The organism is Chromobacterium piscinae, from assembly GCF_021129175.1.
In the GTDB taxonomy this organism is placed as follows: domain Bacteria; phylum Pseudomonadota; class Gammaproteobacteria; order Burkholderiales; family Chromobacteriaceae; genus Chromobacterium; species Chromobacterium piscinae.
The window spans coordinates 1-49,381 of sequence record NZ_JAJOHV010000032.1 but is presented as its reverse complement, the minus strand read 5'-3'; the positions used below and the strand labels follow the sequence as shown (position 1 = coordinate 49,381).

Sequence of the window (49,381 nt, the reverse complement as noted above, 5' to 3'; positions counted from 1 at the left end):
TCGCCGACCAGCGCCGCGGACACGGCGGCGAGCGCGGCGTCCACCGCGGCGGCGATGGCGGGCTCCGGCATCGCGCCGAACCACACCCGCCATAGCGCGCTGGCGAAATCGATGCCGCCTATCAGTTCGTTCAGATTGCTGCCGCGCACCCACAGGCCCTCGTTGGGCTCGATGGTGGCGCCGTCGATGTCCGTCCCGCGGTACAGCGTGCGGGGGCCGCCGAACAGCGATTGCGGCGCGGCCTCAGACGGCGGCGTGGCGACGGTCTGCGTCATGGCGGTCCTCCTGGGCGAGTTCGTCTACGGCGACGGCGACGGCCGCCGCCGGCAGGTCGGCGATGATCCGGCCGTGCAGGTGCACGGTCGGCAGGATGTTGGCGAAGAAATAGCGGGCGGTTTTCAGCTTGCCGCGGTAGAAGGCGGCTTCGGACGGCGGCAGCTCCCTCTCCAGCGCGCGCGTGGCGAGATGGGCGCCTTCCAGCAGCGTCCAGCCGGAGACGGTGTAGCCCAGCATTTCCAGGAACCGGGTGTAAAACTGGCTACTCTCCTGCATGCGGCCGTCGTGCACGGCTTCGCCTATTCGCTCCAGCGACGCCTCCGCGGCGGCCATCGCCTCGTCCAGCCGCCGCGATAGCGGCGCCAGTTCGGCGGACGCGTCGGCGTTTTCCAGGAAGGCATCCAGCTCCTCGCGCAAATACTTGATCAGGCGCGAGTTGCGGCCGAAGCCCAGCTTGTCGCGCACCAGATCCTGCGCCTGGATGTAGTTGGTGCCTTCCCAGATCGACAGGATTTTCACGTCGCGCGCGTTCTGCTCCACCGGATAGGCGTCGGTGTAGCCGATGCCGCCGTGCGTCTGTATCGCCAGCTCGCAGATTTTCCACGCTTGGTCGGAGACGAAGGCCTTGCACACCGGTGTCAGCAGCTGCACCAGCTTGCGCTGTTTCTCCACCTTCATCTCGTCCGGCGCGGCCTCGGCCTCCAGCGCGAAGGCCTCGGTGGAGGCCGCGGTGAGCTTGCCCAACAGGCCGCGGCAGCCTTCGACGCGGGCTTTCATTTCCAGCAGCATCCGCTGCACGTCGCCATGCTCGGCGATGGGCAGGCTGGGCGCGCCGCTGTCCGAGGTGCGTTCGATCGCGCGGCCCTGCAAGCGCTTGGCGGCGAACTCCACCGAATGCAGATAGGCGGACGAGGCCAGGCCCAGGCCGATGACCGCGGTGCTGATGCGCGCCTGGTTCATCAGCGGGATCAGTTGCAGCAGGCCGGCGTTCTTGCGGCCGCCCAAGAGCGCGCCGCGGGTGACGCCCTTGCGGCCGAAGACCAGCCGGGTATTGGCGCAGCCCTTCAGGCCCATCTTCACCGGCAGTTCGGCGCACTCGACGAAGTTTTCCTCCAGCTCGCCGGTTTCCGGATTCGGCCAGAAGCGCGGCACCAGCAGGCAGGACAACGAATAGGAGCTGCCGCCAGCGTTGCCCAGGCGGCCGAGCACGAAGTAGACGGTGTTGTCGGTCAGGCTGTGCATGCCGGCCGAGATGAACACCTTCTCGCCGGTCACCGCGTAGACGCCGTCCTGTTCCAGCGGCTCGGCCAGCGTTTTCACCGCGGTCAGGTCGCTGCCGGCCTGGGCCTCGGTGGCGCAGAAGCAGGCATCCCATTCGTGGCGCTGCAGCTTGTCCAGATAAACAGCCTTCTGTTCCGGCGTGCCGTGCAGGCGGAACAATTTGATCGCCGGCAGGTTGAAGCCGCCGTAGGTCATGAAGGCCGGATTGGCGCCCATGAACATTTCCTGTATCGCCTGGCGGACGATGGGCGGCAGCGCCGGGCGGTGGACGTCGCCGCCATTGCCCAGCACTGGCACCCATTCCTGCTTGTAGCGCTGCCATAGCGGGTGGAACTCGCGCGGGATCTCCACCTCGCCATTGTCCAGCAGCCGGCATTCCTGGCGGTCGGACGCCTGGTAGGCGCGGCCCAGATCCAGGGCGAAGGCGCGCGCCTTCTCCAGCAGGAGGTCGTAGTGGTCGCGGTCCTTGTCGTTGAACGGCGGCCGCGACAGGAAGCGGCGCGCGGACTGGTTCTGCTCCCACAGGAAGAAGCGCAGTTCGCGCAGGCTGACTTTGTAAGCGGACATATCGTTTCCCTTGTTGGCGTTCAGGCCGCGGCGGAGATTCTGGCGACGACGGCGCCGGCGACGCCGCACAGCGCGGCGTCCCACAGCAGGGCGGTGGCCTGTTGTCCCGGTTGCAGTGAGGCGCGCAGTTCCATCAGCGCCAGCAGCGGATCGGCGTTGGACAGGTGGCCGCCGGCGCGCGAGGCGCGGCGTTCCGGCGCGATGCCCAACTCGTCGCCGACGCGTGCGGCGAAGGCTGCGCCGAAGCCGGCCGGCAGCATGCGGTCGATGTCGGACGGGCGGATGCGGGCCTTGTCCAGCGCGGCGCGTGCCGCGGCCAGCGCCTGAGGCAGCAGCAGGTCGGCCAGCCGGTCCGGCGCATGTGCCCATGGATTGGCGATGGCCTCGCCGTAGTGGACCGCGTGGGCCTCGATCGCGCCCCAGCCGCCATCGCCGCTATCCAGCAGCATCGCCGCCGCGCCGTCGCCATAAGCCACCAGATCGCCCCAGGCGCGGAAGAAGGGGTACAGCCATTTATCGGTGGCCACCAGCAGCACGCGGCCGCCCAGCCGGACCAGCGAATCGATCAGCGGCAGCGCGTTGTAGGCGCCGGCGGTGCCGGACTGGCCGACCGCGAACGGCAGCGCCTCGTCCAGGCCCAGCGCGTGCTGGACGCGGCCGGCCACCGATTCGTTGATGCGCTGGTTCAGCGAGGCGCTGGCGACGACGATGTGGCTGACCGCGGCCAGCTCCTCTGCGGCGACTTGCTCGCGCAGCGCGGCCACGGCCTGCAGCGCCAGGTCGGCGTGGCTGAGCTTGGCCTCGGCCACCGGCAGCGCGGTGGGGGAGCCGGGCATCAGCCGCAGGCTTTCTTCCTCGTCCAGCCGGCCTTTGCCGCGCGGCAGCGCGTTGGCGGCGGACGGGAACAGCAGGTGGCCATAGCCGAAGTTGCGTTCGGCGGCCTGCACGCCGTGGAAGTCGGAGCGCTCCGGCACGGCGGAGGCGATGGCGCGGATTCTGAGCATGGCGTTACCCGTTGATGGTGGAGGAGGAGGCGAACAGGCCGACGAAGCACTGCTTCAGCGCTTTGCGGTCTATCTTGCCGTTCGGATTGCGCGGCAGCGGTTCAGCGTGCAGGGCCAAGTGCTGCGGCACCATATAACCGGGCAGCCGCTCGCGGCACAGCCGGACCAGCTCGGCTTCGGCCACGCCGTCCGCAGCGTGCAGGCCGACGACGATGGCCTCGCCCAGCATCGGATGGGGCACGCCGAAGGCGGCTGCTTCATGGACGCCGGGCAGGGCGAACAGGATTTCCTCCACCTCGGTGGGGCTGACGCGGTAGCCCGAGGTCTTGATCATGTCGTCGCCGCGGGCGACGAAGTACAGATAGCCTTCGTCGTCGCGGTAGACGATGTCGCCGGACCAGACGGCGACGTCGCCTCGCGGAATCTGGCCGTGCGGGCCTTGCCACGGCCGGAAGCGGTGGGCGGTCAGCTCGGGATCGTTCCAGTAGCCCAGCGTGACGAAGGCGCCGCGGTGGACCAGTTCGCCCGCTTCGCCCGGCGCGCATTCGCCGCCGTCGGGCCGCAGCACGCGGATGTCGGCGTTGGGGACGGCCTTGCCGATGGAGCCGGGGCGGCCGGCGGCGTCTTCCGGCTGCAGATAGGTGGAGCGGAAGGCTTCGGTCAGGCCGTACATCAGATAAGGCCTGGCCTGGGGGAAGGCCTGCCGCAGCTTGTCCAGCAACGGGCCTGGCATATGGCCGCCGGTATTGGCGAAGCGGCGCACGCGCGCGCCGGTTTCGGCCGGCCAGTCGGCGGCCATCAGCTGCATCCACAACGGCGGAACGCCAGTGATCGAGGTGACGCCGTGGCGCTCGCAGAAGGCGGGCACTTCGTTGGGTTGCAGGAAGTCCAGCGGCGCGTAGCAGGCGGCGCTGGCCAAGGCGGTGGTTAGTTGGCTGAGGCCGGCGTCGAAGCTCAGCGGCAGGATGCCGAGCACCACGTCGTCCTCGGCCAGGCCCAGGTAAGCCGATACGCTGTCGGCGCCGGACACCAGGTTGCGCTGCGACAGCACCACGCCCTTGGGGCGGCCGGTGGAACCCGAGGTGTAGAGGATGGCGGCCGGGTCGTTGTCCACCACCGCCGGCTCCGGCGTGTCGAGAACGGCCTCGGGCAGCGCTTCCAGCCGCCACGCGTCGAGCGTCAGCCCGTCCAGCGCCTCCTTGAGCCGCTGCAGCCGCGGGCCGCTGCTGAGCAGCAGGCGCGCGCCGCTGTCTTGCAGGATGTGGCGGACCTGGGCCGGCTTCAGCTGCGGATTGATCGGCACCAGGATGGCGCCGCGCGCGTTGACGGCCAGCATCATCGCCACGGTGTCGTATTGTTTGCCGGCGTACACCGCCACCCGGTCGCCGGGCTGGATGTCGGCGGCGGCCAGCCGCGCGGCGTGGCCGCGGACGTCGGCCAGCAGCCGGGCGTAGTCGGCGCGGACCTCGCCTTGGGCGAAAGCCGGGTGTTCGCCATGGCGCTCGGCGCTCAGTTGCAGCAGATGGTAGAGGCTGACGCGGGCGCGGTTCATTCGCTTGCTCCGGACTGATGGATGTAGGCCCCGGCGGCGCCCAGCGACAGGAAGCCGCTGACGCTGTAGCTGGGGTGGTAGGCGCCGCATTGCTCGAAGATCACCAAATCGCCGACGGCCGGCGCGGCGATGGCATCCGGCTGCCAGCCGATGACGTCGGCGCGGCTGCAGGTGCTGCCGACGTACTGCACCGGGGCGACGGCCGCGCCGTCGGCGGTCGGCTGGCGGCGCAGCAGCCTGGGCCGCGCGTACTTCTTGATCGCGGATTCGGTGCGGGCCAGCAGGAAGTTGTGGCTGAGGCCGCCGTCGCAGACGGCCACGGTGCGGCCGCCCAGCGTTTTCACCGCGCGGACTCGGGTGGCGAACAGGCCGGCGCCGGCGAAGATGCCGCGGCCCGATTCGTGGACCAGCCGGAAGCGGCGGCGCAGCGGGGCCAGCCGCTCGCGGTAGGCGGCGAAGGCGGCCTCGTCGTCGTGGAAGCGCTCGACGAAGCCGCCGCCGCAGTTGAGGAATTCGATCGGCGCGCCGGTGGCGCCGGCCGCGTCGGCGGCGAAGGCGGCCAGCGCATGGGCGAGGTCGGCCGAGTCGCCGCCGCTGTCGTCCACGCGGAACTGGTGCGAGCCGGCGAAGCTGTGCAGGCCGATGACGGGCATATCGGCGCGGCTCAGCGCCGCAGCGGCCAGCAGCGCTTCTTGCGGGCTCATGCCGAAATGGTCGGCCGCTTCGCGGCGGCGGCCCGGCATCAGCTCGGCCGCGTTCAGCCGCAACACGGTCTGCGGCGCCGGCTGCTTGCCCATCAGGCCGGCCAGCCGTTCGGCCTGGCCCAGGCTGTCGATGATGAAGACGCAGCGCGAGGCCAGCGCGGCGCGCATGAAGGTCTCGTCCATCGAGGGATTGTTGACGTATTTGGTTGCGGCTATCCGGCCGACGGCGAGGTCCAGCTCGCCCAGGCTGGCCAGCTCGACGCCATCGACGAAGCCATGGCCGCAGCGTATCAGCAGCTCCAGATTGGAATTGGCCTTCAGCGACACGATCAGTCCGGTGTCCAGCAGCTCGCGCAGCCTGCGGTAGCGCGCCAGCACGATGGACGGGTCGAACACGTAGCCGGGCGTCTTGACGTCCCACAACCATTGGATGGCTTGGTCGTCTGCCGGCAGCGGGATGGAGAGGACGTCAGTTTGCGTCATGGCTGGCCACCGGATGCAGGGTGAGGGCGGAGAAGGCGCCGCTGTTGGATTGGGTGACGCTGAGCAGATGGCGGCCGGCGTCCACTTCGGCCAGGCCGATGTCGGCCAGATTCACCGCCAGGTCCGAGCAGCAGGCGTGGCCCTTCAGCAGGATGTTGTCGGCGCGCAGGATGTCCAGCGGGATGTCCATCGCCTTGCAGATGGAGATCCAGCCTTTATGGTCGGAGTTGTGCGGCAGCAGGCAGCCGTAGTCTTTCAGCGCCACGCCGCTGTCGGCTACCGCCTGCTGCATCACCTTGCGGGTGTAGTGCCATTCCAGGTTGATCATGTCGCGCTCCACCGCGGCGTTGGTGTCCGAACCCTGGTGCCACTTGCCGTAGTTGCGCAGCGCCAGCGCGCCGATGCGGTTGCGGCGGCAGTCGCGGCTGAGCAGCAGGCAGGCGGCGCCGTCGCTCTGGATGCCGGACATCTGGCGCAGGCGGAAGCGTTCGCCGTAGACGCGGTCGACCGACACGATGATGGCGTGGCGCAGCTCGGCGTAGCTGGCCATCAGCGCGCCGGCCAGCTGGATCGCCGCGGCGTTGGACGAGCAGTTCAGCTGATTGACTGAGCCGGTCCACAGTGGGCGGATGCCGAAGCGCGAGACCAGCTCCAGCGGCAGGCTGCGCGGCGCGGCCGGCACGCTGAACAGCTGGGTGTGCACATGGATCACCGCGCCGACGTCGGCTGGCTTGAGGCCGGTTTCGTCGAACAGCCGCGCCATCGCGCGTTCGGCCAGCTCGACTTCGCCGATGTCGGGCGCGGCGTGAAAGTGGCGGCAGCCGGAGCGGATGATGGCCTGGACGCGGGCATCCGGCCAATTGTGCTGGCCGGCGCAGGCTTCGATATCCTGCAGCTCGCCGGGAAAATGGTAGGCGGCGGCCGCGATGCCCATCTGGACCGGTATGCTGGCGATGCTTGTCATGCGTTATCCTCCTCAGGCCGGCAGCGGCATGGCGGCGTAGTCCATCACCTGCAGCTGCTCGAACACTCGCTGCACCCGCGGACTGAGCAGGCCCATCTCGCGTATGGTGGGCACCAGGCGGCGGAAGATGGAGCGGCGCATCGAACTGGTGACCGGCGAGTTCCGCACCAGGTGTCCGCATTCCTTCTTCGACAGGCCCATCGGCTCCCAGATGTCGTCGGCGCACAGGTGTTCGTGCAGGGTGTGGGCGCCTTCGGCGACGAATTCCTCGCGCTCTTTGCGCTCGGTGTCAGTCATCTCCTTGTAGACGCGGCACAGCGTGATGCGGCCGATAGCGAAGTGGCGGGCCTCGTCGCGCTGGATGCGGGTGACCAGGTCGCGGATGAACGGGTCCTGGGTGTAGGCGACGATGCTCTGGAACAGCGACAGCGCGATGCCTTCCACCAGCACCTGCATGCCGAGATTGGTGATGTCCAGATGGCTGCTGGTGATGGTGTCGCCCAGCAGGCTCTTCAGCGACTGGCTCATCGGATAGCTGATCGGCAGCTTGTCGTTGACCAGGCGGCCGAAAGCCTCGATGTGGCGGGCTTCGTCCATGATCTGGCCGGCAGCGCACAGCCGCGCCGACAGGCTTTCCTCGGCCACTGCCAGCTTGGACGCGCAGATCAGCGCCGCCTGTTCGCCGTGCAGCACCTGGGACAGGGTCCAGCCTTGCGAATGGTGGCGCACTTCGGCCCGGCCCTTGGCGTCCAGCTTGTTCCAGACATCGCTGCCGTAGATCAGCAGCGTGCCGTCCGGCATGCCCAGCGGGTTGTCGGCGCTCAGCTCGCTGCTCCAGTCGAGATCGGTGTTGACGTCCCACTGGTTGGCCTTGGCTTTCTGGTAAATGGCGTTCAGGCTGTCGTCGCCGAAGTCGTAGTTTTCGGACATGAATGCGTCCAGCGCGAAGTTCCATTTATACGGCTGGGCGGCATCCGTCCGCGTCTCTAGCGTCGCTTGCATATCGATTCCTCTATCGCGTGGCGTCGGCGGCAGGGCCGCCGTCGGTCAGATCCAGAAAGCGGGGCGCCAGCGCGTCCAGCGCCGGCAGCAGCAGGGCGGCCGGATCGGGCTGGCCTGCGTTCCAGAAAGCCAGGCGCAGCGTGTTGTCGCCGGCGTCCCACAGGTCGCGTCGTACGCGCTCGGCGGCGATCCAGGCCACCGGCGCCGGGTCTAGGCCGGCGCGCAGCGCGGCTTCCCGTTGCAAGCCGGCGCCCACCGTCACCCGCGCGTCCAGCAGCGAGGCCGGCAGCGCCAAGTCCATCGCCGGCAGCCGCAGCTGCACGAACAGCCGGCAGCGCTCGCCCAGTCCAGACCACGCTTGCCGGACCAGGCGGTCCAGCAGCGCGTAGTACTGGCGGTGATTGACCAGCACCGGCGCCGGGTTGGCGCGCGCGTAGGCGTGGCGGCGCGTGTAATCCGGCGTTTCCAGCAGCGGCAGATTGACGCTGGCGCAAGGCGCGGCGCGGCCGTGGTCGGGGTTGCGCGTCAGGCGCAGCGCCAGGGTTTGCTGCGGTGTCATGCGGCCTCCAGCGAGTGGCGCAGGTCCGGCGCGAAGGCCAGTTCGGCGATGGAGAAATAGCCGTTCAGCGCCAGCGAGGCCAGCACGCAACGCCCGCCGGCGTAATCTTCCCCAGCCTCCATTTCCGCCAGCAGCGATAGCCACGGGTCGCTGCCGAAGGCATGGCCGAAGCGAGGGTAGTGGTCGGGGTGGGCGGCGGCGGCGTTGAAGCTCTTGAATAGCGCATGGCGGGTGGCTTCGGGGAAGAAGGGCAGCGCCAACGGGATGCCGGGACGGGGCTCGGTGAAGCGGCCCAGCGCGCGGCCCATCATCGTCAGCGCGTGGGCCTGCGGCGCGGAGCCTAGCAGCAGCGCGCCGTCCCCACCGTCGGGATGGATGTCCAGCAGCAGCGTGGCGATGCCGAAGCCGGAGCGGCCCCAGCGGCCGGTGCCTCGCCAGAAGGCGAAATTGTGGATGTCGACGTCGACGATCTGCAGCAGCAGCCGGCGCGGGCCGGTCAGCCTGGCCTTGTCCCGGACATGGCGCAGGATGTAGCCCCAGCCGGTGCATTCGTAGCCATTGGTGATCCAGTCGGGCTCGCGGCCGCAGGCGTCGGCGATGCCGCGGCGGAAGCGCGCCGCTTCAGGGGTGTCGTCGGCCAGGTATTGCGACAGCACGGTCGAGGTGACGACATAGTCGTCGACGCGGACGCCCGCCGCATGGCGGTCGGCCTCGACGCCCGCGCGTCGGCCAAGCTCGGCGGCCGCTTCGGCCAGGGGCGCCGACGCCGAGACGAACGGCGTTTCCGTCTGGCGGTAGGCGACGACGTCGACCCGGAATGCGGGCGGCGTTTGCGGTTCGGTCATGGCGGTCCCCGGCCTAAGCGTGGCGATCAGACGGTTTGCTGCTGCAACTGGGCGTCCAACTGCTCCAGCGTGGTGAATTGGGTGATGTTCAGCTGTTCCGGGTCGATCGAGCCGTACAGCTGCTCGCAGAACACGATCAGCTCGACGACGTTCAGCGAGTCGATGCCCAGCTCGCCGAGGCCGATGTGGGTGTCCACGGTTTCCACGTTCAGTATCTTGGCGGTTTCCTTGCGCAGCATTTCCAGGGTGTTGACGGTTTCGGACATGGTGTTTCTCCTAGTTGAGGGGGGATCAGGCGTTTTGCGCGCGCGCGGCGGCGCGCAGCTCGTGGTAGCAGCGGTAGGAACTGCCTTCCATCTTGGTGAAGGCCAGCAGGTCGCGCTGGTCGGCGAAGCGTTCGACGGCGCCGTTGGATGCCAGATGCAGCAGCAGTTCATTGGAGGCGAACTTCAGCGCCAGCACCTTGTGCACGTCCTCGGCGGCGTAGGTGCCGGTCTGGGTCTTGGACCGGGCGGCGGCGGCGATGAAGTCGCGCGCCGCGCGCTCGTCCTCGCCCAGCCGCAGCCGTCCCTGGCCATGCAGCCATTCGACGTGGGCCATCAGCGCGCGAACCAGGAAGGGCCGCACCGTGGTCAGATATTTGTTCAGCGCCGCCGGGCCGCCGGCCTTCAGCTTGTCGGCGGCGGCTACCGTCACTTCGCCGCGCACATTGCCCAGCTGCACCACATCGTCGAGGAAGCTGTCGCCGCAGAGGCTGCGCTGCAGCGTCGCGTACTGTTCCGGCCAGACCAGAAAGGCGGACGGAAAGAAGCTGCCCGGCGTGCGGGCGGCGACGATGGCCATGCCGTCCAGATTGGCGTACATGCCCCAGACCTTGTCTATGCGCAGCTTGAAGCCGTCGCCATCCGGTTGGGCTACCGTGCGCCAGCTGCCCAGCGTCGGGCCGCCGGCGTCGCTCATCAGGAAGCGCAGATTGTTGCCGCTGTCTATGCAGGCGCAGGCGCGGTCGTATTGGTCCGGCGTCAGGAACAGCGAAAACAGGATGCGGGCGAAAGTGCGCATGAACGGCTTGTAGTGCGGCGCCAGGCCATCGCGGCGTATCTGCTCCAGTATGCTTTCGCTGAGCGCGTGCTCGCGGTGCTCCAGCGGCACCGGCGCGTGCGCGCTGGCTTCCGGCGCGGCGAATGGCTGCGCCGTCTGCCGGATCAGCATGTCTGAATCCAGCAGACGGGCCGAGGCGCGTGCCACGATGGCGGCAAGGCCGGCTGGCGCTTCGCCGTAGCTGCGCAGCCGCTGCAGCACGGGCTGGGCGGCCAGTTCCGGCAAGCTGGTGGCCTGAGTGGCGGGCGCGGTGGCGCCGTCCGCCAGCGGAGTGGTGGTGTGCATGGGGCTTCCGTTTGATTGTGAGGGTAGGGCGCGGGGGCCGCCGTCAGGCCGTCGTCGCGGTTTCCTGATCCACGTCGTGCAAGGCCTGTTCGATGTAGAGGCCACGGCATTTCAGCCTTTGCAGCTTGCCGCTGGTGGTGCGCGGCAAGCTGCCGTTGGCGACGAAGACGATGGCGTGGGCGCCAAAGCCGAAGCGCTCGCGCAGCATGGCTTGCAGTTCGGCCCGCAGCGCGGTTTGCTGGTCTTCGCGATCGAACTCGATCATCGCGATCAGGTTCTCGGTGCCCTGGGTTTCGTCGTAGACGCCGGTAGCGGCGATGGCGTTGCCGCCTGCCAGCAGCGGATGGGCGGCCAGCGCGTCTTCTATTTCGTGGGGAAAATAGTTGCTGCCGCGGATGATGATGATTTCCTTCTGCCGGCCGAGCACGAACAGCTGGCCGTCGGCGAGATAGCCCAGGTCGCCGGTGGCGAACCATTCGCCCGGCCGGTAGGGCTCGTTCTGCCCTTCCGCGGGAAGATAGCCGGACATCAGCGAACTGCCGCGCAGCTGGATCTCGCCGATCTTGCGGGCCGCGGCCTCGGCGCCGTTGGCGTCGACCACGCGCAGCGACATGCCGGGAATCGGCTTGCCCATCGCCAGCACCGTTTCCGCGGCGCGCGTCCGCGCGTCGGCTGGGCGAGCGACGGTGTCGGCGACGAGGGCGTCGGAATCGATCCGGTCGGGAATCAAATAGGCAAACGACTGGCGGTCGTAACCGGTGGTGGCATCGTGCATGGTGGCGGCCAGCGTGGTTTCCGCCATGCCGTAGCACGGCTGCAGCGCGGAACGGGATAGCCCGTGCGCTTCGAACACCCGGGAAAACTCCCGCAGGCAGGCCAGGTCGACCCGCTCGGCGCCGATGAAGATGTTGCGCAGGCAGGAGAGATCGACGTCCTGCATGGACGCGGCGCGGTAGCGGCGCACGCAGTATTGCAGGCCGAAGGTGGGCGTGGCCGTGGTGGTGGCGCCGAAGGAGGCGATGCGCTTGAGCCAGCCTAGCGGATTGCGGATGAAGCCGGACGGCTGCATCAGCAGCAGCGGCGCCTGGTAGTAAAGATTGGACAGCAGCGTGACCAGGCCCATGTCGTGGTAGAGCGGCAACCAGCTGGCGGAGGCGTCGCCGCGCGCCGGATCATAGCCGACGATGCCGCCGATGCCGCGCACATTGTCGATGACGTTGCGGTGGCTCAGCACCACGGCTTTGGGACGGCCGGTGGAGCCGGAGGTCAGTTGCACGTGGTGGGCGTCGTTCGGGCTGGCGCGGAAAGGCTGGATTGAACCGGCGGCCTCGGCTGCCAGCTCCACCTCCATGGTGGAGAGCACGCGCACCGGCAGTCCGGCGAGTTGCTGCCGCAGGATGTCGGCCTGAGGCGGCGCCGCGATCAGCAGGCGCGGCGAGAAGAGCCGGCAGGCGAGATGGATCTGGTTGCGCGAAGAGTCGGCTTGTGTCCGACCCGGCAGCGGCGCGGTACAGGGCAGGGCGCCCAGCAGCGCGCAGCCAGTTTGCAGCAGCAGGTGGTCGATGGAGGCGGGCAGCGGCAGGATGACGAGATCGTTGCGCGACGCGCCCAATTCGCGCAGGGCCGCGGCGACGCCCAGCGCGCGCCGAGCCAGATCGGCATGGGAGATTCGTTTTTCTTCGCCATTTTCCTCAAATATGGCGATGTGTCGCTCTACGCCCGACTGGGAATGTTCCAGCGAAGATAGAATGGCGTCCGTCATTGATGCGTGGGTCTGCAATTTCCGAATCTCCTGCAGTTCTACTAAACGTTATTCTGGCATTGCATCATGCGGATAAGGGTTTGATTTTATTTTTTATGAAATTACCATTTTATTTTTTCGAAAATAATACGACCACGTTGCTTTGGTGTGACCTGTTATCTAGGACAGGTTTTTTAGTATATTTCTGGGTTTATTTTTCGAAAGTTTTTAATGGGAAAACGAGAGGCTACATTTCTCGTTGGCTAAATTCATACCGGATTTTTAGCTGAAATAAGCCAAAAATTGGCTGAAAAATTTACTCTCTATTGGATTTGTGATTGAAAGATATGGTTTGGAAGCTGAGGGGCGTGATTTGATGCGTGATGTTGGAGGAGGAATGATCTCTTCGATAGTTAGGCGCGGAGTGTTATGTAATTATTGGTAATGTTATCTAGGCTAATTGGAAGTGTTAGTTTTGTTCTAAGGATCGATACTTTTCAGACGCAGGGGAAATAGAAGTGCAGTGAAATATTAATGGCATTGTTATTAATGTTGGTGCGGAAATCGGATTGCTATTGGGATCGTTGGAATGCCACAAATACTGGTGGACAGTTTCTGCGAAGCTTGATCCGGGTAGAGGATACCCGGCGGAGATCGTGGCGGTAAGCCGCCACGGTATGGGAATTCAGGGCCGAGGATTGCCTGGCGCGGTGTCGGCGCTCAAGCGAGCCATCATCAGGACGTTTTTATAGCGGCTATCGATGCGTACTGCGTTGCGCTTGCGGCCTTCCAGTTGGAAACCATGCTTTTCATAAAGCTTGATCGCGTTGAGATTATCTTCATGCACGGTCAGCTCCAGACGGCGGAGGCCGCGCTGTTCCGCTAAGTGCAATGTGTTTTCCAGCAGCCACCCGCCCAGGCCCATGCCGCGGTAGCGGGGAAGCAAGCCCATGCCCAATGTGCCGCCATGCTGACAACTGGGAAGGCGATGAAGGGTGACATCGCACCACCCGACGACCTGGTTGCCGTCCAGCAACAGCAAGTGAGGAGCCTGGCAGGCTAGTTGGCTGCGCACGTATTCCGCCGAGTCCGCTTGCGCGATTTCCAGAAATGGCATGTAGCGCCGCTCTCTGGCCACGCTGTCCGTCAACTGCCAGAATGCCTCGGCGCGCTCGGGGGTGAGCGGTTGCAGCGTGTATGGGGCGGTGTATGGGCTGGGCATGACGGCATCTCCTGAATCGGGGCCATCATTCTGCCGAAGCGAAAATGCCAATGCAATAATCTGTTGGGTCAGGCCGCCGCGCCGCCGCCCGCGATCACGCCGCGGCAGTGCGCTTCCAGCGCGCCGATCTCGTCCAGCACCGCGTCGATGTCGCGGCGCTGCTCTTCCAGCTGGCGGCGCCGGGCCAGCAGCAGGTCCAGCAGCTTCTGGGACTGGCTGGCCTCGTCGTGGGCCAGCTGGTACATGTCTATGATTTCGCGGATCTCCGCCAGCGACAGGCCGATGCGCTTGCCGCGCAGGATCAGTCTCAACCGGGCGCGGTCGCGGCGGGTGAACAGGCGTTGGCGCCCGTCGCGCCGGGGCTCGATCAGGCCTTGTTCCTCGTAGAAGCGGATGGTCCGCAGGGTGACGTCGAATTCGCGCGCCAGGTCGGAGATGGTGAAAAGTTCGGCTTGGTTCATAGATTTCCTTACAGGCGCGATTGTAGCGGTTTTCTCACGCGGCTTGCTGAGAGCTTGATTTACGTTTACGTAACCGTCAATTTTTCCTTCAAGATTTTAAGAGCTGCAATCCCGTATAACCGCCAAGGCAAGCGCTGGGGCCAGTCATTATCGATACGGGGAATGAGCGCTCCGCCAGGAGAGGCCGGTCAATACAACAGGTATTGAGGGATTCGAGATGTGTGGATTCTGGTAGCTGCTTGAAGGCGTGTTTTCGAGCTGCTCCGGTCTATGTGTCGGATCATCGCGTGAAGAGAGGCACTGCTCGGCGATTTTGTCGAGTGGGCTGGTCGATGCAGGAGGCGCTGCTTGTCCTGAGCTAGGCGCTAGGCATTCGAACCGCGTTAAGAATGCGGGACCCCAGAAGGCGTCCCGCATCTGGCGGACAGGAGTATTCGGCAGCTCAGACTGCCGTTGACGACTTCTGAGCGCTTTATCGCACTACCCATACTTGATTATCGTTGCCCGACATGCAATCCCATACCTGAACGTTGGTGCCGTTCGTGGTCCCGCCGCCGCTGACATCCAGGCATTTGCCACCGACCCAGACAATCCTGCCGGGAAAGTTGGAGTCGGTAGACCATTGCTGGTTGCGGTTGCCTGCCTGGCAGTCCCAGATTTGGACATTGGTGCCGTTGGCGGTGCCCCCGCCTGAGACATCCAGGCATTTGTTGGTTCCTGCCCAGATGATCCTTCCCTGGCTCAGTATCCATTGCTGATTGCCGTTTCCAGATTGGCATTGCCACATCTGGACATTGGTGCCGTTGGCCGTGCCGCCTCCGCGGACGTCCAGGCAATTGCCGCCATGGCCGATCACCGTGGCGGCGTGCGCGGCCACGCTGAACAGGGATGCGCTCCCAAGTATGGCCAAGCCCATCAATACGGAATGAGTCGTTTTCTTCATGTCAATCTCCAAATCAGAGAGTCAATCAGGATTCGTTAGCGGTCACATTTGATATCGAAATATCCGGCTTCGGTTTCCTGATGTGGCTGGAGACGTGGAGCATGGGTGTTTCTTACTGCCGATGGCTGCCTATCGGCGCAACATGACTGCCAGAGCGAATGCTTTACTGCCACCTGAGTATGGGATCTAGTTTTTCTCATTCAAGTTGGTATGTTTACTGATGTAAGTTATTGTTTTTAATAAGTAAGTCATTTTTCCTGTAGCGGAGAAAATACATATGGAAAAGCGGCGACCAGGGAGTGTCGGCTGGAGTCGGATAGTTAGTAGAGCGGCGCCGCAATAGGAGAGAATTTTGCCTCTCTGGCAAGCCGCAGGGGCATTGAGGAGGGCTGCCAGGGCGGTGGGTAGCAAAATGCAATGCCTGCGCGGGGAGCTTGCATGCGAGTTGTCTGGGCGCCGCAAAGACGCGGCGTGAAATCGTTCCTGTTCTTTCTGCCAGGGGTAGATCGCCTATTGCAATATCCCGCGGTACATCAAGTTCATCGCTGGTTTTCTGATGATCGTCACCGGCAAGATGCAGAAGTAGCTGGTGCGGCGAAGGATGGTGGAAAAACTGGACCTGAGCGGCGCCTGGATGGCCTGATCGAGGACAAGAACGCTAGTCGAAATGCGAGGCCGCCGCAGCGCTTTTGGCTTACAATGCCGCCAGACCAGATACATCCAGAGGAATCACACCATGACCGCAACCGTTTTCAACGATGCAGACCTGACCCGTCTCGAAACCCTGCTGACCCCACTGTCGGCCAGCGGCAGCACCATGCGCCCGGACGAGGTGCAGGGCTTCTTCTCCGCCCTGGTAAGCGGTCCGGACGCGGTGGACACTGACTTCTGGCTGCCGGAAGTGCTGGGCGACGCGCCGGCTTTCGAAAACCAGGCTGACGAAGTCGAGCTGAAGGCCCTGCTGCAGAAACTGTTCGACGCCACCCGCGACGCGCTGGCCGCGGGCGAGGAACTGGACCTGATCCTTTATGCCGAAGAAGACAGCGGCGAAGAAGGCGAGCCGGATTACTGGCCGTGGGCCAACGCCTACCTGTACGCGCTGGATCTGGTCGACACCGACTGGTTCGAAGTGGCGGAAGAGGATGAGGGATTTGAAAGCCTGATGATGCCGATGCTGGTGTTGGGCGGCGCTTTCGAGGACGAGGACGGCGGCGAAGATCTGCTGACTTTCACTGACGAAGAAGTCGATGGCTACAAAGGCGAGCTGAGCGACGCGCTGGCCGCGGTGTTCGCCTACTGGCGCGCCAAGGACCAGGCGCCCACCACCGTTCGTCGCGAAGGCGACAAGGTGGGCCGCAATGATCAGTGCCCGTGCGGCAGCGGCAAGAAATACAAGGCCTGCTGCGGGGCCAACTGAGGCGGCAGTCAGTGCCATGGAAAAAGCGGACTTCGGTCCGCTTTTTTGTTTTCTGCCGCCGCGGGCTCCCGGCCTGGCAGGCTGGTATGGCGCTGGCCGGAAGCCTGAGCGGGTGATAGAACGAAATCATGGCGAGAGGGGCCGGCGGGCCTGGGAGGCGGCGATGGATTGGAAAACGTGGTTCTGCGGCGGTGCGGTCGCTTTGGCCGCCGCCGCTTCGCTGGGCGCGGAGGTGGCGTCGATGCGGACTCAGCGTCCGGAAGGTCCGCGCGATTATCTGCTTGCGACGCCGAATCCCTTGCCGGCAGGCAAGCGTCCCTTGGTGATTCTGCTGCATGGCCACGGCGGTTCTGCACGCCAGTTGCTGGGCTTGGGGGCGGGAGCGGCGCCATTGTCGCAGTGGATGGAGATCGCCGACCGCGAAGGCTTGCTGCTGGCGGTTCCCGACGGCGCGCGTGGCGGCGACGGTGAACAGGGTTGGCATGATTGCCGGGCCGACGCCGCCAAGAATCCGCCGACCGACGATGTCGGCCTGGTCGCCGCCATCATCCGGCGCGAAGTGACAGAGCGCGGTGCCGATCCGGCACGTATCTACGCCATGGGCATGTCGAATGGCGGCATGATGGTTTTCCGTCTGGCCAGCGAGTTGGGCGATCGTCTAGCCGCCTTTGCCACGGTTGGCGCGTCGATGGCGCGCAATAGCGGTTGCGCCGCGCCCAGTCATCCTTTATCCGCGCTGATCATCGCCGGCACCGCAGACCCGGTGGTGCCCTATACCGGCGGCCCGGTCAGCCTGTTCGATAGCAAGGGAAGGGGCGACGTGATGCCGGTGGCGGACAGCGCGGCATTCTGGCGCCGGCTGGATGATCTGCCGGACATCCCGCATGTCACCGCGCAGCTGCCGCATGCGAATGCCGATGACCCGACCCGAGCCACGCTGACGCAATGGGGAGAAGGGGGGCCGGGGCGCAGGGTGCTGCTGCTGACCATCAGCGGCGGCGGCCATGTCGAACCCAGCGTTGCCCACCGGGTCGGCGCGTTATACACGCATCTGCTGGGGCATCAGAATGGCGATGTGGAGTCGGCGGAGCTGGCCTGGAAGCTGTTTCGCGACCAGAGAAAACCGTAAATTCATTACCGCCGGAGGCCTGCGGCTTTTTCGAGAGGTGGGGCTAGACAGCCAGCAGCCGTTCCTCGAACAACTGCTGGGTCAGCAAAAGCAGGCCCTGCAGCTGGTCGGCGACAACGGGCGTATAAACGTTCAACTGGCGCAGCACCTGGCAGGTTTCCTGATAGCCGCGCTCCAGCCCGGAGCGAGCCAGCGGAGCGAACGCCTGCAGGATAGCCTGGGAGGATAGGTCTGCGCGCTGCCGGCGATAAAGCTCCAGCAGGATTTCCATGCCCAGCAGCAGGCGCTGGCTGTGGCTGCCGCCGGTCAGCTCGTTTTCCGGCGGCAGCACCGGTTCGATGTCCAGGCCGGCCAAGCGGGAGATTTGATCCATGGCCGCGCTGAACAGCAGCTCGGCGGCTTGCGCGCCCTGGCTGAGGCTTATGTCGGCGCTGTCTTCTCCCGCGGGCTTGCCGCCGTGCTGGCCGGTCCGGTATGAAACGGCGAATGGCTCGTGGTTGCCGGCCGGCCGCGGCTGCACGCCGCGGATCGGTTGCACGGCGATATCGTTATCCTCCGCCATCGCCGTCTCCCGCAGGCTCAGCTAGCGCTGGCCTGGCTGGTTCCCGTCGCGGACGAGGCGGATTGGGCGCTGGAGGACAGGTTGCTTTTCAGGAAGGCGTCCAGGCCTTTTTCGACCAGGTCCTTGGTCTTCTCCACCCCGCTTTGCACGTCGCCGTTGAATACCTTGAGGCTCTTCAGGATGTCGGTGGCTTCGCCGTAACCCTGTTCGAAGCCCTGGCGGATCAGGTTGACGAAGTTTTTGGCTTGGTCGTCGGCGCTGAGTTCGGGATGCTGTTGCTGGTACAGCGCGAACATGCTGGTGGCGCCGTCCAGGATGCGCTTGGAGGTGGCTTCCGGCGAGTTGTCGTCGCTCTGGCCGTCCTGTTGGATGGAAATGCTCAGTTGGGTGCTGCTGATCTGCAGAGACGCGCTGCCCTGAGTTTGCTGCGAGCCATCCTGGTTGGAGAAATCAGCGTTGAGAATCTGGGTGATATTGGTGAGCGAGGCATGGAACAGCAGGGTTTGAGACTGCTTGCCGCTGCTGATCGACACATCCAGCGATTGCACCAGCACCGAATTGAGCTGGTTGCGGGAGTTTTGGGCGCTGTAGGCGGCATTCTGGGCCGGGAGCGCGCTGCCGGCCTGGCCGGGCTGATTGTTGTTCAGAGAGGATATCGACATCACGGACTCCTGTCGGCGCGTCGTTATTTGGCTGGCGCACGCTTGTGGTGGTTAAGAAGACAACTCCAGTATGCCCCGATATCGGCAATCCGGCCGAAAACTTGGGGGCGGGTTGGGCAAGTAAGTGATTTTGCTGATCAAAATGACACAGGCCGCGCCTGGGCGCGGCCTGGAGAGCAGCGATGCATCGATGCTTAGAAGGCGAAGTGTTCCTCGTCCAGCGCCATCAGCGGCTTGGCGCCGGTCTTGATGCTGGCTTTCAGCGCTTCGGCTTCCGGCAGCAGCTTGGCGTAGTAGAAGCGGGCGGTGGCGATCTTGGCGTTGTAGAACGCGTCGTCGCCCTGGCCCAGCTTGGCGAACGACACTTCGGCCATGCGCGCCCACAGCCAGGCGTAGGTCAGGTGGCCGATCAGGCGCAGGTAGTCGGAAGCGGCCGCGCCGGCTTCATCCTTGTCCTGCATGCTGGCCATCCCTACGCCCATGGTGAGCTCGCCCACTTCCTTCATCAGCTTGGCGAGAGGATTGGCGAACTCGCCCAACTGCGGATGGCCTTCGTGCTGCTGGCAGAACTTGTGGATCAGCTTGGTGAATTTGCGCAGCTTGGCGCCCTGGTCCAGCAGCACCTTGCGGCCCAGCAGATCAATCGCCTGGATGCCGTTGGTACCTTCATAGATCTGCGAGATGCGGGCATCGCGCACCAGTTGCTCCATGCCCCACTCGCGGATGTAGCCGTGGCCGCCGAACACCTGCACGCCGTGGTTGGCCGCGGTGAAGCCGTTATCGGTCATGAAGGCCTTGGCCACCGGGGTCAGCAGCGCGACCAAGTCGGCGGCGTCGGCGCGCACGGCTGCGTCCGGATGCTTGTCCTCGATGTCCAGTTGCAGCGCCAGCAGGCCGGCCAGTGCGCGGCCGGCTTCGGTGTAAGCTTTCTGGGTCAGCAGCATGCGGCGCACATCGGGGTGGACGATGATGGGATCAGCCGCTTTGTCCGGGCACTTGGCGCCATTCAGCGCGCGCATCTGCAGCCGTTCGCGGGCATAGGCCAGCGCGCCCTGGAACGATGCCTCGCCCAGGCCCAGGCCCTGCATGCCGCAACCGAGGCGGGCGGCGTTCATCATGGTGAACATGCAGGACAGGCCCTTGTTGGCTTCGCCGATCAGCCAGCCTTTGGCGCCGTCCAGGTTGATCACCGCGGTGGCGTTGGCCTTGATGCCCATCTTGTGTTCCAGGCTGCCGCAGGCGACGGCGTTGCGGCTGCCGTCAGCTAGGTATTTCGGCACGATGAACAAGGAGATGCCCTTCACGTCCTTGGGCGCGTCCGGCAGGCGGGCCAGCACCAGGTGGACGATGTTGTCGGACAGATCGTGCTCGCCGGCGGAGATGAAGATCTTGGTGCCGCTGATGAGGTAGCTGCCGTCGGCCTGAGGCTCGGCCTTGGACTTCAGCAGACCCAGGTCGGTGCCGCAGTGCGGTTCGGTCAGGCACATGGTGCCGGTCCAGCTGCCGTCCACCAGTTTGGGCAGGTAGGTAGCTTTCTGCTCGTCGGTGCCGTGGGCGTGGATGGCGGAATAGGCGCCGTGCGACAGGCCCGGGTACATCGACCAGGCCACGTTGGCCGAGCATTGCATCTCCATGATGGGGAAGCCCAGGCTCTTGGGCAGGCCCTGGCCGCCGTACGTCGGGTCGCAGTCAAGCGCCGGGAAGCCCAGTTCGCAATACTGCTTGTATGCTTCCTTGAAGCCTGCCGGAGTAGTGACCGATTTGGTGGCGCTGTCGTAGTGACAGCCTTCCTCGTCGCCCTGGCGATTCAACGGCGCGAGTTCGGATTCGCAGAACTGGGCTGCCTGTTCCAGGTAGGCGTTGAAGATGTCCTGGGTGGCTTCTTCATATCCCGGCAATGTCGGGATGATGTCCTGTACCTTGATCAACTCGTTGAGAACGAAATCAAAATCGCGCAGCGGGGCTTTGTAAGCGGGCATTCGGCTTCTCCTGTTGGTTGGCGCCGCCTGGTGCGTGCCAGGGCGATACGTTGTTATGATGAGACCCTGTGTAGACTGGGGTATTCATTCAAACGCTTGTTTAAATTATTCCCGGGATTTTGACAACTAAATCGCGCTCGTGCCCTGCGGGGGTGTGGTTTAACGGCAACGCGACGGCAAGAAATGGAATGACCTGGCTTAAACGCAAGATGCGCCGCTTTTCCGCGGCGCGGCACAGTTGGTTCGCGCGCCCCGGCATGCGACGGCTGGCGCCATACCTGGACCGGCCGGCCTATTGGTCGTTCAATCGCCGCAAGGTGGCGATGGGCGTGGCGGTGGGGCTGTATTCGGGCGTGATGCCGGGCTTCACGCAAAAGGCCACGGCGCTGGCGCTGGCCTTGCTGCTGAGGGTGAACATTCCGGCGGCGATGGTGGTTTCGCTGTACAGCAATCCGCTGACCGTGCTGCCGCTGTACTATCTGGCCTATTGCTATGGACGATGGCTGCTGGGTTCGGACGCGGCGGCTACAATGACGGCGCCTCCGGGCTTGCTCGCGCTGGGGCCGGCGGCCTGGGCGCGACAGACGCTGGGGTGGCTGATTGATTTGGGCTGGCCGCTGCTGGTGGGCATGCCGGCATTGGGAGCGACCCTGGGCGCGGCGGGCTATCTGACCACCCGGGTATTGTGGCGCTGGGCGGTGGTCAGCGCATGGAACGATAGAAAGGCGAAGTGTGGATCTCGTTGAAAAACAGTTGTCGTCGGAGCTGGTCTACCAGGGCGGATTCATCAACGTGCGCAAAGACCGGGTAGCCCTGCCGGATGGCAATGAGTCCTCGCGCGAATACATTCTTCATCCCGGCGCGGTGGCCGTGCTGGCGATCACGCCGGAGGGCGAGCTGGTCCTCGAGCGGCAATACCGTTATCCGGCCGGACGCGAGTTCATCGAGATACCGGCCGGCAAGATCGACCCGGACGAAGCGCCGGAGCAGACCGCCCGGCGAGAGCTGCTGGAAGAGACCGGTTACCGGGCCGGCCGTTGGACCTATCTGGGCACCGCCCACCCCTGCATCGGATATTCCAACGAAAAAATCAGCTATTACCTCGCGCAAGAACTTATGCTTAGCGAAAGGCAACTGGACGCCGGCGAGTTTCTGGAAGTATTGACCGTGCCTCTGGAGGCCGCGATGAACATGGCGCTGACCGGGGACATTTGCGACAGCAAATCCATTGTCGGCCTGCACTGGCTGGCGGCCTACTTGGGCGGGAGGATGCGGGGTGTCGAGATTTGACGCGTATTACGACCGGCGGCGGGGCCGCCGGGTCAGCATGGGGTGCAAGGCCCGCATCAAGTCGCTGCTGAGCGGGCAGACGTTCTACGGGGAGTGCGTGGACTTGTCGGTCGACGGCATGGCCCTGCGCTCGGCCTTCGTGCCGCAATTCGGCGAGCGGCTCAGCGTGATCGTGCTGGTGCCCGGCGTCGGGGCCACTTCTGGCAAGCCGTTCGAGGCTGAGGTGGAGGTCAAACGCTGCAATGAGGTGCAGCGCGGACTGATTTATGAAATAGGCGTGCGCATTCTGGTGCGGAAAACCTGAGCGGCGAGATATTCATCGCTTCCCCGCACTAATTTCAGTAGGCATTACAAGAATTTACTAAGCTTCATCTATTGTTACAAAAATCCGCAATTAAAAAAATCCATTGATTCAAAGGCTTCCCCCGCACAATGTTCTCGGCACTGCCTGAACCCGGTTCAGACCGGCTTTTGTCCGGTTGATTGGCGCTGCTATGCTATACCCAAAATAGAACCGGAGACACAGTCAGTACTCTAATTCAGCAAGGGGAAAGGCAGATTGCGAGTTGCAGCGCGCCCGGCCCCTGCTACCAGCCAGGAGAGAGTCATGCACCCGGATATCTTCAGTCACTACGCAGTGCGATACGACAAGACCCGCGAGGAGGAGTACACGATCCAGGAGTACCTGGAGCTGTGCAAGAAAGATCCGGGGGCTTACGCCACCGCGGCCGAGCGCATGTTGACCGCCATCGGCGAGCCCGAGTTGGTGGATACCCGCCACGATTCGCGACTGTCCCGCATTTTTTCCAACAAAGTCATCAAGGTTTACCCGGCATTCCGCGACTTCTACGGCACGGAGGAGGTGATCGAGCAGGTGGTCGCCTACTTCCGCCACGCGGCCCAGGGCCTGGAAGAGAAAAAGCAGATTCTCTATTTGCTGGGGCCGGTGGGCGGCGGCAAATCGTCGATCGCCGAGAAACTGAAAGAGCTGATGGAGCTGGTGCCGTTCTATTGCCTGAAGGGCAGTCCGGTCAACGAGTCTCCGCTATCGCTGTTCAGCTACGATGAGGACGGCTCCATCCTGGAGGAGCAGTATGGAATCCCGCGCCGCTACCTGAAGCCTATTCCCAGCCCTTGGGCGGTGAAGCGCCTGCACGAGTTCAACGGCGATATCGGCCAGTTCCGCGTGGTCAAGCGCTATCCGTCGGTGTTGCGCCAGGTCGCCGTAGCCAAGACCGAGCCGGGCGACGAGAACAACCAGGACATCAGCTCGCTGGTGGGCAAGGTGGACATCCGCAAGCTGGAGAAGTACGCGCAGGATGATCCGGATGCCTACAGCTACTCCGGCGGCTTGTGTCTGGCCAACCAGGGCCTGCTCGAGTTCGTCGAAATGTTCAAGGCTCCGATCAAGGTGCTGCACCCGTTGCTGACCGCCACTCAGGAAGGCAACTTCAAGGGCACGGAGGGCTTCGGCGCGATTCCGTTTGACGGCATCATCCTCGCGCACTCCAACGAGAGCGAGTGGAAGCAGTTCCGCAACAACAAGAACAACGAAGCCTTCCTCGACCGGATCTACATCGTCAAGGTGCCTTATTGCCTGCGCGTGGCCGAGGAAATCAAGATCTACGACAAGCTGATCCGCAACTCCTCGTTGGGCAAGGCGCCGTGCGCGCCGGGCACTCTGAAGATGATGGGCCAGTTCGCAGTGCTGTCGCGTCTGAAGGAGCCGGAAAATTCCAGCCTGTACAGCAAGATGCAGGTGTATGACGGCGAGAATCTAAAGGACACCGATCCCAAGGCCAAGTCGCTGCAGGAATACCGCGATTACGCCGGCGTAGACGAAGGCATGAGCGGTTTGTCGACGCGCTTCGCCTACAAGATTCTGTCCAAGGTGTTCAATTTCGACCACAGCGAGGTGGCAGCCAATCCGGTGCACTTGCTGTATGTAATAGAGCAGCAGGTCGAGCGCGAACAATTCCCGGCTGAAACGGAACAGAAGTACCTGACTTTCCTGAAAGAATATCTGGCGCCGAAATACGTTGAATTCATCGGCAAGGAAATTCAAACCGCCTATCTGGAAAGTTATTCCGAATACGGACAGAACATTTTCGACCGATACGTGACTTTCGCCGATTACTGGATACAAGATCAGGAATATCGCGATCAGGATACCGGCGAAATTTTCGACCGCACGTCTCTTAATGCTGAACTGGAGAAAATCGAGAAGCCGGCTGGAATTTCCAATCCCAAGGATTTCCGCAACGAGATCGTCAACTTTGTGTTGCGGGCTCGCGCCAACAACGGCGGCAAGAATCCTACCTGGACCAGCTACGAAAAGTTGCGCACGGTGATAGAGAAGAAGATGTTCTCCAACACCGAGGAGCTTCTGCCTGTGATCTCCTTCAACGCCAAGGCTAGCGCCGAGGATGCCAAGAAGCATGAGGACTTCGTCAACCGCATGGTGGAGAAGGGCTATACCGCGAAGCAGGTGCGGCTGTTGTGCGAGTGGTACCTGCGCGTGCGCAAATCCTCATAAGCCGCCCGAGCCGGCCCGGCCAGCGCGCCGGGCCGGCAGGAGGCGCCGGATCCGCGCGGTCCGGCGACAAGGAGACACAACCGCGCGCGGCGATCGGTCACGGCTTCCTGCGGGAGTCCGGCAGCCGCCAGCAGCGCGCCAGAGAGGTGGCGATGTCCCACATCATAGACAGACGCCTCAACGGCAAGAACAAGTCGGCGGTCAATCGCGAACGCTTTCTTCGCCGTTTCAAGGCGCAAATCAAGGAAGCCGTCTCCAAGGCGATAAAGGGGCGGAGCATCACTGATATCGAGAGCGGGGAAAAGGTATCGATCCCGGTGAAGGACATTTCCGAGCCCAACTTCCATCATGGAAAGGGCGGCGTTTGGGAAAACGTTCACCCAGGCAATGAGGAGTTCATCAAGGGGGATCGCATGCCGCGGCCCCAGGGCGGCGCCGGCGGCGGTGGCAGCAAGGCCAGCCAGGACGGCGAGGGCGAGGACGATTTCGTGTTCCAGCTGTCGCGCGAGGAATTCATGAACGTATTCTTCGACGACCTGGCCCTGCCCAACCTGGTCAAGACCCAGCTGATGGGCATCGAGGAGATGAAGACGGTGCGCGCCGGCTATACCAACGACGGCACGCCGACCAACATCAACATCGTCCGCTCGCTGCGCGGCGCGCTGGCGCGCCGGGTGGCGATGGCCGCGCCGACGCTCAGCAGCATAGACGAGGCGGAAGAGGAGCTCGACACCCTGATCGAGTCCGACGACGACAACGCGATGGAGGTTCGCGACAGGCGGCAGCGCATCCACCAGATGAAGGAACGTCTGGCCAGTATTCCTTGGATAGATCCGTTCGATCTTCGCTACAACAACCGTGTCAAGCAGCCCAAACCGACCAGCCAGGCGGTGATGTTCTGCATCATGGACGTGTCCGGTTCGATGGACGAGCAGAAGAAGGACATGGCCAAGCGCTTCTTCATCCTGCTGTACATGTTCCTGCAGCGGAATTACGAGAAGATCGAAGTCGTGTTCATCCGCCACCATACCAGCGCGGTTGAGGTCAACGAGCAGGATTTCTTTCATTCCCGCGAGAGCGGCGGTACCGTGGTGTCGTCGGCGCTGAATCTGATGAGCGACGTCATCCGCAAGCGCTACGCCAGCAGCGAGTGGAACATCTACGCCGCCCAAGCGTCCGACGGCGACAACTGGGACAGCGACTCTGCCAATTGCGGGCGCATCCTGGAAGAGAACCTGCTGCCGTACTGCCAGTATTTCGCCTACATCGAGATCACCGAAGGCGAGCCGCAGAACCTGTGGTACGAGTACCTGAAGGTCAAGGCTCAGTGTCCGCAGTTCGCGATGCAGAAAATCCGCTCCGCATCCGACATTTATCCGGTGTTCAGGGAACTGTTCAAGCGCCAGCCGGCGAATGGGAGGGTGTCGGCATGAAACGGACGCGCAAGGGGGAGGGCATGGCGCCGATTTCCACTGGGTCGGAATGGACTTTCGATCTGGTCGGCGAATACGACCGCGCGATTCGAGAGATCGCCGTGGGCGAATTCAAGCTGGACGTGTATCCCAACCAGCTGGAAATCATCACCGCCGAGCAAATGATGGATGCCTACGCCTCTGTGGGTATGCCGGTCAATTACAACCACTGGAGCTACGGCAAGCACTTCGTCTCCACAGAGAAAAGCTACAAGCGCGGCCAGATGGGGTTGGCTTACGAAATCGTGATCAACTCCAACCCCTGCATCGCCTATCTGATGGAAGAGAATTCCATGATGATGCAGGCGCTGGTGATCGCTCACGCCGCTTATGGCCACAACAGCTTCTTTAAGGGCAATTACCTGTTCCGCTCCTGGACCGACGCCTCGGCCATCATCGACTACCTGGTGTTCGCCAAGAGTTACATCATGAAGTGCGAGGAGCGCTACGGCATCGACGAGGTCGAGGAGTTGCTGGATTCCTGCCACGCGTTGATGAATTACGGCGTCGACCGCTACAAGCGGCCGCAGAAGCTGTCGCTAGCCAAGGAGCAGGCGCGGCAGGAAGAGCGCGAGCATTATCTGCAGATGCAGGTGAACGACCTGTGGCGCACGATACCGAAGCGCGACAAGGATGGCGGCGACAAGATGCCGCCGCGCTTCCCGACGGAGCCGCAGGAGAACATCCTGTACTTCATTGAGAAGTCGGCACCGCTGCTGGAGCCCTGGCAGCGCGAGGTGGTGCGCATCGTTCGCAAGGTGGCCCAGTACTTCTACCCGCAGCGGCAAACCCAGGTGATGAATGAGGGCTGGGCGACGTTCTGGCATTACACCATCATGAATCGTTTGTACGACAAAGGCCTGATCACCGACGGCTACATGCTGGAATTCCTGCAGAGCCACACCAATGTGGTGTCTCAGCCGCCGGTCACCGCGCGCTGGTACAGCGGGATCAATCCCTATGCGCTGGGTTTTGCGATGTATCAAGACATCAAGCGCATCTGCGAGGAGCCGACAGATGAGGATAGGGCTTGGTTCCCGGACCTGGCCGGCAGCGACTGGAGGGATTCGCTGGAGTTCGCGATGCGCAACTTCAAGGACGAAAGCTTCATCTCCCAGTATTTGTCGCCAAAACTGATCCGCGATTTCCGCCTCTTTTCGATTCGCGACGACGACCGCGACGACAAGCTGGAGATTTCCAGCATTCACGACGAGGAAGGATATCGCGACATCCGCAGCAAGCTGGCCGAGCAATACAATCTGGGCTCGCGCGAGCCCAATATCCAGGTGTGGTCGGTCAATATGCGTGGAGACCGCAGCTTGACGCTGCGCCATACCATGCATAACCGCCGGCCGCTGGAGGAGCAGAGCGCGCAAGAGGTATTGAAGCACGTATGCCGGCTGTGGGGCTTCGACGTCCGGTTGGAGAGCGTGGACATCAACGGTGAGGTCAAGCAGGTGTACGAGGTGCAGGCGGTGAGAGAGAAGGAAACAGCCTGAAGATTTTGGATGTGAAACGAAACGGATGGCGCGTGCGCGCCGTCCGTTTTCCTTTTCCTGTCGGTTGGGCCGGGGGCCGGCCCCGGATGGGGATCAAGCGGTGCCGGCCACCGGCGACAGCCGGCAGTGGGAGCGGTCTTCGAAACTGCCGTTGGGTTCGCCCCAGGCCTGGGCGTACAACAGTTGGCCATTGGCCTCGACGCGGATGGTGATTTCCTGGCGGAAATGCTCGTTCAGGCTGCGGGGGCCGCTGGCGAACACCACTTCCAGCACGCCATGCCCGCCTTCCGCCTGGCGTATCGCGGGGTGGGCCAGCACATAGGGCAGCTCGTCCATCACAGGCCACAGGCACAGCGTGCCATCGGGCAGATAGCCGAGCAGGGTGGTTTCTCGATGCAGGATTTCGCCGTCGGTGCCGCTGGCCGAGTAGTGCAGCAGCAGCGCGCGCTGGCCGGGCAAGGCCTGCCAGTGCAGGCAGCCGGTGAAAGTCTGATCTTCGTGGTTGATGCCTTCGCCACAGAACTGGTTGGGAAGCGATTGCAGAGCGGCTAGCAGCGGCATGACTTCTCTCTCCCGGTTGCGGATGCGAGGTGGTCAGGATCGCAGGTTTGCCTGGCGAATGCAATACGGGTCAGGCTGGCGGGGGCGTTTGTCCAGGCATGGGAATGAAGGCGCGCCACGGCTGTTCAGGGTGGACCAGTTCGGCCAGCCGCACGCCATAAACCGCCTCTAGCCGCTCGCGCTGCATCATCTCGCGGTTGTCGCCGCAGCCAGCCGCGCGGCCGTCGTTCAGCAGCAGCACCCGGTCAGCGTGGCGCAATGCCAGATTGAGGTCGTGGACCACCGCCAGCGCGGCGATGCCCAGTTCGTGAGTCAGGGCCTGGACCTGCGCCATCAGCGCGTCTGCCATCGCGAAGTCCTGCGCCGCGGTGGGTTCGTCCAGCAGCAGATAGCGCTCGGGCTGCGGCGACAGCAGCAGCTGGCACAATGCGCGTGCTAGCTGCAGCCTTTGCCGCTCTCCGCCGGAGAGGCGGGTCAGGTATCGATCGGCAAGGTCCGCGGCATCGCTGAGGCGCAACGCCTCGGCCACGGCGGCATCGACGCGTGGTCGTCCGGCATCCAGGCTCAGGTAGGCGCCGGCGGCCACCAGCTCGGCCCCGCGCCAGCCGTCCGGCGTCACCGGGTGTTGTTCGACAACGGCGCGCCAGCGGGCCAGCTCTGCGCTGCGCATCCGCTTCAGCGGTTGTCCGGCGAGCAGAATGTCTCCCCGGTCCGGCTGCCACAGGCCGGACAGCAGCTTGAGCAGGCTGCTTTTCCCGGCGCCGTTGGGTCCCAGCACGGTCAGCAGCTCGCCGGGGCGCAGTGTGAGGTCGATATCGGCCAGCAAGGTTCGGCCGCCTTTGCTCAGCGACAGGCCGCGGGCTTCAAGCATGGCGAGGCCCCTGGCGGCGAAGCAGCCACAGGAAGAACGGCGCGCCCAGCAAGCTGGTGATCACACCTACAGGCAATTCGGCTGGCGCCAGCAGCGAACGGGCTAGCCAGTCGGCGCTGACGGTTAGCCAGGCACCCAGCAGCGGGGAGACGACAAGTAGCCGGCGGGAGTCGCTGCCGAGCAGCTGGCGCGCCAGGTGCGGCGCCATCAGGCCGACGAAACCTATCATGCCGCAGCCGGATACCACCAGGCCGGCCGCGAGCGCGGCCAGCAGCACGATGCGCCATTCCTGCCCGCGCACGGAAAAGCCCAGATGGAAGGCAGCGCTTTCCCCCAGCTGCAAGGCGTTCAGGAAGCGCCAGTGGCTGAATAGCGCCAGCCAGACCAGCGGCGCGGACACGGTCAACGCTAGGGCCAGCGGCCACTCGGCGCTGGCGAAGCTGCCCATCAGCCAGAAGGTCACCACGCGCAGAGAGCCGTCCGGCAGCATGGTGATCAGCAAGGTCAGCAGGCTGCCGAGCAGGGTGCTGACCGCCAGCCCGCTGAGTATCAAGCGGTTGCCATCCTTGTCGTCGCCCAGCAATCGGACCAAGAGCAGCGCGCCAAGGCCGCCGGCGAAGCCGGCCGCCGCCACGGCGTATAGGCCCACGCCCAAGCTCAGGGCGAGGGCTGCGCCCAGCGCCGCGCCGCTGTTGATGCCGATCAGGCCCGGCTCGGCCAGCGGGTTGCGGAAGCGGGCCTGCACCGCGCAGCCGGCGCTGGCCAGCAGTGCGCCCGCGGAGGCGGCGGCCAGCAGCCGCGGCAAGCGCAGTTCCAGCAGCAGCTGCCATTCCAGAGCCGGTTGCGGATCCAGCATGAACAGGCTGGCGAGCCGCAATTGGCTATGGTGCAGCAGGGATGCTAGAGCGGTGAGGCCGAGCAGGGGAAGCAAGATGAAGAGAAGAGAGCGGACGCGCATGGGCGGGAGAGGGAGGGGCTGAGCCCCTCCGAATGTCAGCGCAGGCCGAGCACGTCCTGCATGTCGAACAGGCCGCGCGGTTTGTCGGACAGCCAGCGCGCGGCGCGCACCGCACCGTTGGCGAAGGTGGCGCGGCTGGAAGCCTTGTGGCTGATTTCCACGCGCTCGCCCAGCGTGGCGAACAGCGCGGTGTGGTCGCCGACGATGTCGCCGCCGCGCACGGTGGCGAAGCCTATCGCTTGCGGATCGCGTTCGCCGGTCACGCCTTCGCGGCCATAAACCGCGCATTGCTTCAGGTCGCGGCCCAGCGCGTCGGCGATCACCTCGCCCATGCGCAGCGCGGTGCCCGACGGCGCATCCACTTTGAAGCGGTGGTGGGCTTCGATGATTTCGATGTCGTAGTCCTCGTTCAGCACGCGGGCGGCCATATCCAGCAGCTTGAAGGTGAGGTTGACGCCCACGCTGAAGTTGGACGCGAACACGATGCCGATCTTGTCCGCCGCGGCGCGGATGGCGGCCTTGCCGGCATCGTCGAAGCCGGTGGTGCCGATCACCATGCGCACGCCGTGCTCGGAGCAGGCGAGCATATGCTCCAGCGTGCCTTCGGGGCGGGTGAAATCGATCACCACGTCTGCGCCGTCCAGGGCGGAGATGAAATCGGAACTGATGGCGACGCCGCTGCTGCGGCCGCAGAACAGGCCGGCATCCTGGCCGATGAAGCCGGAATCGGCGCGGTCTATCGCCGCATGGAGGCGGACGCTCGGCGCATTCAGCACCGATTCGATCAGCACGCGGCCCATCCGGCCGGAAGCGCCGACGATCACGATGTTCTGGCCGCTCATGGCTTCTTGGTTTCCTGGGCGGGCGCGGACGCGTCCAGCTGCTTGGCCGGCGGCGCCGGCTGAGCATTGCCTTCGACGCGGTCCAGCGTGTCGCCCTTGAAATAGACGGTCAATAATTTATCGCTGGCGGGGTCCACCTTGCCGCCTTTGGCGTCGCTATACTTGTAGTCCCAGCGGTCGGCATGGAAGGGGTCGGTCAGCAGCGGGGTGCCCAGCAGGAAGCGCACTTGGGCGCGGGTCATGCCGGGCTTGAGCTTGGCGACGGCGTCCTGGGTGACGTAATTGCCTTGCTGGACTTCCACGCGGTGGCTCCAGTCGAGAGGATTCATCGAACTGCAGCCGGCGACTGCGATGACGGCGGCGAAAATCAGGGCGCGCATGGTACTCCGATTGACTCAAACGTTTATGAGGCTGTAATTAGGCAAAGCCGTCAAAAGGCTTTATCATGATTCGAAAACCGACACACTTTATATCACGATGAGCAAAGCCAGTCACCTCAAAGATATCGGCCTGAAAGCCACCGGACCGCGTCTGAAAATCCTTGATCTGTTCGAGCAGGGCGACGCCGGCCACATGTCTGCTGAAGACGTTTATCGCAAGCTGCTCGCGGAAAACATCGACATCGGACTCGCCACCATTTACCGCGTGCTGACCCAGTTCGAACAGGCGGGCATCCTGGTGCGCCACCATTTCGAAACCGGCAAGGCCGTGTACGAGCTGAACCAGGGTGGCCATCACGACCACATGGTTTGCGTCAGCTGCAACAAGGTGGTGGAGTTCTTTGATCCGGAGATCGAGGCGCTTCAAGACCGGATCGCAGAACAGCACGGTTTCCGCATCGTGGAGCACGCGCTGTACATGTATGGCGAGTGTCCGGACTGCCTGGGCAAGAGCGGCCGTCGCGGATGATTCCCTGGCTCGGTCCCGAGCCTGTCTTCCCGCCGGTGTCGCAGGCCCTCAGTCATCCCAACGGCCTGCTTGCGGCTGGCGGCGACCTGTCGTCGCGCCGCATCCTCACGGCCTACTCCGAAGGCATTTTTCCCTGGTTTTCCGAGGGCGAACCGATATTGTGGTGGTCGCCCGCGCCCCGCATGGTGATGTTTCCCGATGAGCTCAAGGTCAGCCGTTCGCTGGCCAAAACGCTGCGCAATCTCGATTACGAGGTTCGCGTCGATGCAGCTTTCTTCGAAGTGATGCGCGCCTGCTCCGAGCCGCGGGCGGGGCAGGACGGCACCTGGATCGTGCCGGAAATGGTGGCCGCCTATTGCCGGCTGCATCAGCTGGGCTACGCCCACAGCTTTGAAACCTGGATGGATGGCGAGCTCGTCGGCGGGCTGTATGGCGTCTCCATCGGCCGCATGTTCTATGGCGAGTCTATGTTTTCGCGGCGTCGGGACGCGTCCAAGCTCGCCTTCGTCCACATGGTTCGGCATCTGCAAGCCCAGGGCGTGGCGATGATAGATTGCCAGATGCACACCGAGCATCTGGCCAGCCTCGGCGCGAGGCTGATATCGCGCGATGTTTTTCTTGCTACTCTGAAAGAGAGCATCCGGCATCCTCAGCCGGATCAGATGTGGGATTACCATTACCGCCATGAGTCATCGTGAAGCCGGCCAGGTCGCGGCCATCCATTTCTACGCCACTGCGCCATACCCGTGCAGTTATCTGTCCGGCCGGCAGGCGCGCTCCCAGGTGGCGATTCCGGCCGAGGCGATAGACAGCGGTGTCTATAGCCAGCTGGTCAGGCTGGGCTTTCGCCGCAGCGGCCTCTACACCTACCGCCCTTATTGCGACTCTTGCCAGGCCTGCATCCCGGTGCGGCTGCCGGTGGATCAGTTCCGGCCCAGCCGCACCCAACGGCGGGTGTGGCGGCGCGGCGCGGAGATGAGCGCGCGCTGGCTGCCGCTGGGTTTCGACGCCGAGCATTACGCGCTGTATCGCTGGTATCAGCAGACCCGCCATGCCGGCGGCGGCATGTCGGACGACGACGCGCAGCAGTATTCAGAGTTTATCCTGAAAAGCGGAGTGGACAGCCATCTGGCCGAGTTCCGGCTGGGCGGCCAACTGAAGATGGTGAGTTTGGTGGACAGGTTGGTGGACGGTCTATCAGCCGTCTACACCTTTTACGATCCGGAGGATAGCCAGTCCAGCCTGGGAGTCTACAACGTGCTGTGGCAGGTGGAGCAGGCCCGCATGCTGGGACTGAGCTATGTCTATCTGGGCTACTGGATCGCAGACTGCCGCAAGATGGCGTACAAGTCTGGCTATCGGCCGCTGCAGATGCTGTATGGCGGCCGCTGGCAGACGATGCCGGAGCATGGCTGAGATGGATGCAAGCGAAAACAGGCCCGAAAGGGCCTGTTTGCATTGCGGGGCGATGTCCGCTCAGTACGGCACGACGCGGTCGTTGCCGCCGCCGCTCAGCACTTTGACGCGCTGATTGGCGACAAAGGGGATGTCGGCTTCCTGAACGATGGAGATGGTGCGGCCGGTATCCAGCTTGACGGTGATTTCCAGCGCGTTCTTGGTCATAGCGCGTTGCGCGGCCTGGGTGCCGAAGCCGCCGGCCAGCGCGCCGACGATGCCGCCGGCGATCTGGCCCTTGCCGCCGCCGATATTGCTGCCGGCCAGGCCGCCCAGGGCGGCGCCGCCCAGGGTCAGCAATTCGTTGTTCTGGCCTTCCATTTTCACATTCTGCACCGACAGCACGGTGCCGAGCTGCACGGTCTGCGCCTGGCGCATCTGGCCTTTGGAGTACACGGCTGCGGAATCGGATGTCGAGCAGCCGGCGAGCACGCCGACGCTCAGCAGGCTGACCAGGGTAATGCGGCTGATGGAAGAAATCATTTTTTCCTGCTCCATTCTTTCTATTTAGTTGCGAGCTTGTAGATATTGCGCCGCCGCCCGCGCGCATTCGCCGACAAGCTCCGGACCGCGATAGATCAGGCCGCTGTACAGCTGCACCAGGCTGGCGCCGGCATCCAGTTTTTCCACGGCGTCGTTGCCGGAAAGGATGCCGCCAACTCCTATGATAGGCAGAGCGCCGCCAAGTTCCTTGTGCAGTTTGCGTATGACTTCTGTGGCGCGGCTGCGAACCGGCGCGCCGGACAGGCCGCCGGCCTCGTTTTCCAGCGGATGGCCGGCCACTTCGCGGCGCGACAGCGTGGTGTTGGTGGCGATGACGCCGTCTATGCCGTTGCCGGTCAGCAACCGGGCGATCTCGGCTATCTGCTCGTCGTCCAGGTCCGGCGCGATCTTCACCGCCAGCGGCACGTAGCGGCCGTGCTGGTCGGCCAGCGCCTGTTGGCGCTGCTTCAGCGCGGCCAGCAGCCGGCCCAGCTCGTCGCCTTGCTGCAGTTGGCGCAGGTTCTTGGTATTGGGCGAGGAGATGTTGACGGTGACGTAGCTGGCGGCGGCGTAGACCTGATCCAGGCAGGCCAGGTAGTCGTCCACCGCGTTTTCTATCGGTGTGATCGCGTTCTTGCCGATATTGATGCCGAGCACGCCCTTGAATTTGCAGCGGCGCACATTATCCAGCAGCGCGGCGACGCCATGGTTGTTGAAGCCCATCCGGTTGATGATGGCCTCGTGCTCCGGCAGGCGGAACAGTCGCGGCCTGGGGTTGCCGTCTTGGGGGCGCGGGGTGACGGTGCCGATTTCGATGAAGCCGAAGCCGAGCGCGGCCAGGGCGTCGATGTGGGCACCGTTTTTGTCCAGGCCGGCGGCGAGGCCGACGGCGTTCGGGAAGGTCAGGCCCATCGCCTGCACCGGCTGGCGCGCGGCGGGAGAGGCGGCCAGCGGAGTCAGGCGCAGCCGATGCGCTCGATCGAGCATCTTCAGCGTGTGCTCGTGGGCGGTTTCCGCGTCGAATTTGAACAGCAGCGGGCGCAGCAGCGGGTACAGCATGGCATTCTCCGGGCAGACAAATGCCCGGCATTATAACCGGGCATCGGGATCAAGCCAGAGGCAAATGCGCGGCTTACAGAATCCGGCAGGCCTCGTCGAAGTTGAAGCGCGGCGAGCGCGGGAACAGCTTGTCGGCTTCGCCGTAGCCCAGGTTGATCAGGAAGTTGGACTTGAAGCGGCCGTCCGGGAAGAAGGCCGCGTCGACGGCGGCGTTGTCGAAGCCGGACATCGGGCCGCAATCCAGGCCCAGTGCTCGCGCGGCCAGGATCAGGTAAGCGCCCTGCAGCGTGCCGTTGCGGAACGCGGTGGTGTCGATCAGCGGCTGATTGCCCTCGAACCAGCTCTTGGCGTCGGCGTGCGGGAACAACTGCGGGAGGTGTTCGTAGAAGCGGGTGTCGTGGGCGACGATCACGCAGACCGGCGCGGCCAGAGTCTTGTCGACATTGCCGGCGGCCAGGCACGGCTTCAGCTTTGCCTTGGCTTCGTCGCTTTTGACGAATACCAAGCGGGCCGGCGAGCAGTTGGCGCTGGTAGGCGCCTGTTTCAGCAGCTCGTGCAGTTGATGCAGCAACTCGTCGCTCACCGGACGCGGTTGCCAGTGGCTGTGGGTGCGGGCATTCAGGAACAGTTGTTCCAGCGTGGCGTGGGAGAGGGGAGTGCTCATGGTCTTACCTCGGTTGGGGTGGGGTGTTGTTGCTTGGCGCTGTCGGCGGCGGGCGCGGAGCTTTCAGGGCTGTCCGGCTCCGCGAAAGTGTTGGCCTGGACGGAGACGGTGACGCGGCGGTTGCGCGCGCGGCCTTCTGAGGTGGCGTTGTCCGCCACCGGCAGATTGGCGCCGTGGCCGACCGCCACCATGCGTTGCGCCGCGATGCCGTTTTCCTGGAACAGCCGCACCACGCCGCCGGCGCGCGCGGCGGACAGCTCCCAGTTGGATGGGAAGGCGGGCGTGCGGATCGGCGCGTCGTCGGTGAAGCCTTCTACTTTGATCGCGTTGTCCACGCCGGACAGCAGCTTGGCCATATTGGACATCAGAGGCAGCGATTGCTGGTTCGGTTCGGCTTGGCCGATGGCGAACAGCGCGCTGTCGCGAATGTCGATATTGATTCCTTGGTCGGTCTGGGTGATGGTGACCTCGCCGCTTTGCACCAGCGGACTCAAGACCTTGGCCAAGTTTTGCGTCAACTGGCCCAGCTTGGCGGCTTCCGCTTCTTTGCGGCCGTGGGAGACGGCCTTGGCGATAGGCTTGGTCTGTGGAATCTCTATCATGGTGTTGGCGCCGCCTGTGGGCGGCGTCGATTGCACCGTGATCACCGTGCCGTTGCGGAAGGCGTCCATGATGGCGGACGACATCACGCGGTACTTGCCTTCATTCAGAGAGGAGATCGCGTACATCACCACGAAGAAGGCGAACAGCAGCGTGATGAAGTCGGCGTAGGAAACCAGCCAGCGCTCATGGTTCTCGTGCTCTTCTTCCTGCTTCTTGCGTCGCGATGCCATCTCCGCCTCCGCCTGATCAGAACAGCTGGGTGTCGAACAGCGATTTCACGCCGCCGGCGAATTCCACGCCGATGCGGCGCGCCACCCGGCTGGAGAAGTCATCCTGCTGGGTGTAGTCCACGGTTTTTTCCGCCTTCACCACGTCGCGGGCCACCGAGGCCACGGTGCCGTAGCCGTCTGCCAGTCCAAGCGGAATGGCTTTTTCGCCCAGCCATACCATGCCGCTGAACATCTGCGGGTCTTTCTTCAGTCTCGGGCCGCGGCCGTTTTCCACCGCCTGGATGAACTGAGCGTGGATGTCGTCCAGCAGTTGCTGGCGGATGGCGTCGTGTTTGGGGTTGGGCGGGGAGAACGGGTCGCCCATCGCCTTGTTCTCGCCGGCGGTTTTCAGCCGGCGGTCTATGCCCAGCTTTTCCATCGCGCCAGTGAAACCGAAGCCGTCGGACAGCACGCCGATGGAGCCGACGATGCTGGCCTTGTCGACGAAGATCTTGTCCGCTGCGGCGGCGATGTAATAGCAGCCGGACGCGCAGACTTCGCTCACCACCACGTAGACCGGAATGTCCGCGTGCTTTTTCTTCAGAAGCCGGATTTCATCGTAGACCATGCCGGACAGCACCGGGCTGCCGCCAGGGCTGTTGGCGTCGATGATCACGCCCTTGGTGTTCTTGTCGCGGAAGGCGTGATCCAGCGCCGAGATCATCTTCTTGCCGGTTTCATTCTCGCTGGTGATGGCGCCGTCCAGCTCGATCACCGCGGTGTGGCCGCCGCCGGCCAGGCCGACCGCGCTTTTTTCCTCGCCGCGCATGAACACGCTGGCGGCGATCATGCCGATGATGACCAGCCAGGCCAGGCGGAAGAAGATTTTCCACTGCCGGCTGCGGCGCTGCTCAACCAGGGAGGCCGAGGCGAGCTTCTCCAGCAGTTGTCGTTCCCAGTTTTGGGTGTCGCTCATTTTTCGAATCTGTTCCAGGATAATCCCGTGAGTCTAGCAAAATTCAGGCGGGCATGACATTCAGCCAGACTTGGCTGTCTTCTTCGACGATGTCCAGCGCCGTCAGGGATTGGCCGCGGCAGGGGCCCCAGGTGCAATAGCCGTTGTCGGGGCGATAGCGCGCGCCGTGCATGCTGCAGATCAGGTAGTGGCCGGAGAGGTCGAATAGATTGCCATCCTGCAGATCCAGCTCCACCGGGATGTGGCGGCAGCGGTTCAGATAGCCGTAAACCCGGCCGCGGTAGCGGATCACGAAGGCGGGCAGCGGCTCGCCATCCGCCTGGGCGATCTCGAAGCGGCGGGCAAGGCCGCCGTCTTCCAGATCGGAGGAGCGGCAGATCAGCAGAGCCTGGGGAGCAGCCATGACGACAGCTCGGACAAGGAGTGGACGATGGCGCGGGGCTCGCAGCGGATGAGCTCGGCGCTGTCGTGGGCGCCGTGGCTGATGCCGACGCCGTGGCTGCCGGCGTTTCGCGCCATCAGCAGATCATGGCTGGTGTCGCCCACCATTACGGTGCGATCGAGCGCCACGCCGAACAGGTCGGTCAATTGCAGCAGCATGTCCGGGTGCGGCTTGGAGTGGCATTCGTCGACGGTGCGGGTGGCGTCGAACAGGTTTTTGATGCCGGCGGCCGCCAGCGCGCGGTCCAGGCCGGCGCGGCTGCTGCCTGTCGCGATGGCGACGAAAGCGCCGCAGTCCCGGATCGCTTCCAGCGTGTCGCGGGCGGCGTCGAACAGCGTGACGCGGTCGAGTCCGGACTGGTAGTGGCGGCGAAAGGCGTCCACCAGTTCGGGCAGACGGCTGGCCTGGTCCGGCGGACAGAACTGCTGCATCGCCTCGGCCAGGCGCAGGCCGATCACGTGGCTGGCGGCCTCGCAGCCCGGCACCGGCAAGGCCAGGTCGCGGCAGGCTTGCTGGATGGCATTCACGATATGGGCGGTGGAGTCCATCAGGGTGCCGTCCCAGTCGAACACTACCAGATCGTATTCACGCATCAGCGCGGCTCCAGGGTTTTCAGGAATTTCTGCAGCTCAGGCGGCAGCGGCGCTTCCAGCTTGAGGGGCGCGCCGGTCAGCGGGTGCGGCAGCGTCAGGCTTTTCGCATGCAGGAACATTCGCTTCAGTCCGCGCCGCGCCAGCTCCTTGTTCAGCGCGAAGTCGCCGTATTTCTCGTCGCCGGCGATCGCGCAGCCGTTGGCCTGCATGTGAACGCGGATCTGATGGGTGCGGCCGGTGCGCAGGTGCGCCTCCACCAGCGTAAATTCAGTGTAGCGCTGCTGGATTGAGAAGTTGGTGTGCGCGTATTGGCCGTCATCGCCCTCGGCGACCTTCACCCGGCGCTCGCCGTCCGGCGTATGGAACTTGAACAGCGGCAGCTTCACCTGCTTGACGTTTTCAGGCCAGGGGCCGGCAGCCAAAGCCAGGTAGCGCTTGTCCGGCACGTTGTCGCGCATCATGTCGTGCAGCTTGGTCAGCGCGGAGCGCTTCTTGGCCAGCATCAAGAGGCCGGAGGTTTCGCGGTCCAGCCTGTGCACCAGTTCCAGGTAGCGCCATTCCGGGTGGGCGCGGCGCAGTTGCTCGATCACGCCGAAGGACACGCCGCTGCCGCCATGCACGGCCACGCCGGCGGGTTTGTCGATCACCAGCAGCGCGTCGTCTTCGTAAACCACGGGGAAGGTGGCGGCGGGCACGTTCTTTTCCGCGCGCTCGGCGACGCGGATCGGCGGAATGCGCAGCGTGTCGCCGGCCGCCACGCGGTAGCTGGCGTCGACGCGGCCCTTGTTCACCCGTACTTCGCCGGAGCGCAGAATGCGGTAGATATGGCTCTTGGGAACCCCTTTCAGCAGGCGTTGCAGGTAGTTGTCCAGCCGCTGGCCGGCATCTTCTGCGTCCACTTCAAGGAAGGTTACGGAATCTTTGCGAATGTCTGTCATATTGCTTATACTTATGGCGCTGTCCGCAGTGCGAATGCACCCAGAGCGGGCGGCGGTCGGAAACCAAGGTCACGGCCTGTTTAGCGTGATGCTGCTGCGGAAACCGATAATGGCCGGCAGGGGCCAACTCCTGACCTGATGCCGTTTGCACAGCCGCAGCCAAGGTTAACTCGCTCACCGAAAAGTAGCGATGGTAATGCATTTATACGCATAACGCACTCACGAGTATTCCATCCCTTGATGCAAAGCCAGTCAGGGGATTTTGCAGCGAAGTTTGACCCGGCATGCCAGCCGTCCTGCAATGTTTGTCCCGCCTGGTAGGCGGGATCGGCGACAACGCCGATGCGCCGTTTGCGCACAGAATCGCGGGGCTGCATGTGACCAAAATCAGGAAGTCGGCTTTCATAGCAAATCAGCTTTTCTCGATCTTTACCTCGACACTTCTTTCGGAAAGCGCCCATCAATAGTCACTGGGCCGTCAAATACTGGCTGCATCCTTGCGTGAGTGCTGCGCAAGGAATGTAAATGAAACGTATGTTGTTCAATGCGACGCAAGCCGAAGAGCTGCGCGTCGCGATTGTCGACGGGCAGAAGCTCGTCGATCTCGATATCGAGACCGTAGGCAAGGAACAGCGCAAAGGCAATATCTACAAGGGTATCATCACCCGGATCGAGCCCTCGCTGGAAGCCTGCTTCGTCGATTACGGCACCGAGCGTCATGGCTTCCTGCCGTTCAAGGAAGTGTCCCGCTCCTATTTTCAGGGCTATGAAGGCGGCCGTCCGCGCATTCAGGACGTGCTGCGCGAAGGCATGGAAGTGGTGGTGCAGGTGGAGAAGGACGAGCGCGGCAACAAGGGCGCGGCGCTGACCACCTACATCAGCCTGGCCGGCCGCTACCTGGTGCTGATGCCGAACAACCCGCGCGGCGGCGGCGTATCGCGCCGCATCGAGGGCGAAGAGCGCCAGGAGCTGAAGGATCTGCTGTCGCAGCTGGAAGTGTCGCATGGCATGAGCCTGATCGCGCGCACCGCCGGCATCGGCCGCAATCTGGAAGAGCTGCAGTGGGACCTCGGTTACCTGATGCAGCTGTGGCGCGCCATCGAGGGCGCCGCCGGAGCTCAATCCGCGCCGTTCCTGATTCTGCAGGAAGGCAGTCTGGTGATCCGCGCGATCCGCGACTATTTCCATCCGGACATCGGCGAAGTGCTGATCGACACCGATGAAATCCACGATCAGGCCCGCCAGTTCATGAGCCATGTGATGCCGAACATGCTGTCGCGTGTGAAGGTGTACAAGGATCATGTGCCGCTGTTCTCCCGCTTCCAGATCGAACACCAGATCGAAACCGCCTTCTCGCGCAGCGTGCAGCTGCCGTCCGGCGGCGCGATCGTGATCGACCACACCGAAGCGCTGGTCTCCATCGACGTGAACTCGGCTCGCGCCACCAAGGGCGCCGACATCGAGGAAACCGCGGTCAAGACCAACTTGGAAGCGGCGGAAGAGATCGCCCGCCAGCTGCGCTTGCGCGACTTGGGCGGCCTGGTGGTGATCGACTTCATCGACATGGAAAACCCGAAGAACCAGCGCGACGTGGAAAACCGCCTGCGCGACGTTCTGAAGCATGACCGCGCCCGCGTGCAGATGGGCAAGCTGTCCCGTTTCGGCCTGCTGGAACTGTCCCGCCAGCGTCTGCAGCCGTCTCTGGGCGAGACTAGCCACGAGCCATGTCCGCGCTGCCACGGCATCGGCTTCATCCGCGGCACCGAATCGTCGGCGCTGCACATCCTGCGCATCATCCAGGAAGAAGCGATGAAGGAAAACACCGGCGCGGTGCACGCGCAGGTGCCGGTTGACGTGGCCACCTTCCTGTTGAACGAGAAGCGCGCCGAGATCCACTCGATCGAAGAGCGCCTGGATGTCGACGTGGTGCTGATCCCGAACATCCATCTGGAAACCCCGCATTACAAGATCGTGCGCGTGCGTCACGACGACTTGGCCGAGCTGGGCGAAGCGCCGAGCTACAGCCGCGTTGAAGTGCAGGAAGAGGACGTGATCACCAATTTCGGCCAGGAAAAGCCGAAGGTGGAGCGCCAGGAGGCCGCGGTCAAGGGCATCACGCCGCAGCAGCCGGCCCCGAGCGTGGAAGCCAAGCCGGCCAAGCCTGTGGAGCAAGGCGGCCTGTTCGCCGGCATCGCGGCCTGGGTCAAGAGCTTGTTCGCCGAGCCGGAAAAGGCGCCTGCGCAGGATGCCAAGAAAAAACCGGCGCCGGCCGCTGCGCGCAACAACGAGCAGCGCGGCAACCGCCAGCGGCAGCAGGAGCGCCGCACAGGCGGCCAGGCTCGCCGCGAGCACGACCAGCGTCGCCATGCCCAGCAGGATGAGGGTAAGGCCCGCCGTCAGGACGAGCGCAAGGATGCCGATCGCGCTGAGCGCGCCGAACGCAAGGAAGCGCCGAGCCGCGAGCGTGAAGAGCGCAGTGAGCAGCCGCGCGAGCCGCGAGGCAACCGCCGCCGCGAACGCGAGGGCCGCGAGCCGCGTGAACCGCGTGAGCCCAAGGAAGTCCGCGAGCAGGCTCCGCGAGAAGATCGCGTGAGCGAGAAGGCGGAAAAGCAGGACAAGCCGCAACAGGAGCCGCGTCGCCGTCAGGCGCCGGCAGCCGCTCCGGCTGAAGCCGTCGAGAAGCCGGTGCAGGAAGAGCTGCGTCTGGATGCGGAAGGCGAGCAGGCCGAGCAGGAGCGCGGCGAACGCCGCCGCCGCCGCAGCCGCCGCGATCGTCGCCGTGACAATCCGGAAGGCCAGCAGGAAAACGCTGCGGAAGCGGCTTCCGAGTCGCCGGCCGCGCCTGTCGCCGAAGCGGCGGGAGCCGCGGTGGCGGCAGCCGTCGCATCGGTAGCGGTAGAGTCGGCAGTGGAGGCGGTCGAGTCCAAACTGGCGGTTGAGTCCGTTCCGGTTGAGGCGGTTGTCGCCGAACAGCAAGCGTCTGTCGTCGTGGCTGAAGCTCAGCCTGAGGCTGTCGTGGTCGAGCCGGCGGTGGTTGCCGAAGCCGACCAGGCTCCGGTTGTCGAGCCGGTTGCAGTGGTGATGGAGCCGGTTGCCGCAGCGGAAGCCGAGGCTAAATCCGAAGCGGCCCCTGAGCTTGCCGCCCCGGAAGCGGTTGTTGTGGAAGAGGCCGCGCCGGTGGTGTTGGCGAAGGTGGAAGAGGCTCCGGTTGCGGAAGCGCCGGCGGTCAAGGTCGAGGCGATTGTCGTCGAGTCCAAGCCGGTGGCGGTGGAATCCAAGCCGCTGGATCTGGGCGGGCTGGTGATGGTTGCGACCAAACCGGTGTCCCAGCTGTCGTCGACAGTGTCCGAGCCGGATCTGCCGCAAGGCCCGCGCCGCCGCGATGTCGCCGCCGTTGACGCGGCAGTCGCCGAGCCGGTGCAACTGGTTCAGATCGAAACGCGCAACGGTTGAGCGTGATGCCGCGCGAAGAGGGCAGCGCCCTCTTCGCAGGCCCCATGTGTTGACAGCTGCTTTTATCTGAATTAGAATCGCTTTCTCTGATGTTCCCTGATAGCTCAGTTGGTAGAGCGACGGACTGTTAATCCGCAGGTCGCAGGTTCGAGCCCTGCTCGGGGAGCCAGGAATTTAAAAAAAGCCCATGCGTTCACGCATGGGCTTTTTGCATTTCGCGCGGGCTATCTTGACCTGGGAGCATGCCTTCCAGCTTGGAAAGGACCGCCGGCCGGCGGCGCGTCGACAAAGCAGAGGCCGATCGGAGGCAGGGGCTGGCGATGCCCGGGCGCGATGGCGATGGCCGGGTTCATCAGGCTTGCGGCCAGCAGCCGAAGATCGAACAGCAGGTCCAACGCATCAGCCATCGCTAGGGCGCGGCCGGCGAACGCGGCGTCCAGGTGGCTGAGAAAGTCGGCGTAGCATGCCGAAAAACGCGCCAGCAGCGCCTGTTCCAGGTTGCCGGGCGGGTAGTCGTCAAGACGGACATTGGCCGGCATCGGCCATACGCCGTCCTGATCGAAGCCGGGCGGGGAGTCTGACGCGGCGAAGGCGGCCAGCCCGTCGCACAGCGGTGCATGATGGCTGGCCAATTCGTTGAGCGTGGCCAGCGCGTCGTCCAGGCCGCGGATGGCGGCGATCGGCGGGCCGGGAGGATAATCGAGCACCTGACTGCGCCTAGCGTCGAAATTCAGCTGTTTATGACATTGCTGGAACCCTTCCTGCAACGAACGGTAAAAGCTGGCTGCTCCTTCATGCCTGTTTTCACCATCGGAACAGAGCGCGATTTGCGGCAGCAGAACATCGCGCAGCAGACGGAGGCTGAACGGTTCTATGCCCATGGCCGGCGCTTCCGGCGCCAGTGGCGGCGATGACGGGTAAGCCGGCACAAATCCGGGCAGCGCCACGCGCGGCTGTCCGCCGATGGCGATCTGCAGCTTGGCGGCCAGCGCCATGCGCCGTATCTGCGAGGCGATCGCTTCCTGGAGCAGCGTGGACAGCGCGCGATTGGCGGCGGGTTTCAGCGACAGCCATGCGGCCAGAAGAGGCGGGATCAGGCTGTGCTCGCGCCGCAGCGCCTGTTGCAACAGGGCGGGGAGCCTGGCGGCGAATTCCGCGCCGGACAGGCTTTGTATGTTGCGGGCGCCTGCATGCTGCGCCGTTGCTTGCCTAAGGGGGCGGTGCGATACGCTCATGCCGGGTTTTCCTTGGGAGAGGGCGCGCCGCTGCCGGCGCCGCCAACGGTGGAAGCATGGCGGCGTGGTTTCCCCGCTGGGAACTGTTCTTTGGTGTAGACGGCTCTGCGGGCAATGGGCGAGAGGTGGAATGTCGTTGGTATTTTTGCGGCGGGGGGAACCAAACCGCCGCCATTCGCCATAATATGTCGTTTTTATTACGAGTCTTCGCGCCCGTGCGGCCGCGTTTCACTGCAAGCCGATGCCCCAAATCGAAATCCTGAATCAATCGCTGTTCCTGCTGATCAACGCCACGCCGGAAACTTCCCCGCTAGCCATCAAGCTGGCCGCCTTTATCGCCCAGGACGTCATGCGCCTGCTGCCGCTGTGGCTGGCCGCGCTGTGGCTGTGGGGCCGGCCGGCCCTGCGCGGCGTCATTCTGAAATCGGTGGCGCTGACGATTGTGGCCTTGCTCGGCAATTGGCTGATCGGTCTGGCCTGGCCGCATCCGCGGCCGTTCGCCGTCCCGCTTGGCCACGCTTTCCTGCTGCACGATGCCACGCCGTCCTTCCCCAGCAATCACGGCACCATTTTCGCGATGATGGCTTTGTGCTGGTGCTGCAGTCCTGCGCGCGGCTGGGGCTGGCTGCTGGCGATCGTCGGCATCGCCGTCGCTTGGTCCCGGGTATTCCTCGGCGTGCATTTCCCGCTGGACATGCTGGGCGCCTTGCTGGTATCCGTTTTCTGGTACGCTGCCTTGTCGCCGCTGTGGTCGCGCAAGGGTGAAGCCTTGACCGAGTCGCTGGAGTCGCTGTACCGCCAGTTGTTGGCCAAACCGATCGCCGCCGGGCTGATCAGGCGCTGAGTTCGTCTGTAGCTTCCGGCGGCTGTCCATGCCGCTGGGAGCTTTCGTGCCGCAATCCTCCTCTCCGTTTCCCGCCGTCGGCGGCCGCTCGGCGATTCCGCGCGGCGTCTGGGTTTTAGGTTTCGTCAGCCTGCTGATGGACGTGTCGTCCGAGCTGGCGCATAGCCTGCTGCCGCTGTTTCTGGCCGGCCCCCTCGGGGTGCCGGTGCTGGCCATCGGCCTGATCGAGGGCGTTGCCGAAGCTACCGCGCTGATCTGCAAAGTGTTCTCCGGCACGCTCAGCGACTGGCTGGGCAAACGCAAACCGCTGGTCATGCTGGGCTACGGCCTGGCGGCTTTCTCCAAACCGCTGTTTCCTCTCGCAGACTCCGCTGCCACCGTGCTGCTCGCGCGCTTTGTCGACCGGGTGGGCAAGGGCGTGCGCGGCGCGCCGCGGGACGCGCTGATAGCCGACATCACGCCGCCGGATATCCGCGGCGCGGCTTTCGGCCTGCGCCAGAGCATGGACACCATCGGTGCGGTGCTGGGCCCGCTGCTGGCGATAGCGCTGATGTTTCTTTACCGCGACGATATCCGCAGCGCGCTGTGGTGGTCTGTGCCGCCGGCGCTGCTGGCGGTGGCCGCCATCTGGCTATGGGTTCGCGAGCCGGCCGGGCAGGGCGAGGCGCGCGCGCCCGCTTCTCTGTTCAGCCGAGCGGTTTTTTCCCGATTTTCCGCGGGGTTCTGGGGCGTGGCCGCGCTGGGCGGGGTGTTCACGCTGGCGCGTTTCAGCGAGGCCTTCCTGGTGCTGCGCGGCGCGCAGCTGGGGCTGCCGCTGGCGTGGGCGCCGCTGGTGATGGTGGCGATGTCGGCCAGCTACGCGCTCAGCGCTTATCCATTGGGTTGGCTGTCCGACCGCGTCAGCCGCGCGCGCTTGCTGCAGCTGTCCTTGCTGCTGCTGATCGCCGCCGATCTGGCGCTGGGGGCGGTTGGGGGACCGACGCTGTTGCTGGCCGGCGCATTGTTGTGGGGCTTGCATCTGGGATGCAGCCAGGGCTTGCTGTCGGCCTTGGTGGCCCAGACCGCGCCGCCTGGCCTGGCGGGATCGGCATTCGGCCTGTTCAACCTGATTTGCGGCGCGGCGACGCTGCTGGCAAGCGTGGTGGCCGGCGCCTTGTGGCAGGCGTGGGGCGCGGCGGCGACCTTTCACGGAGGCGCGGCGTTCGCGGGGGCGGCGTTGCTGCTCGGTCTGGTTTTGCGTCCGTTGCGATAGTTCTTGCGGCCATTGTCTTGACTGTGCGCATGTCGCCTGTTTTTTAGGCGCACAAGGCGGCGAGTTGATGGTAAAGTAAATGTAAAGTTATTTGCTTATATCAATTTGTTATGTGTCGGCGGAGTGAGCATGTCTGAACGTGAAGTTAGGTTATGGCCGGAGTTCGTCAAGGCCCTGAAACAGGAAGTGGTGCCGGCGCTGGGCTGCACCGAGCCGATTTCGCTGGCGCTGGCGGCGGCGTTGGCGACCCGCGAGCTGGGCAAGGCGCCGGAGCGCATCGACGCCTGGGTATCGGCCAACCTGATGAAGAACGGCATGGGCGTGACCGTGCCCGGCACCGGCACCGTCGGCCTGCCGATCGCCGCCGCCGTCGGCGCGCTGGGCGGCGACCCGGACGCCAAGCTTGAAGTGCTGAAAACCCTGACCGTCGAGCAGGTGGCGGCCGGCAAGCAGATGTTGGCAGACGGCAAGGTGAAGCTGGGCGTGGCCGCGGTGCCCAATATCCTGTACGCCGAGGCCTGCGTCTGGCACGGCGACGAGTGCGCGCGCGTCGCCATCGCCGACGCCCACACCAATGTGATCAAGATCGAGCTCAACGGCGAAGTGAAGCTGAAGCGCGAGGCCGCCGACGCCAAGCCGGTGGAAACCTATGATCTGGGCGACGCCACCGCGCGCGACGTTTACGAGTTCGCGATGCGCGCGCCGCTGGACAGCATCGCCTTCATCCACGACGCGGCGGTGCTGAACAGCGCGCTGGCCGACGAGGGCATGAGCGGCAAGTACGGCCTGCACATCGGCGCCACGCTGCAGCGGCAGATCGAGGCCGGCCTGTTGTCCGAGGGCCTGCTGTCCAACATCCTCACCCGCACCACCGCCGCGTCCGACGCGCGCATGGGCGGCGCCACGCTGCCGGCGATGAGCAATTCCGGCTCCGGCAACCAAGGCATCGCCGCGACCATGCCGGTGGTGGCGGTGGCCGAGCACGTCAAGGCCGACAAGGAAACCCTGATCCGCGCGCTGGCGCTGTCGCACCTGATCGCCGTCTACATCCATACCCGTTTGCCCAAGCTGTCGGCGCTGTGCGCGGTGACCACTGCGTCGATGGGCGCGGCGGCCGGCATGGCCCAGTTGCTGAATGGCGGCTATCCTGCGGTCAGCATGGCGATCTCCAGCATGATCGGCGATCTGGCCGGCATGATTTGCGACGGCGCCTCCAATAGCTGCGCGATGAAGGTGTCGACGTCGGCCGGCTCCGGCTACAAGGCAGTGTTGATGGCGCTGGACGGCACCCGCGTCACCGGCAACGAGGGCATCGTCGCCCACGATGTGGACGTGTCCATCGCCAACCTGGGCAAGCTGGCCACCCAGGGCATGGCGCAGACCGACACCCAGATTCTGCAGATCATGATGGACAAGCGCTGAGCGCGGTTCACCAACGATGCGACAAGCCCGGCGACGCCGGGCTTTTTCGTTTACGGAGCCGCGCCGCGCGCGCTCAGGTACTGGGCCGGCGGCGCGCCCAGCGCGCGGCGGAACATGGCGATGAAGTTGCTGGGCGAGGCGTAGTCCAGCGCGTCCGACACCTGGGCGACGGTGCGGCCGGATGCCAGTTGTTCCATCGCCCATACCAGCTGCGCCTGCTGCCGCCAGCGGGTGAAGCTCATGCCGGTATCGGCCTGGATCAGCCGGCGCAGGTTGCGGCCGGACAGCGCCCCCTGCGCGGCCCATTCTTCCGCCGAACGGCTTGCCGCCGGATCGGCCAGCATCGCACGGGCGATCCGCTGCAGCCGGGGATCGGACGGCATGGGCAGGTGCAGCGCCTCGCGCGGCGCCAGCCGGATTTCGTCGAGGATGACGGCAGCGATGCGCCGCTGTTCCGGCTGATGCGGCGCATCGGGCCGCCATGAGGCCGCCCGCCGCACCAGCTCGTGCAGCAGCGGAGTGATGGCCAGCACGCAGGGCTGTGGCGGCTGCGGACCGGAGCAGCTGGGCAGCAGAAACACGCTCCAGCCGCTTAATGCGCCGCTGACGTGCACCCGGTGCGGCGTGTCCGGCGGCATGTAGCCGGCGCGGTGCGGCGGCAGCAGCCAGGAGCCGCGCGGCGTCTGGACGTGGATCAGCCCGTCGCTCACGCAAAACAGCTGGGCGCGCGCATGACTGTGCCAGTCGTATTCGCGGGTGCCCAGCCGGTACTCGCGGCTGGCCTCGTCGCCGCCGTTGAGCGCGATCAGCTCAGGGCCTTCCAGCCATTCGCTGAAGTTGGTGGGAGTGGGGGTCGATTCCATGTTGGCCATTATTCACTATTTATTGTCCAGATAGCGTTATATCGATAATTCCGGCGCGCCCGACAATGATGGCGCGGGGCTTGGCATGACCGGCAGCCGCATTCATCTGAAACGGAGAGTCATCATGAGCAGCGTGATCATTGTCGGCGGCGGCATCGGGGGATTGTGCTTGGCGCAGGGCCTGGCGAAGGCCGGCATCGAATTCGAGGTATTGGAGGCGGATGCGGGGCCGCAGATTCGGGGCCAGGGTTACCGCTTGCGGATAGATGCGATGGGGCAGCGGGCGCTGCGCCAGTGCCTGCCGCCGGAGTTGTTCGAGTTGTTCCGTGCCAGCTGCGCCGTCAGCGGACCGGCGCGCTTCGTCGATCCGCAGTTGAGTCCGTTGCCGGGACGGCAGCCGGAAAACTGGCGGGAAAACGCCGGAGCGGGCCAGGCGGACGGCGATCTGAGCGCGGACCGGCAGGTATTGCGCGACATCCTGAGCCACGGTCTAGCGGCGCGCATCCGCTGGGGGCGGCGGGCGCAGGGATTCGAGCGCGGCGGCGATGGCGTCGTCGTGCATTGCGCCGACGGCGCTGAACATCGGGCAGGGTTGGTCGTCGCCGCCGACGGCCTGCATTCGCCGCTGCGCCGGCAATGGCTGCCGCAGGCGGAGCCGGAGGCGATCGGCGCGCTGAATCTTTACGGCAAGGCCGCGCTGGAAGGCGTCGATCCGGCCTTGCTGGCTGGCCCGACCATCGTTTTCGCCGACGGTTGGACGCTGGTGATCGAGCCGATGCGTTTTGGCGCGGCGATGAGCGAGCTGGCCGCCCGCCACGCGCCGGATTGCCGCCTGAGTCCGACGGGCGATTACGTCTACTGGGCGATGTTCGGCAGGGAGACCAGCCTGGGCGGCAGCCTGCCAGCGGAGGAGGACGCCGCCGGATTGCGGCGGCGGATCGAGGCGGTGTCGAGCGGCTTGCATCCCATCTTGTCCGACTTGCTGCGGCGCACGGCGCCGGAGGCCGTCATGGGGCGGCCGGTCAGAATGGCCGCCGGTGTTCCGTCATGGCAGCCGGGACGCTTGACCGTGCTGGGCGACGCCATCCACGCGATGAGCCCGGCCGGCGGCGTGGGCGCCAACACCGCGCTGGCCGACGCTGCGGCGCTGGCGGCCTGCCTCGTCGATGGCGATGTCGACGGGGCCGTCGCCCGCTACGAGGCCGACATGCGC

At 64.5% G+C, this 49,381-nt stretch carries 48 protein-coding genes, 1 tRNA gene and 1 pseudogene; 17 read left to right on the top strand and 33 right to left on the bottom strand.

Going from position 1 to position 49,381, the window contains the following annotated elements:
* The 15 genes from LQR33_RS11015 to LQR33_RS10945 form a co-directional block, all read right to left on the bottom strand.
* Positions 1 to 275 (bottom strand): hypothetical protein (locus tag LQR33_RS11015; protein WP_231468929.1); only part of this gene is annotated, 275 nt, incomplete at its 3' end.
* A complete protein-coding gene (locus LQR33_RS11010) occupies positions 244 to 2,124 on the bottom strand; it encodes an acyl-CoA dehydrogenase (RefSeq protein ID WP_231468927.1) in 1,881 nt (626 codons plus the stop codon). The genes LQR33_RS11010 and LQR33_RS11015, both read right to left, overlap by 32 nt.
* Positions 2,125 to 2,144: 20 nt before the next feature.
* Positions 2,145 to 3,128: a hypothetical protein gene (locus tag LQR33_RS11005; RefSeq protein WP_231468925.1), complete on the bottom strand. Its 984-nt coding sequence runs from the start codon at positions 3,126 to 3,128 to the stop codon at positions 2,145 to 2,147.
* Between the two features lie 4 nt (positions 3,129 to 3,132).
* Complete coding sequence (locus LQR33_RS11000; RefSeq protein ID WP_231468923.1) at positions 3,133 to 4,680, bottom strand: acyl-CoA ligase (AMP-forming), exosortase A system-associated; 1,548 nt, start codon at positions 4,678 to 4,680, stop codon at positions 3,133 to 3,135.
* Positions 4,677 to 5,867 (bottom strand): type III PLP-dependent enzyme domain-containing protein, encoded by a 1,191-nt coding sequence (locus LQR33_RS10995; RefSeq protein WP_231468921.1) that lies wholly within the window; start codon positions 5,865 to 5,867, stop codon positions 4,677 to 4,679. Before LQR33_RS10995 ends, LQR33_RS11000 begins: the two co-directional genes overlap by 4 nt.
* Positions 5,854 to 6,831 (bottom strand): beta-ketoacyl-[acyl-carrier-protein] synthase family protein, encoded by a 978-nt coding sequence (locus LQR33_RS10990; RefSeq protein ID WP_231468919.1) that lies wholly within the window; start codon positions 6,829 to 6,831, stop codon positions 5,854 to 5,856. The genes LQR33_RS10995 and LQR33_RS10990 overlap by 14 nt, the downstream gene beginning before the upstream one ends.
* 12 nt (positions 6,832 to 6,843) lie before the next feature.
* On the bottom strand, positions 6,844 to 7,833 hold the full coding sequence (locus tag LQR33_RS10985) for a ferritin-like domain-containing protein (protein ID WP_231468916.1): 990 nt from the start codon (positions 7,831 to 7,833) through the stop codon (positions 6,844 to 6,846).
* Positions 7,834 to 7,843: 10 nt separating this feature from the next.
* Positions 7,844 to 8,392 (bottom strand): hypothetical protein, encoded by a 549-nt coding sequence (locus LQR33_RS10980; protein ID WP_231468915.1) that lies wholly within the window; start codon positions 8,390 to 8,392, stop codon positions 7,844 to 7,846.
* Entirely contained in the window at positions 8,389 to 9,237 is an 849-nt protein-coding gene (locus LQR33_RS10975) for a hypothetical protein (protein WP_231468913.1), read from the bottom strand. Before LQR33_RS10975 ends, LQR33_RS10980 begins: the two co-directional genes overlap by 4 nt.
* 26 nt (positions 9,238 to 9,263) lie before the next feature.
* A complete protein-coding gene (locus tag LQR33_RS10970; RefSeq protein ID WP_231468911.1) occupies positions 9,264 to 9,503 on the bottom strand; it encodes an acyl carrier protein in 240 nt (79 codons plus the stop codon).
* 25 nt (positions 9,504 to 9,528) lie between these two features.
* On the bottom strand, positions 9,529 to 10,623 hold the full coding sequence (locus LQR33_RS10965; protein WP_231468909.1) for a hypothetical protein: 1,095 nt from the start codon (positions 10,621 to 10,623) through the stop codon (positions 9,529 to 9,531).
* Positions 10,624 to 10,666: 43 nt separating this feature from the next.
* Entirely contained in the window at positions 10,667 to 12,403 is a 1,737-nt protein-coding gene (locus LQR33_RS10960) for an AMP-binding protein (protein WP_231468907.1), read from the bottom strand.
* A gap of 646 nt (positions 12,404 to 13,049) precedes the next feature.
* Entirely contained in the window at positions 13,050 to 13,586 is a 537-nt protein-coding gene (locus LQR33_RS10955) for a GNAT family N-acetyltransferase (protein WP_221663623.1), read from the bottom strand.
* A 68-nt stretch (positions 13,587 to 13,654) separates the two neighbouring features.
* A complete protein-coding gene (locus tag LQR33_RS10950) occupies positions 13,655 to 14,047 on the bottom strand; it encodes a MerR family transcriptional regulator (protein ID WP_166438410.1) in 393 nt (130 codons plus the stop codon).
* Between the two features lie 472 nt (positions 14,048 to 14,519).
* Positions 14,520 to 14,990: an RICIN domain-containing protein gene (locus LQR33_RS10945; RefSeq protein WP_166438409.1), complete on the bottom strand. Its 471-nt coding sequence runs from the start codon at positions 14,988 to 14,990 to the stop codon at positions 14,520 to 14,522.
* Positions 14,991 to 15,726: 736 nt separating this feature from the next.
* Here LQR33_RS10945 and LQR33_RS10940 point away from each other — a divergent pair.
* A complete protein-coding gene (locus LQR33_RS10940; protein WP_166438408.1) occupies positions 15,727 to 16,407 on the top strand; it encodes a YecA family protein in 681 nt (226 codons plus the stop codon).
* 163 nt (positions 16,408 to 16,570) lie between these two features.
* The gene (locus LQR33_RS10935; RefSeq protein ID WP_166438407.1) at positions 16,571 to 17,536 is read left to right on the top strand and encodes a CE1 family esterase; all 966 of its coding nucleotides are present in this window, start codon (positions 16,571 to 16,573) and stop codon (positions 17,534 to 17,536) included.
* A gap of 43 nt (positions 17,537 to 17,579) precedes the next feature.
* Here LQR33_RS10935 and LQR33_RS10930 read toward each other — a convergent pair whose 3' ends face one another.
* From LQR33_RS10930 to LQR33_RS10920, 3 genes are all read right to left on the bottom strand, one after another.
* A complete protein-coding gene (locus tag LQR33_RS10930) occupies positions 17,580 to 18,098 on the bottom strand; it encodes a DUF5610 domain-containing protein (protein ID WP_221663624.1) in 519 nt (172 codons plus the stop codon).
* Between the two features lie 17 nt (positions 18,099 to 18,115).
* Complete coding sequence (locus LQR33_RS10925; protein WP_166438405.1) at positions 18,116 to 18,760, bottom strand: DUF5610 domain-containing protein; 645 nt, start codon at positions 18,758 to 18,760, stop codon at positions 18,116 to 18,118.
* 194 nt (positions 18,761 to 18,954) lie between these two features.
* Entirely contained in the window at positions 18,955 to 20,739 is a 1,785-nt protein-coding gene (locus LQR33_RS10920; protein ID WP_166438404.1) for an acyl-CoA dehydrogenase C-terminal domain-containing protein, read from the bottom strand.
* A gap of 188 nt (positions 20,740 to 20,927) precedes the next feature.
* Here LQR33_RS10920 and LQR33_RS10915 point away from each other — a divergent pair, with 188 nt between their 5' ends.
* The 6 genes from LQR33_RS10915 to LQR33_RS10890 all read left to right on the top strand — a co-directional run bounded on the left by LQR33_RS10915 (position 20,928) and on the right by LQR33_RS10890 (position 27,536).
* Positions 20,928 to 21,485 (top strand): DUF2062 domain-containing protein, encoded by a 558-nt coding sequence (locus LQR33_RS10915; protein ID WP_166438403.1) that lies wholly within the window; start codon positions 20,928 to 20,930, stop codon positions 21,483 to 21,485.
* Positions 21,472 to 22,029 (top strand): NUDIX domain-containing protein, encoded by a 558-nt coding sequence (locus LQR33_RS10910; RefSeq protein WP_166438402.1) that lies wholly within the window; start codon positions 21,472 to 21,474, stop codon positions 22,027 to 22,029. Before LQR33_RS10915 ends, LQR33_RS10910 begins: the two co-directional genes overlap by 14 nt.
* Positions 22,016 to 22,333 carry a PilZ domain-containing protein gene (locus tag LQR33_RS10905; RefSeq protein WP_104946755.1) on the top strand — a complete coding sequence of 106 codons (318 nt, stop codon included), beginning with the start codon at positions 22,016 to 22,018 and terminating at the stop codon, positions 22,331 to 22,333. The genes LQR33_RS10910 and LQR33_RS10905 overlap by 14 nt, the downstream gene beginning before the upstream one ends.
* Positions 22,334 to 22,636: 303 nt before the next feature.
* The gene (locus tag LQR33_RS10900) at positions 22,637 to 24,565 is read left to right on the top strand and encodes a PrkA family serine protein kinase (protein ID WP_166438401.1); all 1,929 of its coding nucleotides are present in this window, start codon (positions 22,637 to 22,639) and stop codon (positions 24,563 to 24,565) included.
* 152 nt (positions 24,566 to 24,717) lie between these two features.
* Positions 24,718 to 25,998 (top strand): YeaH/YhbH family protein, encoded by a 1,281-nt coding sequence (locus LQR33_RS10895; RefSeq protein WP_166438400.1) that lies wholly within the window; start codon positions 24,718 to 24,720, stop codon positions 25,996 to 25,998.
* Positions 25,995 to 27,536 (top strand): SpoVR family protein, encoded by a 1,542-nt coding sequence (locus LQR33_RS10890; protein ID WP_231179876.1) that lies wholly within the window; start codon positions 25,995 to 25,997, stop codon positions 27,534 to 27,536. Before LQR33_RS10895 ends, LQR33_RS10890 begins: the two co-directional genes overlap by 4 nt.
* Positions 27,537 to 27,629: 93 nt before the next feature.
* Here the strand turns inward: LQR33_RS10890 and LQR33_RS10885 are convergent, their stop codons facing one another.
* From LQR33_RS10885 to LQR33_RS10865, 5 genes and pseudogenes are all read right to left on the bottom strand, one after another.
* Positions 27,630 to 28,097: a hypothetical protein gene (locus tag LQR33_RS10885; RefSeq protein ID WP_221663626.1), complete on the bottom strand. Its 468-nt coding sequence runs from the start codon at positions 28,095 to 28,097 to the stop codon at positions 27,630 to 27,632.
* A 70-nt stretch (positions 28,098 to 28,167) separates the two neighbouring features.
* Positions 28,168 to 28,920 (bottom strand): annotated as a pseudogene (locus tag LQR33_RS10880) (ABC transporter ATP-binding protein); the annotation flags it as partial.
* Between the two features lie 40 nt (positions 28,921 to 28,960).
* Positions 28,961 to 29,926 carry a FecCD family ABC transporter permease gene (locus LQR33_RS10875; protein WP_269326242.1) on the bottom strand — a complete coding sequence of 322 codons (966 nt, stop codon included), beginning with the start codon at positions 29,924 to 29,926 and terminating at the stop codon, positions 28,961 to 28,963.
* 35 nt (positions 29,927 to 29,961) lie between these two features.
* Entirely contained in the window at positions 29,962 to 30,768 is an 807-nt protein-coding gene (gene dapB, locus LQR33_RS10870; protein ID WP_166438396.1) for a 4-hydroxy-tetrahydrodipicolinate reductase, read from the bottom strand.
* On the bottom strand, positions 30,765 to 31,148 hold the full coding sequence (locus tag LQR33_RS10865; RefSeq protein ID WP_166438395.1) for an outer membrane protein assembly factor BamE: 384 nt from the start codon (positions 31,146 to 31,148) through the stop codon (positions 30,765 to 30,767). The genes dapB and LQR33_RS10865 overlap by 4 nt, the downstream gene beginning before the upstream one ends.
* A gap of 97 nt (positions 31,149 to 31,245) precedes the next feature.
* Here LQR33_RS10865 and fur point away from each other — a divergent pair, with 97 nt between their 5' ends.
* The 3 genes from fur to LQR33_RS10850 are packed head-to-tail and all read left to right on the top strand — an operon-like array spanning position 31,246 to position 33,093.
* On the top strand, positions 31,246 to 31,677 hold the full coding sequence (gene fur / locus LQR33_RS10860) for a ferric iron uptake transcriptional regulator (protein WP_021476286.1): 432 nt from the start codon (positions 31,246 to 31,248) through the stop codon (positions 31,675 to 31,677).
* Positions 31,674 to 32,375: a leucyl/phenylalanyl-tRNA--protein transferase gene (gene aat, locus LQR33_RS10855; protein ID WP_046156756.1), complete on the top strand. Its 702-nt coding sequence runs from the start codon at positions 31,674 to 31,676 to the stop codon at positions 32,373 to 32,375. Before fur ends, aat begins: the two co-directional genes overlap by 4 nt.
* Positions 32,362 to 33,093: an arginyltransferase gene (locus LQR33_RS10850; RefSeq protein ID WP_166438394.1), complete on the top strand. Its 732-nt coding sequence runs from the start codon at positions 32,362 to 32,364 to the stop codon at positions 33,091 to 33,093. The genes aat and LQR33_RS10850 overlap by 14 nt, the downstream gene beginning before the upstream one ends.
* A 60-nt stretch (positions 33,094 to 33,153) precedes the next feature.
* Here the strand turns inward: LQR33_RS10850 and LQR33_RS10845 are convergent, their stop codons facing one another.
* The 8 genes from LQR33_RS10845 to LQR33_RS10810 all read right to left on the bottom strand — a co-directional run bounded on the left by LQR33_RS10845 (position 33,154) and on the right by LQR33_RS10810 (position 39,099).
* The gene (locus LQR33_RS10845) at positions 33,154 to 33,615 is read right to left on the bottom strand and encodes an outer membrane lipoprotein (protein ID WP_031296090.1); all 462 of its coding nucleotides are present in this window, start codon (positions 33,613 to 33,615) and stop codon (positions 33,154 to 33,156) included.
* Positions 33,616 to 33,639: 24 nt separating this feature from the next.
* Positions 33,640 to 34,674, bottom strand: a complete 1,035-nt coding sequence (locus tag LQR33_RS10840) for a quinone-dependent dihydroorotate dehydrogenase (RefSeq protein ID WP_231468904.1) — start codon at positions 34,672 to 34,674, stop codon at positions 33,640 to 33,642.
* Positions 34,675 to 34,747: 73 nt separating this feature from the next.
* Positions 34,748 to 35,338: a malonic semialdehyde reductase gene (locus LQR33_RS10835; RefSeq protein ID WP_221668253.1), complete on the bottom strand. Its 591-nt coding sequence runs from the start codon at positions 35,336 to 35,338 to the stop codon at positions 34,748 to 34,750.
* A complete protein-coding gene (gene motD, locus LQR33_RS10830; protein ID WP_221663632.1) occupies positions 35,335 to 36,171 on the bottom strand; it encodes a flagellar motor protein MotD in 837 nt (278 codons plus the stop codon). Before motD ends, LQR33_RS10835 begins: the two co-directional genes overlap by 4 nt.
* A gap of 16 nt (positions 36,172 to 36,187) precedes the next feature.
* On the bottom strand, positions 36,188 to 37,126 hold the full coding sequence (locus tag LQR33_RS10825) for a S49 family peptidase (protein WP_021476304.1): 939 nt from the start codon (positions 37,124 to 37,126) through the stop codon (positions 36,188 to 36,190).
* A 43-nt stretch (positions 37,127 to 37,169) separates the two neighbouring features.
* The gene (locus tag LQR33_RS10820) at positions 37,170 to 37,529 is read right to left on the bottom strand and encodes a Rieske (2Fe-2S) protein (RefSeq protein ID WP_021476305.1); all 360 of its coding nucleotides are present in this window, start codon (positions 37,527 to 37,529) and stop codon (positions 37,170 to 37,172) included.
* Positions 37,505 to 38,161: an HAD family hydrolase gene (locus LQR33_RS10815; protein WP_104946768.1), complete on the bottom strand. Its 657-nt coding sequence runs from the start codon at positions 38,159 to 38,161 to the stop codon at positions 37,505 to 37,507. The genes LQR33_RS10820 and LQR33_RS10815 overlap by 25 nt, the downstream gene beginning before the upstream one ends.
* Entirely contained in the window at positions 38,161 to 39,099 is a 939-nt protein-coding gene (locus tag LQR33_RS10810; RefSeq protein ID WP_021476307.1) for an RluA family pseudouridine synthase, read from the bottom strand. Before LQR33_RS10810 ends, LQR33_RS10815 begins: the two co-directional genes overlap by 1 nt.
* A 525-nt stretch (positions 39,100 to 39,624) precedes the next feature.
* On the opposite strand from LQR33_RS10810, the gene LQR33_RS10805 reads away from it, so the two are divergent.
* Complete coding sequence (locus LQR33_RS10805; protein ID WP_231468902.1) at positions 39,625 to 42,552, top strand: Rne/Rng family ribonuclease; 2,928 nt, start codon at positions 39,625 to 39,627, stop codon at positions 42,550 to 42,552.
* 93 nt (positions 42,553 to 42,645) lie between these two features.
* Positions 42,646 to 42,721 (top strand) — tRNA-Asn (locus LQR33_RS10800).
* Positions 42,722 to 42,776: 55 nt separating this feature from the next.
* On the opposite strand, the gene LQR33_RS10795 is transcribed toward LQR33_RS10800, so the two are convergent.
* Positions 42,777 to 43,787, bottom strand: a complete 1,011-nt coding sequence (locus tag LQR33_RS10795) for a ferritin-like protein (RefSeq protein ID WP_231468900.1) — start codon at positions 43,785 to 43,787, stop codon at positions 42,777 to 42,779.
* 241 nt (positions 43,788 to 44,028) lie between these two features.
* Here LQR33_RS10795 and LQR33_RS10790 point away from each other — a divergent pair, with 241 nt between their 5' ends.
* From LQR33_RS10790 to LQR33_RS10780, 3 genes are all read left to right on the top strand, one after another.
* Entirely contained in the window at positions 44,029 to 44,631 is a 603-nt protein-coding gene (locus LQR33_RS10790) for a phosphatase PAP2 family protein (RefSeq protein ID WP_231468898.1), read from the top strand.
* Between the two features lie 28 nt (positions 44,632 to 44,659).
* Positions 44,660 to 45,883 (top strand): MFS transporter, encoded by a 1,224-nt coding sequence (locus tag LQR33_RS10785; protein ID WP_231468896.1) that lies wholly within the window; start codon positions 44,660 to 44,662, stop codon positions 45,881 to 45,883.
* Positions 45,884 to 46,012: 129 nt separating this feature from the next.
* Positions 46,013 to 47,305, top strand: a complete 1,293-nt coding sequence (locus tag LQR33_RS10780; protein WP_166438384.1) for an L-cysteine desulfidase family protein — start codon at positions 46,013 to 46,015, stop codon at positions 47,303 to 47,305.
* Positions 47,306 to 47,355: 50 nt separating this feature from the next.
* Here the strand turns inward: LQR33_RS10780 and LQR33_RS10775 are convergent, their stop codons facing one another.
* Complete coding sequence (locus LQR33_RS10775; RefSeq protein ID WP_231468894.1) at positions 47,356 to 48,168, bottom strand: AraC family transcriptional regulator; 813 nt, start codon at positions 48,166 to 48,168, stop codon at positions 47,356 to 47,358.
* Positions 48,169 to 48,292: 124 nt separating this feature from the next.
* On the opposite strand from LQR33_RS10775, the gene LQR33_RS10770 reads away from it, so the two are divergent.
* The coding region (locus tag LQR33_RS10770) for an FAD-dependent monooxygenase (RefSeq protein WP_231468891.1) at positions 48,293 to 49,381 on the top strand (1,089 nt) is incomplete at its 3' end.

What these genes read in the sequence shown, in the direction of transcription:
- LQR33_RS11010 (WP_231468927.1), bottom strand. Translation starts at nt 2,124, where the DNA reads ATGTCCGCTTACAAAGTCAGCCTGCGCGAACTGCGCTTCTTCCTGTGG.
- LQR33_RS11005 (WP_231468925.1), bottom strand. Translation starts at nt 3,128, where the DNA reads ATGCTCAGAATCCGCGCCATCGCCTCCGCCGTGCCGGAGCGCTCCGAC.
- LQR33_RS11000 (WP_231468923.1), bottom strand. Translation starts at nt 4,680, where the DNA reads ATGAACCGCGCCCGCGTCAGCCTCTACCATCTGCTGCAACTGAGCGCC.
- LQR33_RS10995 (WP_231468921.1), bottom strand. Translation starts at nt 5,867, where the DNA reads ATGACGCAAACTGACGTCCTCTCCATCCCGCTGCCGGCAGACGACCAA.
- LQR33_RS10990 (WP_231468919.1), bottom strand. Translation starts at nt 6,831, where the DNA reads ATGACAAGCATCGCCAGCATACCGGTCCAGATGGGCATCGCGGCCGCC.
- LQR33_RS10985 (WP_231468916.1), bottom strand. Translation starts at nt 7,833, where the DNA reads ATGCAAGCGACGCTAGAGACGCGGACGGATGCCGCCCAGCCGTATAAA.
- LQR33_RS10980 (WP_231468915.1), bottom strand. Translation starts at nt 8,392, where the DNA reads ATGACACCGCAGCAAACCCTGGCGCTGCGCCTGACGCGCAACCCCGAC.
- LQR33_RS10975 (WP_231468913.1), bottom strand. Translation starts at nt 9,237, where the DNA reads ATGACCGAACCGCAAACGCCGCCCGCATTCCGGGTCGACGTCGTCGCC.
- LQR33_RS10970 (WP_231468911.1), bottom strand. Translation starts at nt 9,503, where the DNA reads ATGTCCGAAACCGTCAACACCCTGGAAATGCTGCGCAAGGAAACCGCC.
- LQR33_RS10965 (WP_231468909.1), bottom strand. Translation starts at nt 10,623, where the DNA reads ATGCACACCACCACTCCGCTGGCGGACGGCGCCACCGCGCCCGCCACT.
- LQR33_RS10955 (WP_221663623.1), bottom strand. Translation starts at nt 13,586, where the DNA reads ATGCCCAGCCCATACACCGCCCCATACACGCTGCAACCGCTCACCCCC.
- LQR33_RS10950 (WP_166438410.1), bottom strand. Translation starts at nt 14,047, where the DNA reads ATGAACCAAGCCGAACTTTTCACCATCTCCGACCTGGCGCGCGAATTC.
- LQR33_RS10945 (WP_166438409.1), bottom strand. Translation starts at nt 14,990, where the DNA reads ATGAAGAAAACGACTCATTCCGTATTGATGGGCTTGGCCATACTTGGG.
- LQR33_RS10940 (WP_166438408.1), top strand. Translation starts at nt 15,727, where the DNA reads ATGACCGCAACCGTTTTCAACGATGCAGACCTGACCCGTCTCGAAACC.
- LQR33_RS10935 (WP_166438407.1), top strand. Translation starts at nt 16,571, where the DNA reads ATGGATTGGAAAACGTGGTTCTGCGGCGGTGCGGTCGCTTTGGCCGCC.
- LQR33_RS10930 (WP_221663624.1), bottom strand. Translation starts at nt 18,098, where the DNA reads ATGGCGGAGGATAACGATATCGCCGTGCAACCGATCCGCGGCGTGCAG.
- LQR33_RS10925 (WP_166438405.1), bottom strand. Translation starts at nt 18,760, where the DNA reads ATGTCGATATCCTCTCTGAACAACAATCAGCCCGGCCAGGCCGGCAGC.
- LQR33_RS10920 (WP_166438404.1), bottom strand. Translation starts at nt 20,739, where the DNA reads ATGCCCGCTTACAAAGCCCCGCTGCGCGATTTTGATTTCGTTCTCAAC.
- LQR33_RS10915 (WP_166438403.1), top strand. Translation starts at nt 20,928, where the DNA reads ATGACCTGGCTTAAACGCAAGATGCGCCGCTTTTCCGCGGCGCGGCAC.
- LQR33_RS10900 (WP_166438401.1), top strand. Translation starts at nt 22,637, where the DNA reads ATGCACCCGGATATCTTCAGTCACTACGCAGTGCGATACGACAAGACC.
- LQR33_RS10895 (WP_166438400.1), top strand. Translation starts at nt 24,718, where the DNA reads ATGTCCCACATCATAGACAGACGCCTCAACGGCAAGAACAAGTCGGCG.
- LQR33_RS10890 (WP_231179876.1), top strand. Translation starts at nt 25,995, where the DNA reads ATGAAACGGACGCGCAAGGGGGAGGGCATGGCGCCGATTTCCACTGGG.
- LQR33_RS10885 (WP_221663626.1), bottom strand. Translation starts at nt 28,097, where the DNA reads ATGCCGCTGCTAGCCGCTCTGCAATCGCTTCCCAACCAGTTCTGTGGC.
- LQR33_RS10875 (WP_269326242.1), bottom strand. Translation starts at nt 29,926, where the DNA reads ATGCGCGTCCGCTCTCTTCTCTTCATCTTGCTTCCCCTGCTCGGCCTC.
- dapB (WP_166438396.1), bottom strand. Translation starts at nt 30,768, where the DNA reads ATGAGCGGCCAGAACATCGTGATCGTCGGCGCTTCCGGCCGGATGGGC.
- LQR33_RS10865 (WP_166438395.1), bottom strand. Translation starts at nt 31,148, where the DNA reads ATGCGCGCCCTGATTTTCGCCGCCGTCATCGCAGTCGCCGGCTGCAGT.
- fur (WP_021476286.1), top strand. Translation starts at nt 31,246, where the DNA reads ATGAGCAAAGCCAGTCACCTCAAAGATATCGGCCTGAAAGCCACCGGA.
- aat (WP_046156756.1), top strand. Translation starts at nt 31,674, where the DNA reads ATGATTCCCTGGCTCGGTCCCGAGCCTGTCTTCCCGCCGGTGTCGCAG.
- LQR33_RS10850 (WP_166438394.1), top strand. Translation starts at nt 32,362, where the DNA reads ATGAGTCATCGTGAAGCCGGCCAGGTCGCGGCCATCCATTTCTACGCC.
- LQR33_RS10845 (WP_031296090.1), bottom strand. Translation starts at nt 33,615, where the DNA reads ATGATTTCTTCCATCAGCCGCATTACCCTGGTCAGCCTGCTGAGCGTC.
- LQR33_RS10840 (WP_231468904.1), bottom strand. Translation starts at nt 34,674, where the DNA reads ATGCTGTACCCGCTGCTGCGCCCGCTGCTGTTCAAATTCGACGCGGAA.
- LQR33_RS10835 (WP_221668253.1), bottom strand. Translation starts at nt 35,338, where the DNA reads ATGAGCACTCCCCTCTCCCACGCCACGCTGGAACAACTGTTCCTGAAT.
- motD (WP_221663632.1), bottom strand. Translation starts at nt 36,171, where the DNA reads ATGGCATCGCGACGCAAGAAGCAGGAAGAAGAGCACGAGAACCATGAG.
- LQR33_RS10825 (WP_021476304.1), bottom strand. Translation starts at nt 37,126, where the DNA reads ATGAGCGACACCCAAAACTGGGAACGACAACTGCTGGAGAAGCTCGCC.
- LQR33_RS10820 (WP_021476305.1), bottom strand. Translation starts at nt 37,529, where the DNA reads ATGGCTGCTCCCCAGGCTCTGCTGATCTGCCGCTCCTCCGATCTGGAA.
- LQR33_RS10815 (WP_104946768.1), bottom strand. Translation starts at nt 38,161, where the DNA reads ATGCGTGAATACGATCTGGTAGTGTTCGACTGGGACGGCACCCTGATG.
- LQR33_RS10810 (WP_021476307.1), bottom strand. Translation starts at nt 39,099, where the DNA reads ATGACAGACATTCGCAAAGATTCCGTAACCTTCCTTGAAGTGGACGCA.
- LQR33_RS10805 (WP_231468902.1), top strand. Translation starts at nt 39,625, where the DNA reads ATGAAACGTATGTTGTTCAATGCGACGCAAGCCGAAGAGCTGCGCGTC.
- LQR33_RS10795 (WP_231468900.1), bottom strand. Translation starts at nt 43,787, where the DNA reads ATGAGCGTATCGCACCGCCCCCTTAGGCAAGCAACGGCGCAGCATGCA.
- LQR33_RS10790 (WP_231468898.1), top strand. Translation starts at nt 44,029, where the DNA reads ATGCCCCAAATCGAAATCCTGAATCAATCGCTGTTCCTGCTGATCAAC.
- LQR33_RS10785 (WP_231468896.1), top strand. Translation starts at nt 44,660, where the DNA reads ATGCCGCTGGGAGCTTTCGTGCCGCAATCCTCCTCTCCGTTTCCCGCC.
- LQR33_RS10780 (WP_166438384.1), top strand. Translation starts at nt 46,013, where the DNA reads ATGTCTGAACGTGAAGTTAGGTTATGGCCGGAGTTCGTCAAGGCCCTG.
- LQR33_RS10775 (WP_231468894.1), bottom strand. Translation starts at nt 48,168, where the DNA reads ATGGAATCGACCCCCACTCCCACCAACTTCAGCGAATGGCTGGAAGGC.